Annotated in this window: 51 protein-coding genes and 1 pseudogene (2 of these 52 cut by a window edge); 38 read left to right on the forward strand and 14 right to left on the reverse strand. The window is 58.4% G+C overall.

From position 1 onward, the window contains the following. Positions 1-757: the 3' portion of a lysophospholipid acyltransferase family protein gene (locus QRN31_RS08730; protein WP_285431486.1), read on the forward strand. 23 nt of this gene lie to the left of the window's left edge; 757 of the gene's 780 nt are visible here — the last part of the coding sequence; its start codon lies beyond the left edge, outside the window; its stop codon occupies positions 755-757. 291 nt (positions 758-1,048) lie between these two features. Here QRN31_RS08730 and gyrB read toward each other — a convergent pair whose 3' ends face one another. From gyrB to dnaA, 4 genes are read right to left on the reverse strand one after another with little or no spacing between them, the layout of a single operon-like run. Beyond that, positions 1,049-3,472, reverse strand: a complete 2,424-nt coding sequence (gene gyrB, locus QRN31_RS08735; RefSeq protein ID WP_090177574.1) for a DNA topoisomerase (ATP-hydrolyzing) subunit B — start codon at positions 3,470-3,472, stop codon at positions 1,049-1,051. Positions 3,473-3,477: 5 nt separating this feature from the next. Then, positions 3,478-4,581, reverse strand: coding sequence for a DNA replication/repair protein RecF (gene recF / locus QRN31_RS08740; protein WP_007969883.1), 1,104 nt, complete (start codon positions 4,579-4,581; stop codon positions 3,478-3,480). 20 nt (positions 4,582-4,601) lie between these two features. Further along, a complete protein-coding gene (gene dnaN / locus QRN31_RS08745) occupies positions 4,602-5,705 on the reverse strand; it encodes a DNA polymerase III subunit beta (protein ID WP_017341709.1) in 1,104 nt (367 codons plus the stop codon). 39 nt (positions 5,706-5,744) lie between these two features. Next, positions 5,745-7,265 carry a chromosomal replication initiator protein DnaA gene (dnaA, locus tag QRN31_RS08750; RefSeq protein WP_285431492.1) on the reverse strand — a complete coding sequence of 507 codons (1,521 nt, stop codon included), beginning with the start codon at positions 7,263-7,265 and terminating at the stop codon, positions 5,745-5,747. A 567-nt stretch (positions 7,266-7,832) separates the two neighbouring features. On the opposite strand from dnaA, the gene rpmH reads away from it, so the two are divergent. The 25 genes from rpmH (at position 7,833) to QRN31_RS08875 (ending at position 32,789) form a co-directional block, all read left to right on the forward strand. Beyond that, complete coding sequence (rpmH, locus tag QRN31_RS08755; RefSeq protein WP_003213577.1) at positions 7,833-7,967, forward strand: 50S ribosomal protein L34; 135 nt, start codon at positions 7,833-7,835, stop codon at positions 7,965-7,967. A 16-nt stretch (positions 7,968-7,983) separates the two neighbouring features. Continuing rightward, a complete protein-coding gene (gene rnpA / locus QRN31_RS08760; protein WP_003187205.1) occupies positions 7,984-8,385 on the forward strand; it encodes a ribonuclease P protein component in 402 nt (133 codons plus the stop codon). Next, positions 8,378-8,623 (forward strand): membrane protein insertion efficiency factor YidD, encoded by a 246-nt coding sequence (yidD, locus tag QRN31_RS08765; protein WP_077430980.1) that lies wholly within the window; start codon positions 8,378-8,380, stop codon positions 8,621-8,623. Before rnpA ends, yidD begins: the two co-directional genes overlap by 8 nt. 2 nt (positions 8,624-8,625) lie before the next feature. Next, a complete protein-coding gene (gene yidC / locus QRN31_RS08770) occupies positions 8,626-10,332 on the forward strand; it encodes a membrane protein insertase YidC (RefSeq protein WP_285431494.1) in 1,707 nt (568 codons plus the stop codon). Between the two features lie 79 nt (positions 10,333-10,411). After that, positions 10,412-11,782 carry a tRNA uridine-5-carboxymethylaminomethyl(34) synthesis GTPase MnmE gene (gene mnmE / locus QRN31_RS08775; RefSeq protein ID WP_285431496.1) on the forward strand — a complete coding sequence of 457 codons (1,371 nt, stop codon included), beginning with the start codon at positions 10,412-10,414 and terminating at the stop codon, positions 11,780-11,782. A 550-nt stretch (positions 11,783-12,332) separates the two neighbouring features. After that, positions 12,333-14,231, forward strand: coding sequence for a tRNA uridine-5-carboxymethylaminomethyl(34) synthesis enzyme MnmG (gene mnmG / locus QRN31_RS08780; RefSeq protein ID WP_222589147.1), 1,899 nt, complete (start codon positions 12,333-12,335; stop codon positions 14,229-14,231). Then, entirely contained in the window at positions 14,228-14,872 is a 645-nt protein-coding gene (gene rsmG / locus QRN31_RS08785; protein ID WP_285431497.1) for a 16S rRNA (guanine(527)-N(7))-methyltransferase RsmG, read from the forward strand. The genes mnmG and rsmG overlap by 4 nt, the downstream gene beginning before the upstream one ends. An 18-nt stretch (positions 14,873-14,890) precedes the next feature. After that, a complete protein-coding gene (locus tag QRN31_RS08790; RefSeq protein WP_090177596.1) occupies positions 14,891-15,688 on the forward strand; it encodes a ParA family protein in 798 nt (265 codons plus the stop codon). A gap of 9 nt (positions 15,689-15,697) precedes the next feature. Then, positions 15,698-16,570 carry a ParB/RepB/Spo0J family partition protein gene (locus QRN31_RS08795; protein ID WP_090177598.1) on the forward strand — a complete coding sequence of 291 codons (873 nt, stop codon included), beginning with the start codon at positions 15,698-15,700 and terminating at the stop codon, positions 16,568-16,570. Between the two features lie 148 nt (positions 16,571-16,718). Further along, positions 16,719-17,126, forward strand: a complete 408-nt coding sequence (locus tag QRN31_RS08800; RefSeq protein WP_090177601.1) for a F0F1 ATP synthase subunit I — start codon at positions 16,719-16,721, stop codon at positions 17,124-17,126. A gap of 16 nt (positions 17,127-17,142) precedes the next feature. After that, entirely contained in the window at positions 17,143-18,012 is an 870-nt protein-coding gene (gene atpB / locus QRN31_RS08805) for a F0F1 ATP synthase subunit A (RefSeq protein ID WP_090177604.1), read from the forward strand. Positions 18,013-18,145: 133 nt separating this feature from the next. After that, a complete protein-coding gene (gene atpE, locus QRN31_RS08810; RefSeq protein ID WP_002555987.1) occupies positions 18,146-18,403 on the forward strand; it encodes a F0F1 ATP synthase subunit C in 258 nt (85 codons plus the stop codon). A 56-nt stretch (positions 18,404-18,459) separates the two neighbouring features. Further along, positions 18,460-18,930: a F0F1 ATP synthase subunit B gene (locus QRN31_RS08815; protein WP_007948090.1), complete on the forward strand. Its 471-nt coding sequence runs from the start codon at positions 18,460-18,462 to the stop codon at positions 18,928-18,930. Positions 18,931-18,942: 12 nt separating this feature from the next. Continuing rightward, on the forward strand, positions 18,943-19,479 hold the full coding sequence (locus QRN31_RS08820; protein ID WP_007903030.1) for a F0F1 ATP synthase subunit delta: 537 nt from the start codon (positions 18,943-18,945) through the stop codon (positions 19,477-19,479). 21 nt (positions 19,480-19,500) lie between these two features. Then, positions 19,501-21,045, forward strand: a complete 1,545-nt coding sequence (gene atpA, locus QRN31_RS08825) for a F0F1 ATP synthase subunit alpha (protein ID WP_090177609.1) — start codon at positions 19,501-19,503, stop codon at positions 21,043-21,045. Between the two features lie 50 nt (positions 21,046-21,095). Next, positions 21,096-21,956, forward strand: a complete 861-nt coding sequence (gene atpG, locus QRN31_RS08830; protein WP_285431502.1) for a F0F1 ATP synthase subunit gamma — start codon at positions 21,096-21,098, stop codon at positions 21,954-21,956. A gap of 27 nt (positions 21,957-21,983) precedes the next feature. Further along, entirely contained in the window at positions 21,984-23,363 is a 1,380-nt protein-coding gene (gene atpD / locus QRN31_RS08835) for a F0F1 ATP synthase subunit beta (RefSeq protein ID WP_222589143.1), read from the forward strand. Between the two features lie 45 nt (positions 23,364-23,408). Then, positions 23,409-23,834: a F0F1 ATP synthase subunit epsilon gene (locus tag QRN31_RS08840; protein ID WP_222589142.1), complete on the forward strand. Its 426-nt coding sequence runs from the start codon at positions 23,409-23,411 to the stop codon at positions 23,832-23,834. Between the two features lie 116 nt (positions 23,835-23,950). Beyond that, positions 23,951-25,318 carry a bifunctional UDP-N-acetylglucosamine diphosphorylase/glucosamine-1-phosphate N-acetyltransferase GlmU gene (gene glmU / locus QRN31_RS08845; RefSeq protein WP_222589141.1) on the forward strand — a complete coding sequence of 456 codons (1,368 nt, stop codon included), beginning with the start codon at positions 23,951-23,953 and terminating at the stop codon, positions 25,316-25,318. A 217-nt stretch (positions 25,319-25,535) separates the two neighbouring features. Then, entirely contained in the window at positions 25,536-26,312 is a 777-nt protein-coding gene (locus QRN31_RS08850) for a DeoR/GlpR family DNA-binding transcription regulator (protein ID WP_285431503.1), read from the forward strand. 1 nt (position 26,313) lies between these two features. Then, positions 26,314-28,146 carry a glutamine--fructose-6-phosphate transaminase (isomerizing) gene (glmS, locus tag QRN31_RS08855; protein ID WP_285431504.1) on the forward strand — a complete coding sequence of 611 codons (1,833 nt, stop codon included), beginning with the start codon at positions 26,314-26,316 and terminating at the stop codon, positions 28,144-28,146. 78 nt (positions 28,147-28,224) lie between these two features. Continuing rightward, positions 28,225-29,127 carry a LysR family transcriptional regulator gene (locus QRN31_RS08860; protein WP_285431505.1) on the forward strand — a complete coding sequence of 301 codons (903 nt, stop codon included), beginning with the start codon at positions 28,225-28,227 and terminating at the stop codon, positions 29,125-29,127. A 125-nt stretch (positions 29,128-29,252) separates the two neighbouring features. Then, positions 29,253-29,879, forward strand: coding sequence for a glutathione S-transferase family protein (locus tag QRN31_RS08865; RefSeq protein WP_285431506.1), 627 nt, complete (start codon positions 29,253-29,255; stop codon positions 29,877-29,879). A gap of 63 nt (positions 29,880-29,942) precedes the next feature. Continuing rightward, entirely contained in the window at positions 29,943-31,973 is a 2,031-nt protein-coding gene (locus QRN31_RS08870) for a pyridoxamine 5'-phosphate oxidase family protein (protein WP_285431507.1), read from the forward strand. 426 nt (positions 31,974-32,399) lie between these two features. Beyond that, positions 32,400-32,789: a DUF6124 family protein gene (locus QRN31_RS08875; protein WP_285431508.1), complete on the forward strand. Its 390-nt coding sequence runs from the start codon at positions 32,400-32,402 to the stop codon at positions 32,787-32,789. Positions 32,790-32,888: 99 nt separating this feature from the next. Here QRN31_RS08875 and QRN31_RS08880 read toward each other — a convergent pair whose 3' ends face one another. The 8 genes and pseudogenes from QRN31_RS08880 to QRN31_RS08915 all read right to left on the reverse strand — a co-directional run bounded on the left by QRN31_RS08880 (position 32,889) and on the right by QRN31_RS08915 (position 40,373). Next, positions 32,889-34,019, reverse strand: coding sequence for a glycosyltransferase family 4 protein (locus QRN31_RS08880; RefSeq protein WP_285431509.1), 1,131 nt, complete (start codon positions 34,017-34,019; stop codon positions 32,889-32,891). Continuing rightward, positions 34,020-35,150, reverse strand: coding sequence for a glycosyltransferase family 4 protein (locus tag QRN31_RS08885; protein WP_285431511.1), 1,131 nt, complete (start codon positions 35,148-35,150; stop codon positions 34,020-34,022). Next, positions 35,134-36,498: a glycosyltransferase family 4 protein gene (locus tag QRN31_RS08890; RefSeq protein WP_285431513.1), complete on the reverse strand. Its 1,365-nt coding sequence runs from the start codon at positions 36,496-36,498 to the stop codon at positions 35,134-35,136. Before QRN31_RS08890 ends, QRN31_RS08885 begins: the two co-directional genes overlap by 17 nt. Further along, positions 36,495-36,611, reverse strand: a pseudogene (locus tag QRN31_RS08895) (hypothetical protein); the annotation flags it as partial. The gene QRN31_RS08890 and the pseudogene QRN31_RS08895, both read right to left, overlap by 4 nt. 2 nt (positions 36,612-36,613) lie before the next feature. Further along, positions 36,614-38,056 (reverse strand): mannose-1-phosphate guanylyltransferase/mannose-6-phosphate isomerase, encoded by a 1,443-nt coding sequence (locus QRN31_RS08900; protein ID WP_285431514.1) that lies wholly within the window; start codon positions 38,054-38,056, stop codon positions 36,614-36,616. A gap of 3 nt (positions 38,057-38,059) precedes the next feature. After that, complete coding sequence (gmd, locus tag QRN31_RS08905) at positions 38,060-39,031, reverse strand: GDP-mannose 4,6-dehydratase (protein WP_109626923.1); 972 nt, start codon at positions 39,029-39,031, stop codon at positions 38,060-38,062. Next, the gene (locus QRN31_RS08910) at positions 39,028-39,942 is read right to left on the reverse strand and encodes a GDP-mannose 4,6-dehydratase (RefSeq protein WP_285431515.1); all 915 of its coding nucleotides are present in this window, start codon (positions 39,940-39,942) and stop codon (positions 39,028-39,030) included. The genes gmd and QRN31_RS08910 overlap by 4 nt, the downstream gene beginning before the upstream one ends. A gap of 215 nt (positions 39,943-40,157) precedes the next feature. Next, on the reverse strand, positions 40,158-40,373 hold the full coding sequence (locus QRN31_RS08915; protein WP_285431517.1) for a hypothetical protein: 216 nt from the start codon (positions 40,371-40,373) through the stop codon (positions 40,158-40,160). On the opposite strand from QRN31_RS08915, the gene QRN31_RS08920 reads away from it, so the two are divergent. From QRN31_RS08920 to QRN31_RS08950, 7 genes are read left to right on the forward strand one after another with little or no spacing between them, the layout of a single operon-like run. Next, positions 40,372-41,937, forward strand: coding sequence for a glycosyltransferase (locus QRN31_RS08920; RefSeq protein WP_285431518.1), 1,566 nt, complete (start codon positions 40,372-40,374; stop codon positions 41,935-41,937). The two genes, QRN31_RS08915 and QRN31_RS08920, sit on opposite strands and share 2 nt — an antisense overlap. Next, positions 41,931-43,226 carry a glycosyltransferase gene (locus QRN31_RS08925; protein ID WP_285431519.1) on the forward strand — a complete coding sequence of 432 codons (1,296 nt, stop codon included), beginning with the start codon at positions 41,931-41,933 and terminating at the stop codon, positions 43,224-43,226. The genes QRN31_RS08920 and QRN31_RS08925 overlap by 7 nt, the downstream gene beginning before the upstream one ends. Then, on the forward strand, positions 43,223-44,110 hold the full coding sequence (locus QRN31_RS08930; RefSeq protein ID WP_285431520.1) for a class I SAM-dependent methyltransferase: 888 nt from the start codon (positions 43,223-43,225) through the stop codon (positions 44,108-44,110). Before QRN31_RS08925 ends, QRN31_RS08930 begins: the two co-directional genes overlap by 4 nt. Beyond that, positions 44,107-45,264 carry an acyltransferase family protein gene (locus QRN31_RS08935; RefSeq protein ID WP_285431522.1) on the forward strand — a complete coding sequence of 386 codons (1,158 nt, stop codon included), beginning with the start codon at positions 44,107-44,109 and terminating at the stop codon, positions 45,262-45,264. The genes QRN31_RS08930 and QRN31_RS08935 overlap by 4 nt, the downstream gene beginning before the upstream one ends. Beyond that, positions 45,258-46,076: a class I SAM-dependent methyltransferase gene (locus tag QRN31_RS08940; RefSeq protein WP_285431524.1), complete on the forward strand. Its 819-nt coding sequence runs from the start codon at positions 45,258-45,260 to the stop codon at positions 46,074-46,076. The genes QRN31_RS08935 and QRN31_RS08940 overlap by 7 nt, the downstream gene beginning before the upstream one ends. Before the next feature lie 55 nt (positions 46,077-46,131). After that, on the forward strand, positions 46,132-47,325 hold the full coding sequence (locus QRN31_RS08945; RefSeq protein WP_285431526.1) for a DUF3142 domain-containing protein: 1,194 nt from the start codon (positions 46,132-46,134) through the stop codon (positions 47,323-47,325). Next, complete coding sequence (locus QRN31_RS08950) at positions 47,312-49,447, forward strand: hypothetical protein (protein WP_285431528.1); 2,136 nt, start codon at positions 47,312-47,314, stop codon at positions 49,445-49,447. The genes QRN31_RS08945 and QRN31_RS08950 overlap by 14 nt, the downstream gene beginning before the upstream one ends. 3 nt (positions 49,448-49,450) lie before the next feature. Here the strand turns inward: QRN31_RS08950 and QRN31_RS08955 are convergent, their stop codons facing one another. Next, positions 49,451-50,080 (reverse strand): LysE family translocator, encoded by a 630-nt coding sequence (locus QRN31_RS08955; RefSeq protein ID WP_285431529.1) that lies wholly within the window; start codon positions 50,078-50,080, stop codon positions 49,451-49,453. A 145-nt stretch (positions 50,081-50,225) separates the two neighbouring features. Here QRN31_RS08955 and QRN31_RS08960 point away from each other — a divergent pair, with 145 nt between their 5' ends. Next, positions 50,226-50,699, forward strand: a complete 474-nt coding sequence (locus QRN31_RS08960; RefSeq protein WP_285431530.1) for an Lrp/AsnC family transcriptional regulator — start codon at positions 50,226-50,228, stop codon at positions 50,697-50,699. Between the two features lie 139 nt (positions 50,700-50,838). On the opposite strand, the gene lpdA is transcribed toward QRN31_RS08960, so the two are convergent. After that, positions 50,839-52,239 carry a dihydrolipoyl dehydrogenase gene (gene lpdA, locus QRN31_RS08965; protein ID WP_285431531.1) on the reverse strand — a complete coding sequence of 467 codons (1,401 nt, stop codon included), beginning with the start codon at positions 52,237-52,239 and terminating at the stop codon, positions 50,839-50,841. 212 nt (positions 52,240-52,451) lie between these two features. On the opposite strand from lpdA, the gene hflK (QRN31_RS08970) reads away from it, so the two are divergent. The 4 genes in view from hflK (QRN31_RS08970) to QRN31_RS08985 are tightly spaced (each overlapping or abutting the next) and all read left to right on the forward strand, a layout consistent with a single transcriptional unit that may run on beyond the window. Beyond that, on the forward strand, positions 52,452-54,416 hold the full coding sequence (gene hflK / locus QRN31_RS08970; protein ID WP_285431532.1) for a protease modulator HflK: 1,965 nt from the start codon (positions 52,452-52,454) through the stop codon (positions 54,414-54,416). Then, positions 54,413-55,453, forward strand: a complete 1,041-nt coding sequence (gene hflC, locus QRN31_RS08975) for a protease modulator HflC (RefSeq protein WP_285431533.1) — start codon at positions 54,413-54,415, stop codon at positions 55,451-55,453. The genes hflK (QRN31_RS08970) and hflC overlap by 4 nt, the downstream gene beginning before the upstream one ends. Continuing rightward, complete coding sequence (gene hflK / locus QRN31_RS08980) at positions 55,450-56,508, forward strand: protease modulator HflK (RefSeq protein ID WP_285431534.1); 1,059 nt, start codon at positions 55,450-55,452, stop codon at positions 56,506-56,508. Before hflC ends, hflK (QRN31_RS08980) begins: the two co-directional genes overlap by 4 nt. Continuing rightward, a protein-coding gene (locus QRN31_RS08985) for a cation-translocating P-type ATPase (protein WP_285431535.1) crosses the window boundary here: on the forward strand, positions 56,505-57,671 show its 5' portion. 741 nt of this gene lie beyond the right edge of the window; 1,167 of the gene's 1,908 nt are visible here — the first part of the coding sequence; the start codon lies at positions 56,505-56,507; the stop codon falls past the right edge of the window. Before hflK (QRN31_RS08980) ends, QRN31_RS08985 begins: the two co-directional genes overlap by 4 nt.

Below are 57,671 nucleotides of genomic sequence, written 5' to 3' on the forward strand. Positions count from 1 at the left end.
AACCTTCCTCTTTTACCTGCTGCTGGGCACCAGCTCCTTGCTTTGGTGCAGCCTGAGCTTTTTTATCGCGCCCTTTCTGCCGTTCAAGGCGCGTTATCGCTTTATCAATGTTTATTGGTGCCGTTGCGCCTTATGGCTGAGCAAAGTCTTTCTGGGCATCAGCTACGAAGTGAAGGGCGCCGAGAACGTGCCAGACCAGCCCTGCGTGATTCAGTCGAACCACCAGAGCACCTGGGAGACGTTCTTCCTATCGGCCTACTTCGAGCCGTTGAGCCAGGTGCTGAAGCGTGAACTGCTCTATGTTCCGTTCTTCGGTTGGGCCATGGCCATGCTGCGTCCTATTGCCATCGATCGCGACAATCCAAAAGCGGCGCTCAAGCATGTGGCGAAGAGGGGCGACGAATTGCTCAAGGATGGCGTTTGGGTGCTGATTTTCCCGGAAGGGACGCGCGTTCCCTTTGGCACCATCGGCAAGTTCTCTCGCGGAGGCACCGCGTTGGCGGTCAACGCGGCACTTCCAGTGCTGCCGATTGCACACAATGCCGGCAAATTCTGGCCGAAAACCGGTTGGGCAAAGAAGCAAGGCGTGATCACCGTGATCATTGGCGCACCGATGTATGCCGAGGGTAGCGGGCCGCGCGCCATTGCCGATCTGAACGACCGTGTGCAGCACTGGAACGAACAGATGCAACGGGAGATGGGTTCGCTACCAGCAGCCCCGGCAGCGCCCTCTGCCAACGATCAGGTCGCCGTCTGAGATTCTGTGGATAACCTGTGTACCGTTTTTCCAAGAAGCGGCTTATTTATATCGTAAGCATATGATTTATATGTATATTTCTTAAACTGATAAAATTCCGAAAAAGGTGCATAAGTTTTTTTCGGGCGCAAAAAAACCGGCTGATATAGCCGGTTTTTTTATGCTCGAAATTACTGTGTTTCAGTGCCTGAACAATGGCTGTGTCAGGCTGTTAACGGGGGTGGCCAAGATCCAATAAAAAAGGCCAACGCTGAGCGTTGGCCTTTTGGGTTTGGCAGGATTTCTGCTGAATCAGAAGTCCAGGTTGGAAACCGCCAAGGCGTTGCTTTCGATGAAGTCACGACGAGGTTCGACCGCATCACCCATCAGGGTGTTGAAGATCTGGTCTGCGCCAATGGCATCTTCGATGGTCACTTTGAGCATCCGGCGCTGGCTAGGGTCCATGGTGGTTTCCCACAGCTGATCCGGGTTCATCTCGCCCAGACCTTTGTATCGCTGGATGGTGTGACGCTTGGTGCTTTCAGCCATCAGCCATTCAAGGGCTTCCTTGAACTCGGTGACCGGCTTCTTGCGCTCGCCACGCTGGATGTACGCGCCGTCGTCCAGCAAGGTGCTCAATTGAGCGCCGAGCGATACCACGGTTTTGTAGTCATTGCTGCCGAAGAAGTCGCGGTTGAAGGTGACGTAGTTCGACAGGCCATGCGAGATCAACTCGACCTCTGGCAGCCAGACGTTACGTTCACGGTCTTCACGCAGACTGGCTTTGTACACCAGGCCGGACTTCTCAACAGTTCGCAGACGAACTTCGTACTGAGCCAGCCAATCCTGCATCGCTGCGTGATCGGACAGTTGCTCCATGCTCACTGCAGGCAGGTAGATGAAGTGTTCGGTCAGTTCCTGTGGGTACAGGCGCGAAAGACGCTTGAGGGTCTTCATCACCAGACGGAAGTCATTCACCAGGCGCTCGAGGGCAGGGCCGGAAATGCCCGGTGCTTCCTCGTTCAGGTGCAGGCTCGCGTCTTCCAGGGCCGACTGCGTCATGTACTCTTCCATGGCATCGTCGTCTTTGATGTATTGCTCTTGCTTGCCCTTCTTAACCTTGTACAGCGGTGGCTGGGCGATGTAGATGTAGCCACGCTCGATCAGCTCAGGCAACTGACGGAAGAAGAAGGTCAGCAGCAGGGTACGGATGTGCGAACCGTCGACGTCAGCATCGGTCATGATGATGATGTTGTGATAACGCAGCTTCGCAATGTTGTACTCGTCGCGACCAATGCCACAGCCGAGCGCGGTGATCAAGGTGCCCACTTCTTGCGAAGAGATCATCTTGTCGAATCGCGCCTTTTCAACGTTCAGGATCTTGCCTTTGAGCGGCAGGATGGCCTGGGTTTTACGGTTACGACCCTGCTTGGCGGAGCCGCCAGCAGAGTCACCTTCCACGAGGTACAGTTCGGAGAGGGCAGGGTCCTTTTCCTGGCAGTCAGCCAGTTTGCCCGGCAGGCCGGCAATATCCAGCGCGCCTTTACGACGGGTCATCTCACGGGCTTTACGCGCCGCTTCCCGCGCACGAGCAGCATCGATCATCTTGCCGACGACGAGCTTGGCTTCGTTCGGGTTTTCCAGCAGGAAGTCGGAGAAGTACTTGCCCATTTCCTGTTCGACGGCGGTCTTCACTTCGGAAGAAACCAGCTTGTCTTTGGTCTGGGAGCTGAACTTCGGATCCGGGACTTTCACCGAAATGATCGCGGTCAAGCCTTCGCGGGCATCGTCACCGGTGGTGGCGACCTTGTGCTTCTTCGCCAGACCTTCCGCTTCGATGTAGGTGTTCAGGTTACGCGTCAGTGCGGAACGGAAACCCACCAAGTGAGTACCGCCATCGCGCTGTGGAATGTTGTTGGTGAAGCACAACAGGTTCTCGTTGAAGCTGTCGTTCCACTGCAGAGCGATTTCCACGCCGATGCCGTCTTCACGCTGAATGTTGAAGTGGAACACCTGGTTGACCGGAGTCTTGTTGGTGTTCAGGTATTCAACGAACGCACGCAGACCGCCTTCGTATTTGAACAGCTCTTCCTTGCCGCTGCGCTCGTCCTTGAGGACGATGCCGACACCGGAGTTGAGGAAGGACAGTTCGCGGATCCGCTTGGCCAGGATGTCCCAGCTGAAATGGATATTCTTGAAGGTCAGGTCGGATGGTTTGAAGTGAATCTGGGTACCGGTGGTTTCGCTCTCGCCGACGATCTTCATTGGCTCTTTCGGAACACCGTGGATGTAGGTCTGTTCCCAGATCTTTCCACTGCGGCGAACGGTCAGGACCAGCTCTTCGGACAGGGCGTTAACAACCGAAACACCTACACCGTGCAGACCGCCAGAAACCTTGTACGAGTTATCGTCGAACTTACCGCCGGCGTGCAGTACGGTCATGATGACCTCAGCTGCCGAGACGCCTTCTTCTTTGTGCACGTCTACCGGGATGCCACGACCGTTGTCGCGAACGGTGATGGATTCGTCCGGGTGGATAATGATGCTGATGTCGTCGCAGTGGCCAGCGAGCGCTTCATCGATGGAGTTGTCGACTACCTCGAAGACCATGTGGTGCAGACCGCTACCATCGTCGGTGTCACCAATGTACATACCGGGACGTTTGCGTACGGCATCCAGGCCTTTCAGCACTTTAATGCTCGTTGAGTCGTAGGTATTCGTATTTTCTTCGCTCAATGCCTTCACTCCCGATGGTCGTGGGTCTGGGTGATACGGCCCTGTTCCACGTGGAACAGAGCGACTGGCGTTTCCGTCTGCCAGCCTTCCCTCAATAATTCGTGATCTACACAGGTGATAAACACCTGGCAGCGTAAGTCTTCCAGCAAGCGGCAGAGCGCGCGACGGTGGTGCTCGTCCAGTTCGGACGGCAAGTCATCCACCAGATAAATACACTGGCCACGCCGGGCCTGGCTCACCAGGTGCCCTTGGGCTATCCGCAACGCACAAACCACTAACTTCTGCTGGCCGCGGGACAAGATGTCTGCGGCATTATGTGCGCCCAGTCTGAGACGCAAATCAGCACGTTGTGGTCCGGCCTGGGTGTGACCCATTTGCTGATCCCGCTGAAGGGAACCGGCGAGCACTGCACTCAATTCGCGGTCCTTGTCCCAACCTCGGTAATAACTGAGCGTCAAACCTTCAAGCTCAACCAGTTCGCTCAAGGTCTGTTCAAAGACTGGTTTCAAGGCTTTGATGTAAGCGCGGCGGTATTCATCTATTTCAGCGCTGGCCTGGCACAGTTCCCTGTCCCAAACCGCTTGCGAAACGGCGTCAAGTGTACCATGCCGCAGCCAAGAGTTTCTCTGGCGCAGGGCCTTCTGCAAGCGCTGCCAAGTGGACATGAACCGCGGTTCCACGTGGAACACGCCCCAGTCGAGAAACTGCCGGCGAATCTTGGGTGCACCCTCCAGCAAGCGAAAGCTGTCAGGGTTAATCAGCTGAAGCGGCAGGATTTCTGCCAGCTGCGCCGCACTCCGGGCGTTCTGCCCATCGATACGGATTTGAAACTCGCCCTGACGGTCGCGGGAGATTCCCAGAGCGCTATGCCCACCTTCCGCCAACTCCACCTGTCCGAACACCGTACACGCCAACTGCTCGTACTGGATCACCGGTAAAAGACGGGTGCTACGAAACGAACGGGCAAGCCCCAGCAGATGAATGGCTTCCAGAACACTGGTTTTGCCGCTGCCGTTGGCGCCGTAAAGAATGTTGATTCGGGGGGAGGGGGAGAAGGTCACCGGGTGCAGATTGCGCACCGCGGTGACCGAGACGCGACTTAAGGACATCTAGCTTCTGCTGAGCATGATTACAGACGCATCGGCATGACAACGTAGGCCGAATCGTCGTTGTCGGACTCTTGCACCAGCGCGCTGCTGTTGGAGTCGGACAGGATCAAACGAACCTGCTCTGTGGTCATCACACCCAGCACGTCGAGCAGATAGCTGACGTTGAAGCCGATTTCCAGATTGCCGCCGTTGTACTCGACGCCAACTTCTTCTTCAGCTTCTTCCTGCTCCGGGTTGTTCGCCTGGATCTTCAACTGACCATTGGCCAATTGCAGACGAATACCACGGTATTTCTCGTTAGAGAGAATCGCGGTACGGCTGAACGCTTCACGTAATGCCTGACGATCACCCAGTACCAGTTTGTCGCCGCCTTTAGGTAGAACGCGCTCGTAGTCAGGGAATTTGCCGTCGACCAGCTTAGAGGTGAAGGTGAATTCGCCGGTGGTCGCGCGGATATGATGCTGACCCAGCACGATGCTGACGATGCCGTCCGGCTCAGTCAGCAGGCGTGCGAGTTCGAGGATACCTTTGCGCGGAACAATAACTTGGTGGCGATCCGGCTGACCGATATCGGCCTGCATCGAGCACATGGCCAGACGGTGCCCGTCAGTGGCCACGGCACGGATGATCCCGGCAGAGACTTCCAGCAGCATGCCGTTGAGGTAATAACGCACGTCCTGCTGGGCCATGGCGAAGCTGGTGCGTTCAATCAGACGACGCAGTTTGCTTTGCTCCAGGCTGCAGGTCAGCGAGCCCGGACCTTCTTCGACGGTCGGGAAATCGTTGGCTGGCAGGGTCGACAGGGTGAAGCGGCTACGGCCTGCTTTCACCACCAGCTTCTGCTCGTCGACCTTGATGTCGATCAGCGCGTCGTTCGGCAGACTCTTGCAGATGTCCATCAACTTGCGCGCAGGCACAGTAATGGAGCCCGGGTCCGCAGGCTCTTCGAGTTGCACACGACCGACCAGCTCGACTTCCAGGTCGGTACCGGTCAGCGACAATTGCTGGCCTTCGACAACCAGCAGCACGTTGGAGAGCACCGGCAAGGTCTGGCGGCGCTCGACGACGCCTGCGACCAGTTGCAGGGGTTTCAACAGGGCTTCGCGTTGAATGGTGAAATGCATGGTCTAGTCCCTTGCCTTAATAAGCTGCGCTGGTGTTCATCAAGTGGTCAGTGTACGCAGCAGGTTCTTGTAGTCCTCGCGGATGTCCGCGTCGGATTCCTTAAGTTCGTTGATCTTGCGGCAAGCGTGCAACACGGTGGTGTGGTCCCGGCCGCCAAACACATCGCCGATTTCCGGCAGGCTGTGGTTAGTCAACTCCTTGGACAACGCCATTGCAACCTGACGCGGACGTGCGACCGAGCGTGAACGACGCTTGGACAGCAGGTCGGAGATCTTGATCTTGTAGTACTCGGCGACCGTGCGCTGAATGTTATCCACAGAGACCAGTTTGTCTTGCAGCGCCAACAAGTCCTTCAGGGATTCACGAATCAACTCGATGGTGATGTCGCGACCCATGAAGTGCGAGTGGGCGATCACGCGTTTCAGCGCGCCTTCCAGTTCACGGACGTTGGAGCGAATACGTTGTGCGATAAAGAACGCCGCATCGTGTGGCAGATCGACTTTGGCCTGATCGGCCTTTTTCATCAGGATCGCCACGCGGGTTTCCAGCTCTGGCGGCTCGACCGCTACGGTCAGGCCCCAGCCGAAGCGGGATTTCAGCCGCTCTTCAAGGCCTTCGATTTCTTTAGGATAGCGGTCACTGGTGAGAATGACCTGCTGGCCACCTTCAAGCAGGGCATTGAAGGTGTGGAAAAACTCTTCCTGGGAACGCTCTTTGCGGGCAAAGAACTGAATGTCATCGATCAGCAACGCATCCACCGAACGGTAGAAGCGCTTGAACTCGTTGATTGCGTTCAGTTGCAGCGCCTTGACCATGTCGGCCACGAACCGCTCCGAATGCAGGTAAACAACCTTGGCATTCGGGTTCTTCTTTAATAGGTGGTTACCCACAGCGTGCATCAAGTGAGTTTTACCCAAGCCGACGCCGCCATAAAGGAAGAGCGGGTTGTAACCATGCTTTGGGTTGTCCGCCACTTGCCAGGCCGCGGCCCGGGCCAACTGGTTGGACTTACCTTCGACGAAGTTTTCGAAGGTGAAGGTGCGGTTCAGGTAACTGGTGTGCTTGAGCGCGCCTTCGACCTGCACGGTGCGCTGCTCGGAGCGAACCGGCGCCTGTTGCGAACTGGCTCCGGCCATCGGGTCGAAGCTGTCACGAGACGGCTCTTCACTGACCTCGGCAACTTTTTGCGTCGCACGCTTGGTCGGTGTGCTCGCCGGGGCGGGTACCGGAGCGCTCACTGGCGCTTGGGCCGCCTGGGCTTGGGACGCTGCAGCGGCCAACGGCGCATTGGGGGCCGCACGCGGTGCCGAACTGCGTTTGCTGCCTATTAATAAGGAAAGCGCAGGCGCCATGCCATTGCCATGCTCATCCAGCAGTTCGAGGACACGGCCCAGGTATTTTTCGTTGACCCAGTCGAGAACAAAACGATTCGGTGCGTAGACACGCAACTCGTCGCCTTCGGCTTCGACCTGTAGTGGACGGATCCAAGTGTTGAATTGTTGGGCAGGCAGCTCATCGCGCAAAAGCTCCACGCACTGCTGCCAAAGTTCCACTGACACGGATATCCCCTAAGTTGAAAGCCGGTGAGGCAAAAACAAGCGGCCATTGTAGCGGCCAGACGTCCACTTATCCACATGCAGGTTGCGCACAGGCCATGAATTATCAACGCGTTACCCCTCATAAAGACGACCAATGGTATGTGCATAAGCTCTGTGGATAACCGACCATGAGGGCACTGGACAAGTGGGGGCGAAACTCGGTGGATAACCTGCCTGTGGATAACTAGCCGTTCCACACACAGCTTATCCGATAGCGCAGCACAGGCTGACCACCGTTTTCCACTGTAGTTGTCATTCTCTGTACAGTGCACAGTATAAGGGCTGAAGCCACTTATCCACAGAGGATGGCGTCCCTAGCTTTTATAAGCTTTACAAAAAAGCTTTAAATAACTTCCTTCTTTATTTCTATATCTAGCGAAGGCTGCGCGTACGAAAAAACGCCTGGAGATCTATTTATAAGGAAACGTTGGTTGGAAATTGACCTAGAGGCTTGCTTTCTCTAGAATCCCCGGTCTCTTAAAACGGGGGCCATTCCGGCCCGTTGTGGACGAACCAGGTAACACGACAATGAAACGTACTTTCCAACCAAGCACTATCAAACGCGCTCGTACCCACGGTTTCCGTGCTCGCATGGCTACCAAGAACGGTCGTGCCGTCCTGTCGCGTCGTCGCGCCAAAGGTCGTGCGCGTCTGGCAGTTTGATAATCCGGCACTGGAGGTGAGTCAGGACTTCAGTCGGGAAAAGCGTTTGCTTACTCCCCGGCATTTCAAGGCAGTCTTTGACTCCCCTACCGGCAAGGTTCCGGGGAAAAATCTCCTGCTCCTTGCGCGCAACAACGATCTCGATCACCCCCGTCTCGGGCTGGTAATCGGGAAGAAGAGCGTAAAGCTCTCCGTCGAGCGCAATCGCCTCAAACGTCTGATGCGCGAATCGTTTCGCCTGAACCAGGATTCGCTGGTCGGTTGGGACATCGTAATCGTCGCGCGCAAAGGTTTGGGTGACGTAGAAAACCCCGAATTGATTCAGCATTTCGGCAAGCTCTGGAAGCGTCTGGCACGTAGCAAGCCGGTACCAGCAGTCAACACCGAAACTGTAGGGGTAGACAGTCCCGATGCGTAAACTGGCACTCGTTCCGATCCAGTTTTATCGCTATGCCATTAGTCCCCTGATGGCCAACCACTGTCGCTTCTACCCCAGTTGTTCCTGCTACGCGTTAGAGGCCATAGAAAATCATGGTCTTCTGCGCGGTGGCTGGCTGGCCTTTCGTCGTTTAGGTCGCTGTCATCCGTGGAATCCCGGTGGTTATGACCCGGTTCCACCTATCCCTACCTCCCGTTCTTCTTCGATGGCCGAGTAATCATGGATATCAAACGCACGATCCTGATCGTCGCCCTGGCAATCGTGTCCTACGTTATGGTTCTTAAATGGAACCAGGACTATGGCCAGGCTGCCCTGCCGACTCAGAATGTTGCTTCCAGTACGACCGCACCGGGCTTACCGGATACGGCTACTGGCAATAATGCTTCTGTCAGTGACGACATTCCACGCGCCGCAAGCGATTCCAGTGCCACTGCACCTGCTGAAACGCCAGTAGCTGTAAGCAAAGACCTCATCCAGATCAAAACGGATGTGCTCAACCTGGCTATCGATCCACAAGGTGGTGATGTTGCCCAGCTGACGCTGCCGCTGTATCCACGTCGCCAGGACCATCCGGAAATTCCATTCCAGTTGTTCGATAACGGCAACGAGCGGACTTATCTGGCCCAGAGCGGTTTGATCGGTACCGATGGTCCGGACGCAAGTCCTGCCGGTCGTCCGGTTTACTCCTCGGAGAAGAAGATCTACCAACTGGCTGACGGTCAGGACCAATTGGTCGTGGACCTGAAGTTCAGCAAGGACGGCGTCAACTACATCAAGCGTTTCACCGTGAAACGTGGCCTGTATGACGTAACCGTTACCTACTTGATCGACAACGAAAGCGCCAAGCCTTGGTCCGGTGCGATGTTCGCTCAATTGAAGCGTGACGCCAGTGCCGATCCATCGTCCAGCACTGCCACCGGTACCGCGACTTACCTGGGCGCAGCCCTGTGGACAAGTAACGAGCCGTACAAGAAAGTGTCCATGAAGGACATGGACAAGGTGACCGAAGACAAAACCAAGCCACCCATCAGCTATAACGTGAATGGCGGCTGGGTTGCATGGTTGCAGCACTATTTTGTAACCGCGTGGATTCCTCAGCCAGGCCAGAACAATGCGGTAGTTGCTCGTAAAGATGGCAAGGGCAACTACATCATCGGCTACACCGCGCCAGCATTGACTGTTGCGCCAGGTGCGAAAGCCGAGACCAGCGCAGTTCTGTACGCAGGTCCGAAAAGCCAGGCTGTGCTGAAACAGTTGTCCCCAGGTCTGGAACTGACCGTCGACTACGGCATTCTGTGGTTCATTGCCCAGCCAATTTTCTGGCTGCTGCAACACATCCACGCGCTGGTCGGTAACTGGGGCTGGTCGATCATCTTCCTGACCATGCTGATCAAAGGGCTTTTCTTCCCGCTGTCAGCTGCCAGCTACAAATCGATGGCCCGCATGCGTGCAGTGGCACCGAAACTGGCCGCGCTGAAAGAGCAACATGGCGACGACCGGCAGAAAATGTCGCAATCCATGATGGAGCTGTACAAGAAAGAGAAGATCAATCCGCTGGGTGGTTGCTTGCCAATCCTCGTGCAGATGCCGGTTTTCCTTTCGTTGTACTGGGTTCTGCTGGAAAGCGTTGAAATGCGCCAAGCGCCGTTCATGCTGTGGATTACTGACCTGTCGATCAAGGATCCGTTCTTCATTCTGCCGATCATCATGGGCGCAACCATGTTCATCCAGCAGCAGTTGAACCCTACACCTCCGGATCCGATGCAGGCCAAGGTGATGAAGCTGATGCCAATCATCTTCACCTTCTTCTTCCTGTGGTTCCCGGCTGGTCTGGTGCTGTACTGGGTAGTGAACAACTGCCTGTCCATCACTCAACAGTGGTACATCACTCGTAAAATCGAAGCGGCTACCAAAGCAGCTGCCTGATTTACACTGTGGATAACCACTCAAAACGCCCCCTAGTGGGGCGTTTTGCTATCTGTCACTTTTGTCTGGATACCGGTTTATGAGCGTTCCTCGTGAAACCATTGCAGCCGTCGCCACCGCTCAAGGTCGCGCAGGTGTGGGCATCGTCCGTATTTCCGGGCCGTTGGCGAGCGTTGCGGCCAAGGCAATCAGCGGTCGCGAACTGAAACCCCGATTTGCCCACTACGGCCCGTTTCTCAGTGAAAACGAAGAGGTGCTGGACGAAGGCATCGCGTTGTATTTTCCGGGACCGAACTCCTTCACCGGCGAAGACGTGCTTGAACTGCAGGGGCACGGCGGGCCGATCGTGCTGGACATGTTGCTCAAGCGTTGCCTGGAACTGGGCTGTCGTCTGGCCCGTCCGGGTGAATTCAGTGAGCGTGCGTTCCTCAATGACAAACTCGATCTGGCCCAGGCGGAAGCTATCGCTGACTTGATCGAGGCAAGTTCTGCACAGGCCGCACGCAACGCGCTGCGTTCGTTGCAGGGGGCTTTTTCCCAACGTGTGCATAACCTCACCGAACAACTGATTGGCCTGCGCATCTACGTCGAGGCGGCTATCGATTTTCCGGAAGAAGAAATCGATTTTCTTGCGGATGGTCACGTATTGGCCATGCTCGATAAAGTGCGTGATGAATTATCCACAGTGCTTCGCGAAGCCGGGCAAGGTGCCTTGCTGCGTGACGGGATGACAGTGGTCATTGCCGGCCGTCCGAATGCCGGTAAATCGAGCCTGCTGAATGCATTGGCCGGTCGAGAAGCTGCAATCGTCACCGAGATTGCCGGCACCACCCGGGACATTCTTCGCGAACATATCCACATCGATGGCATGCCACTGCACGTGGTCGACACTGCAGGCCTGCGTGATACTGATGACCAGGTAGAAAAGATCGGGGTCGAACGGGCGTTGAAAGCCATCGGCGAAGCTGATCGCGTGCTGCTGGTGGTGGATGCAACCGCTCCAGAGGCACTTGATCCATTCGCTTTATGGCCGGAATTCCTCGAAATCCGCCCGGATCCATCCAAAGTCACGCTGATTCGCAATAAAGCGGACCTGACCGGGGAAGCAATTGCCCTGGAAGTCAGTGACGATGGCCATGTCACGATCAGCCTCAGTGCGAAATCCGCCGGCATGGGTCTGGAATTGCTGCGCGAGCATCTCAAGGCGTGCATGGGCTACGAGCAGACCTCGGAAAGCAGCTTCAGTGCACGCAGGCGTCACCTTGAAGCGCTGCGGCATGCCAGCGCGTCCCTTGAGCATGGTCGTGCACAGTTGACCCTGGCAGGGGCCGGTGAACTGCTTGCCGAAGATTTGCGTCAGGCTCAACACTCACTCGGGGAAATCACCGGTGCATTCAGCTCCGATGATCTGCTGGGACGCATTTTCTCCAGCTTCTGCATCGGTAAATAGTCCCTTCGTAATTCACAGACAGGCCATTCGAGCCTGTCTGTTCCCTCCCTTATGTAAATTTTTATCCAGTGCCGAGCACATTTCTTCCGCTTGAGCGGATTTTCCGTGCCTGCAATTCGCTCGATCAACGCTTTTCTGTGGATTAAGCCCTGTGTGTAACTGCCACTAAGGGCAGTTGATAACAGGGCCTCAAAACTGAAGATAACCACCCCTGTGGATAACCACCCCTTTAATCCACAGGCTTAAACCGGTTATCCAAGGGCCTCATTGGCACATGACCACAGGGTTTTGAATCTCTGTACATATTGAATATAAAGGCTTGTAGAGATCTATCCACAGAAAGGTGCTTCAGTAGAAATAAACATAAAAATAAAGATTTAATAAATTTCTCTCTTTTTAATTTCTATAACCCCGACTTCTCCACAGCTGGTTAAATTTTGTGCAAAGGGTTCTTTAGGAAGGGCGAAGTCCCTATACTTGCCGACCAGGTATAGAAACCTGAGCTCAAACTATTCCTGATTACCTGACTGAAGCAGGCACGAGGTGCGTGGTGGATTTCCCTTCCCGTTTTGAAGTGATCGTCATCGGCGGCGGTCATGCCGGTACCGAGGCAGCACTGGCGTCAGCACGCATGGGGGCAAAAACCCTGTTGCTGACGCATAACGTGGAAACCCTCGGCGCCATGAGTTGCAACCCCGCCATTGGTGGGATCGGTAAAAGCCACTTGGTCAAGGAAATCGATGCCCTCGGCGGCGCGATGGCCATGGCGACCGATAAGGGCGGTATTCAATTTCGCGTGTTGAACAGCCGCAAAGGCCCGGCCGTCCGTGCAACTCGCGCTCAGGCAGACCGGATTCTGTACAAAGCCGCTGTCCGCGAAACGTTGGAAAACCAGCCCAACCTGTGGATATTTCAACAAGCCGCTGATGACCTGATCGTCGAACAGGAACAAGTACGCGGTGTGGTTACCCAGATGGGCCTGCGTTTCCTGGCAGATTCCGTGGTGTTGACCACTGGCACCTTCCTCGGTGGACTTATCCACATCGGAATGCAGAATTATTCCGGTGGTCGCGCCGGCGATCCGCCATCGATTGCCCTGGCTCGCCGCCTGCGTGAATTGCCGCTGCGCGTTGGTCGCCTGAAAACAGGTACACCGCCACGTATCGATGGTCGTTCTGTGGATTTCTCGGTAATGACCGAGCAAGCAGGTGATACCCCGATCCCGGTGATGTCGTTCATGGGCTCCAAAGAGCAGCATCCGAGACAGGTCAGCTGCTGGATTACCCACACCAACGCGCGTACCCACGAAATCATTGCCGCTAACCTTGATCGTTCGCCGATGTATTCCGATGCTGGGCAGATCGAAGGCATCGGTCCACGGTACTGCCCGTCGATTGAAGACAAGATCCATCGCTTTGCCGACAAGGAAAGCCATCAGGTCTTCATCGAACCGGAAGGCTTGACCACCCACGAGCTGTACCCGAACGGGATATCCACATCCTTGCCGTTCGACGTGCAATTGCAGATTGTGCAATCGATTCGTGGCATGGAAAACGCGCACATCGTGCGTCCGGGCTACGCCATCGAATACGACTACTTCGACCCGCGTGACCTGAAGTACAGCCTCGAAACCAAAGTCATTGGCGGTCTGTTTTTCGCCGGGCAAATCAACGGCACCACTGGTTACGAAGAAGCAGGTGCTCAAGGTTTGCTGGCCGGAGCCAATGCTGCACTGCGTGCACAGGGCAAAGACGCCTGGTGCCCGCGTCGCGACGAGGCGTACATCGGCGTATTGGTCGACGATCTGATTACCCTCGGCACTCAAGAGCCGTACCGGATGTTCACTTCACGTGCCGAGTACCGCCTGATTCTGCGCGAAGACAACGCCGATCTGCGCTTGACCGAAAAAGGTCGCGAGTTGGGTTTGGTCGATGACGCGCGCTGGGCTGCGTTCTGCAAGAAACGTGAAAGTATCGATCTGGAAGAGCAACGCCTGAAAAGTACCTGGGTCCGCCCCGGGACTGAGCAGGGCGATGCGATTTCCGAGAAGTTCGGTACACCGCTGACCCACGAATACAATTTGCTCAACCTGCTGAGCCGTCCGGAAATCGACTACGCTGGTCTGATCGCGGTCACCGGTGGTGGCGCAGAAGATCCACAGGTTGCCGAGCAGGTCGAAATCAAGACCAAGTACGCCGGTTATATCGATCGTCAACAGGATGAAATCGCTCGCCTGCGAGCCAGCGAAGACACAAAGCTGCCTGTGGATATCGATTACACGAACATTTCCGGTCTCTCCAAAGAGATCCAGAGCAAGCTCGGTGCGACCCGTCCAGAGACATTGGGCCAGGCGTCACGTATCCCGGGCGTTACCCCGGCAGCGATTTCGCTGTTGATGATTCATTTGAAAAAACGCGGCGCGGGCCGTCAGTTGGAGCAAAGCGCTTGAGTTCGTTGGTCACCTCGCAACACGCCGAAGAGTTATCCACAGGTGCTCGCCAGCTCGGTGTCACACTGACAGAAACCCAGCACACACAGCTGCTGGGTTATCTGGCCCTGTTGATCAAATGGAACAAGGCTTACAACCTCACCGCCGTGCGTGATCCGGACGAAATGGTTTCCCGTCACCTGCTCGACAGTCTGAGCGTGATGTCGTTTGTCGAAAACGGCCGCTGGCTGGACGTTGGCAGCGGCGGTGGGATGCCGGGGATTCCGCTCGCCATCCTGTTTCCAGAGTCACAAGTGACTTGCCTGGACAGCAACGGCAAGAAAACGCGCTTCCTGACCCAGGTCAAACTCGAACTCAAACTGGATAACCTGCAAGTTATCCACAGTCGCGTCGAAGCCTTCCATCCTGCCCAGCCCTTCAACGGGATTATTTCCCGGGCTTTCAGCAGCATGGAAAACTTCAGCAACTGGACTCGCCACCTTGGCGATGCCGATACACGCTGGCTGGCAATGAAGGGCGTTCATCCGGCCGATGAGCTGGTAGCATTGCCGGCAGACTTCCACCTCGATAGCGAACACGCCCTGGCCGTACCTGGTTGCCAAGGCCAACGCCATCTGCTGATACTGCGCCGCACGGCATGATTGGGAACACAAGCAAGAATGGCTAAGGTATTCGCGATTGCGAACCAAAAGGGTGGTGTGGGCAAAACCACCACCTGCATCAACCTCGCAGCTTCCCTGGTCGCTACCAAGCGCCGGGTGCTGTTGATCGATCTCGATCCACAAGGCAACGCCACCATGGGTAGCGGTGTGGATAAACACGGTCTGGAAAACTCGGTCTATGACCTGCTGATCGGCGAATGCGATCTGGCTCAGGCCATGCACTACTCCGAGCATGGTGGTTACCAGCTGTTGCCGGCCAACCGTGACCTGACCGCGGCGGAAGTGGTTCTGCTGGAAATGCAGATGAAGGAAAGTCGCCTGCGCAGCGCACTGGCACCGATCCGTGAAAACTACGATTACATTTTGATCGACTGCCCGCCGTCGCTGTCGATGCTTACGCTTAACGCACTGGTCGCCGCTGACGGGGTCATTATCCCCATGCAGTGCGAGTATTTTGCGCTCGAAGGCTTGAGCGACCTTGTGGATAACATCAAGCGAATCGCCGAATTGCTCAACCCGAACCTGAAAGTCGAAGGCCTGCTGCGGACCATGTATGACCCGCGCCTGAGCCTGATGAACGATGTTTCGGCGCAGCTCAAGGAACACTTCGGCGAGCAGCTGTACGACACCGTCATTCCACGAAACATCCGTCTGGCCGAAGCACCCAGCTACGGCATGCCGGCGCTGGCTTATGACAAAGCATCGCGTGGCGCTATCGCCTATCTGGCATTGGCCGGCGAGCTGGTTCGTCGTCAACGCAAAAACTCACGCACTGCCGCCGCTCAGGCAACTTAAGGAATCCCCATGGCCGTCAAGAAACGAGGTCTCGGACGTGGACTGGATGCACTGCTGAGTGGTCCGACTGTCAGCTCGCTGGAAGAACAAGCAGTGCAAGCTGACCAGCGTGAGCTGCAGCACCTGCCCCTGGACCTGATCCAGCGCGGTAAGTACCAGCCACGTCGGGACATGGATCCTCAGGCGCTGGAAGAGCTGGCGCAGTCGATCAAGGCCCAGGGCGTGATGCAGCCGATCGTGGTTCGCCCAATCGGCAGCGGTCGCTTCGAAATCATCGCCGGTGAACGCCGCTGGCGCGCCAGCCAGCAGGCCGGCAAGGAAACCATCCCTGCGATGGTCCGCGATGTGCCGGATGAAACGGCGATCGCCATGGCGCTGATCGAGAACATCCAGCGCGAAGACCTCAATCCGATTGAAGAAGCCGTGGCCTTGCAGCGTCTGCAGCAGGAATTTCAGCTGACACAGCAACAAGTGGCCGAAGCGGTGGGCAAATCCCGCGTGACCGTGGCCAACCTGCTACGCTTGATCGCGTTGCCGGAAGTTATCAAGACCATGCTGTCGCACGGTGACCTGGAAATGGGTCATGCCCGTGCTTTGCTCGGTTTACCGGAGAATCAACAGGTTGAAGGGGCGCGACATGTTGTCGCACGGGGGCTGACTGTGCGCCAAACCGAGGCACTGGTTCGCCAGTGGTTGAGTGGCAAACAGGAGCCTGCTGAACCGGTAAAGCCGGACCCGGATATTGCGCGACTCGAGCAGCGCCTGGCTGAGCGCCTAGGCTCTGCGGTGCAGATCCGCCACGGTAAGAAGGGGAAAGGGCAGTTGGTAATTGGTTATAACTCCCTTGATGAGCTACAAGGTGTGCTTGCACATATTCGTTGAAACATTTCCTCATGTAGCGTGCAGGCGGAAATCACTACCTGACAGTTGAATAGGGGCTGAACCGCCCCTATACTCTGCGCGCATTTTGTCGGCACAAATTATGCCAAGTTATTGAATTCTGGCAGCCGACCATTGGAGAGCAATAGTGATGGAAACACGCACGCCAAACCGCTTGCCGTTCCATCGCCTGGCAGTTTTTCCGGTGTTAGCGGCTCAATTTGTCGTTTTGCTGATAGCCGCTTTGGCGCTCTGGCAATGGCACGGAGTCGTTGCCGGGTACTCAGGACTCTGCGGAGGCCTGATAGCCTTGCTACCCAATGTTTATTTTGCTCACAGGGCATTTCGGTTTTCCGGCGCCCGAGCAGCTCAAGCCATCGTCCGGTCTTTTTATGCCGGTGAGGCGGGCAAACTGATTTTGACGGCAGTGCTCTTTGCATTGACGTTCGCAGGTGTGAAGCCATTGGCGCCGCTAGCTGTATTCGGCGTCTTCGTGTTGACCCAACTGGTCAGCTGGTTCGCGCCCCTGCTGATGAGAACAAGACTTTCGAGACCTTAGGGCGTTTGAGGCAACCATGGCAGAAACAACCGCTTCGGGCTATATCCAGCACCACTTGCAGAACCTGACCTTCGGGCAGCACCCAACCGGCGGGTGGGGTTTTGCCCACACCGCAGCAGAAGCCAAAGAAATGGGCTTCTGGGCTTTCCACGTCGATACTCTCGGCTGGTCGGTCGCGTTGGGTCTGATCTTCGTTCTTCTTTTCCGCATGGCGGCAAAGAAAGCGACTTCCGGTCAGCCTGGTGCTTTGCAGAACTTCGTTGAAGTATTGGTCGAATTCGTCGATGGCAGCGTGAAAGACAGCTTCCATGGCCGTAGCCCGGTGATTGCACCGCTGGCACTGACCATCTTCGTCTGGGTCTTCCTGATGAACGCCGTCGACCTGATTCCGGTCGACTGGATTCCTCAGCTGGCCATCCTGATTACAGGCGACCACCATATTCCGTTCCGTGCAGTGTCGACCACTGACCCGAACGCGACCCTGGGCATGGCCCTGTCGGTGTTCGCGCTGATCATTTTCTACAGCATCAAGGTCAAGGGCATCGGCGGCTTCATCGGCGAACTGACCCTGCACCCGTTTGGCAGCAAGAACATCTTCGTTCAAGCGCTGCTGATTCCGGTGAACTTCCTGCTGGAGTTCGTGACGCTGGTGGCCAAGCCAATCTCCCTGGCACTGCGTCTGTTCGGCAACATGTACGCCGGCGAGCTGGTCTTCATTCTGATTGCTGTGATGTTCGGCAGCGGTCTGCTCTGGCTTAGCGGCCTGGGCATAGTTCTGCAGTGGGCGTGGGCTGTGTTCCACATCCTGATCATCACCCTGCAGGCGTTTATCTTCATGATGCTGACCATCGTTTACTTGTCGATGGCGCACGAAGAGAACCATTAAGACCAGTCTCGACTGGTCTGATGTCCCACTCGGTCAAACGAGTGGGGGCCCGAACAGGGCTATGAAACGATTTGTTTTACCGCTTTAAAATCTAAAAAACCTAAACCATACGACGTAAAAGTCGGGAGGAAAGATGGAAACTGTAGTTGGTCTAACCGCTATCGCTGTTGCACTGTTGATCGGCCTGGGCGCACTGGGCACCGCAATTGGTTTCGGCCTGTTGGGTGGCAAGTTCCTGGAAGGCGCAGCGCGTCAGCCAGAGATGGTTCCAATGCTGCAAGTTAAAATGTTCATCGTTGCCGGTCTGCTCGACGCCGTAACCATGATCGGTGTTGGTATCGCTCTGTTCTTCACTTTCGCGAACCCATTCGTTGGTCAACTCGCTGGCTAATTACTCGAACCTTCGAGTAATTGGTGTGATGTGCAACGAACGAGCGAGGTGTTGGCGTGAACATTAATGCAACCCTGATTGGCCAGTCCGTTGCGTTCTTCATTTTTGTACTGTTTTGCATGAAGTTCGTGTGGCCTCCGGTCATCGCGGCTTTGCACGAACGTCAGAAGAAGATCGCGGATGGACTGGACGCTGCCGCCCGAGCAGCTCGCGACCTGGAATTGGCCCAAGATAAAGCGGGTCAACAACTGCGCGAAGCAAAAGCTCAGGCAGCCGAAATCATTGAGCAAGCCAAGAAACGCGGTAACCAGATCGTCGAAGAGGCTGTTGAAAAAGCCCGTATCGACGCTGACCGTGTGAAGGTTCAGGCTCAGGCCGAGATCGAGCAGGAACTGAACAGTGTCAAAGACGCGCTGCGTGCCCAATTGGGTAGCCTGGCAGTCTCCGGCGCCGAGAAGATCCTGGGTTCCACAATCGATCAAAACGCGCACGCGGAGCTGGTAAATAAACTGGCTGCTGAAATTTAAGCGAGGGCGATCATGGCAGAATTGACCACGTTGGCCCGACCTTACGCTAAGGCAGCCTTCGAGCACGCCCAGGCCCACCAGCAACTGGCCTCTTGGTCAGCCATGCTCGGCCTGGCTGCAGCAGTGTCGCAAGACGACACCATGCAGCGCGTGCTCAAGGCCCCGCGACTGACGAGCGCAAACAAGGCCGCCACGTTCATTGACGTGTGCGGCGACAAGTTTGATGCGAAGGCACAGAACTTCATCAACGTCGTTGCCGAAAACGACCGTCTCCCGCTTTTGCCGGAGATATCCGCTCTGTTCGACCTGTACAAGGCTGAACAAGAGAAGTCGGTAGACGTTGAAGTGACCAGTGCTTTTGCATTGAACCAAGAACAGCAAGACAAACTCGCCAAGGTTCTCAGTGCACGACTCAACCGGGAAGTGCGCCTGCAAGTCGAGGAAGACAAATCCCTTATTGGGGGCATTGTCATCCGCGCCGGCGACCTGGTTATCGATGGCTCGGTTCGCGGGAAACTCGCAAACCTTGCCGAAGCATTGAAATCTTGAGTTTGAAGGGGCAGCAGAGCAATGCAGCAACTCAATCCTTCCGAAATAAGTGAAATTATCAAGGGCCGCATCGACAAGCTCGATGTGACCTCCCAAGCCCGTAACGAAGGCACAGTCGTCAGCGTATCTGACGGTATCGTGCGGATTCACGGTCTGGCCGACGTAATGTACGGCGAGATGATCGAGTTTCCGGGCGGCGTCTTCGGTATGGCTCTCAACCTGGAGCAAGACTCCGTAGGTGCCGTTGTATTGGGCTCCTACCAGTCTCTGGCTGAAGGCATGAGCGCCAAGTGCACCGGCCGCATCCTCGAAGTTCCGGTTGGTAAGGAACTGCTGGGTCGCGTAGTCGACGCATTGGGTAACCCAGTTGACGGCAAAGGTCCGCTGAACAACACCGAGACCGATGCGGTCGAGAAAGTTGCTCCAGGCGTGATCTGGCGTAAGTCGGTAGACCAGCCTGTACAGACTGGCTACAAGGCTGTCGATGCCATGATCCCTGTCGGCCGTGGCCAGCGTGAGCTGATCATCGGTGACCGTCAGATCGGTAAAACCGCTCTGGCGATCGACGCGATCATCAACCAGAAGAACAGCGGTATTTTCTGCGTCTACGTAGCCATTGGTCAGAAACAATCGACCATCGCCAACGTGGTTCGCAAGCTGGAAGAAAACGGCGCACTGGCTAACACCATCGTCGTGGCCGCGAGCGCTTCGGAGTCTGCAGCACTGCAATTCCTGGCACCGTACTCCGGTTGCACCATGGGTGAATTCTTCCGCGACCGCGGTGAAGACGCGCTGATCGTTTATGACGATCTGTCCAAGCAAGCAGTGGCTTACCGCCAGATTTCCCTGCTGCTGCGCCGTCCACCAGGCCGTGAAGCTTACCCAGGCGACGTGTTCTATCTCCACTCCCGTCTGCTGGAGCGCGCATCGCGCGTTTCGGAAGAATACGTAGAGAAGTTCACCAACGGCGCAGTGACCGGCAAAACCGGTTCCCTGACCGCACTGCCGATCATCGAAACCCAGGCTGGCGACGTTTCCGCGTTCGTTCCGACCAACGTGATTTCCATCACCGACGGTCAGATCTTCCTGGAATCGGCCATGTTCAACTCCGGGATCCGTCCTGCTGTGAACGCCGGTGTTTCGGTATCCCGTGTGGGTGGTGCCGCTCAGACCAAGATCATCAAGAAGCTCTCCGGTGGTATCCGTACCGCTCTGGCTCAGTACCGTGAACTGGCGGCATTCGCCCAGTTCGCTTCTGACCTGGACGAAGCGACCCGTAAGCAACTTGAGCATGGTCAGCGCGTTACCGAGCTGATGAAGCAGAAGCAATACGCACCAATGTCGATCGCTGACATGGCGCTGTCGCTGTATGCCGCTGAGCGTGGGTTCCTGACTGACGTCGAAATCGCCAAGATCGGCAGCTTTGAACAAGCGCTGATTTCTTACTTCAACCGCGATCACGCCGATTTGATGGCGAAGATCAACGTGAAGGGTGACTTCAATGACGAAATCGATGCTGGCATGAAAGCCGGTATCGAGAAGTTCAAGGCCACCCAAACCTGGTAAGCCGCAGCGGGAGCCGCAAGGCTCCCGCTTGCTAACCTGATAGGTGTTACATGGCAGGCGCAAAAGAGATTCGCAGTAAGATTGCGAGCATCAAAAGCACGCAAAAGATTACCAGCGCCATGGAAAAAGTGGCGGTCAGCAAAATGCGCAAGGCACAAATGCGCATGTCGGCTAGCCGTCCTTATGCGGAGCGCATCCGCCAGGTTATTGGCCATCTGGCCAACGCCAACCCGGAATATCGCCACCCTTTCATGATCGACCGTGAAGTAAAGCGCGTCGGTTACGTCGTGGTGAGCAGTGACCGTGGTCTGTGTGGTGGCTTGAACACCAACCTGTTCAAGGCCCTGGTCAAGGACATGGCGGTAAACCGCGAAAACGGCGTCGAGATCGATCTGTGTGTTGTTGGTAGCAAGGGTGCGGCTTTCTTCCGCAACTTCGGCGGTAACGTCGTTGCAGCTATCAGCCACTTGGGTGAAGAGCCGTCGATCAATGACCTGATCGGCAGCGTCAAGGTGATGCTGGATGCCTACCTGGACGGCCGTATTGACCGCCTGTCCGTGGTGTCCAACAAGTTCATCAACACCATGACGCAAAAGCCAACCGTGGAGCAGTTGATTCCACTGGTGGCAACCCCGGATCAGGAACTCAAGCACCACTGGGATTATCTGTACGAACCGGATGCCAAAGAGCTGCTTGACGGCTTGATGGTCCGTTACGTGGAGTCGCAGGTCTACCAGGCGGTGGTCGAGAACAACGCGGCTGAACAAGCTGCGCGGATGATCGCGATGAAAAACGCTACCGACAACGCCGGTGATTTGATCAGCGATTTGCAGCTGGTCTATAACAAGGCGCGTCAGGCTGCGATCACCCAAGAGATCTCGGAAATCGTCGGCGGCGCTGCCGCGGTTTAACGGTTCAAATATTCAGAGGATCCAGCTATGAGTAGCGGACGTATCGTTCAAATCATCGGCGCCGTTATCGACGTGGAATTTCCACGCGACAGCGTACCGAGCATCTACAACGCGCTGAAAGTAGTGAGCGCGGCTGAAACCACCCTGGAAGTTCAGCAGCAGCTGGGCGACGGCGTGGTTCGTACCATTGCGATGGGTTCCACCGAGGGCTTGAAGCGCGGTCTGGAAGTCACTGACTCTGGCGCAGCCATCTCCGTACCGGTCGGTAAAGCGACTCTGGGCCGGATCATGGACGTTCTGGGCAACCCGATCGACGAAGCTGGCCCGATCGCCACCGAAGAGCGTTGGGGCATTCACCGTCCTGCGCCAACCTTCGCTGAACAAGCGGGCGGCAACGACCTGCTGGAAACCGGCATCAAGGTTATCGACCTGGTTTGCCCGTTCGCCAAGGGCGGTAAAGTAGGTCTGTTCGGTGGTGCCGGTGTAGGCAAAACCGTAAACATGATGGAACTGATCCGTAACATCGCCATCGAGCACAGCGGTTATTCCGTGTTCGCCGGTGTGGGTGAGCGTACTCGTGAGGGTAACGACTTCTACCACGAGATGAAGGATTCCAACGTTCTGGACAAAGTGGCACTGGTTTACGGTCAGATGAACGAGCCGCCGGGTAACCGTCTGCGCGTAGCATTGACCGGCCTGACCATGGCCGAGAAGTTCCGTGACGAAGGTAACGACGTTCTGCTGTTCGTCGACAACATCTATCGTTACACCCTGGCCGGTACTGAAGTATCCGCACTGCTGGGCCGTATGCCTTCCGCAGTAGGTTACCAGCCGACCCTGGCCGAAGAGATGGGTACTCTGCAAGAGCGTATCACTTCGACCAAAAACGGTTCGATCACCTCGATCCAAGCGGTATACGTACCTGCGGATGACTTGACTGACCCGTCGCCAGCGACCACTTTCGCCCACTTGGACGCCACCGTCGTTCTGTCCCGTGACATCGCTTCCCTGGGTATCTACCCAGCGGTCGATCCACTCGACTCGACTTCGCGCCAGCTGGACCCGAACGTAATCGGCCAGGATCACTACGACACCGCTCGCGGTGTACAGTATGTTCTGCAACGTTACAAAGAACTGAAGGACATCATTGCGATCCTGGGTATGGACGAGCTGTCGGAAGCCGACAAGCAGTTGGTAAACCGTGCTCGTAAGATCCAGCGTTTCTTGTCGCAGCCGTTCTTCGTGGCTGAAGTCTTCACCGGTGCTTCGGGTAAATACGTTTCCCTGAAAGACACCATTGCTGGCTTCAAAGGCATCCTCAACGGTGACTACGACCACCTGCCAGAACAAGCGTTCTACATGGTCGGCGGCATCGAAGAAGCGATCGAGAAAGCCAAGAAACTGTAATCCCGGCGCCTGGCAACGGGCGCTAATTTAGGTTGAGGCAATCAGATGGCTATGACAGTCCATTGCGATATCGTCAGCGCGGAAGGAGAAATCTTTTCCGGTCTGGTCGAGATGGTGATTGCGCACGGTGCACTGGGTGATCTTGGTATCGCCCTGGGTCACGCGCCGTTGATCACTAATCTCAAGCCGGGCCCGATCCGCCTGGTCAAGCAGGGCGGGGAAGAGGAGGTGTATTACATCTCCGGTGGTTTCCTCGAGGTTCAGCCGAACATGGTCAAGGTTCTTGCCGATACCGTGCAACGTGCTGCCGACCTGGATGAAGCCTCCGCTCTGGAAGCCGTTAAGGCTGCCGAGAAGGCCTTGCATGAGCGGGGCGCGGAATTCGATTACGGTTCTGCATCCGCACGTCTGGCCGAGGCTGCAGCTCAGCTGCGCACCGTCCAGCAGATCCGCAAGAAGTTTGGCCACTAATAGGCCATCGCTTGTTGCGCGATTGATTAAAAAGGGTAGCCTCGGCTACCCTTTTTTCTTTTTCGACTTTCATAACCTGGTCGCAGCCGCTGACCACCCAGGATTGGTAGCCAGTCATGTCTTTAGAAATCGTTATTCTCGCTGCCGGCCAAGGCACTCGCATGCGTTCGGCGTTGCCGAAAGTTCTGCACCCGATTGCCGGCAATTCGATGCTCGGCCATGTTATCCACAGCGCACGGCAACTTGATCCACAGCGCATCCACGTGGTGATCGGTCATGGCGCCGAAGCCGTGCGTGAGCGCCTGGCGGCGGACGATCTGAATTTCGTCCTGCAAGACAAACAGTTGGGTACCGGTCATGCGGTGGCGCAAGCCGTGCCATTCATCGAGTCCGACACCGTGCTGATTTTGTACGGTGACGTGCCTTTGATTGAAGTCGAAACCCTGCAGCGTTTGCTCAAGAAAGTTGCGCCCCAGCAACTGGGTTTGCTCACCGTCGAGTTGGATGACCCGACGGGTTACGGCCGCATCGTCCGTGATGCCGACGGCAAGGTCACCGCCATCGTCGAGCAGAAAGACGCCAACGAAGCCGAACGCGCAATCACTGAAGGCAACACCGGGATTCTGGCCCTGCCTTTCGCGCAATTGGGTGGCTGGATGAGCCGTCTCTCCAATAACAACGCCCAAGGCGAGTATTACCTGACCGACGTGATCGCAATGGCGGTCAGCGATGGTCTGGTGGTGGCCACCGAGCAACCACACGACGCCATGGAAGTGCAGGGCGCCAATGATCGCAAGCAACTCTCTGAACTCGAACGTCACTACCAGTTGCGTGCCGGTCGCCGGTTGATGGCTCAAGGCGTGACCCTGCGTGATCCGGCACGTTTCGATGTGCGCGGTGAAATCACCGTGGGCCGCGATGTGCTGATCGACATCAACGTGATCCTCGAAGGCAAAGTTGTCATCGAAGACGACGTGGTGATCGGTCCGAACTGCGTTATCAAGGACAGCACTCTGCGTAAAGGCGTGGTGATCAAGGCCAACAGTCATATCGAAGGCGCGATTCTGGGTGAGGGCAGCGATGCCGGTCCTTTCGCGCGCTTGCGTCCAGGTACGGTGCTTGAAGCCCGCGCGCATGTGGGTAACTTTGTCGAACTGAAAAACGCGCATCTGGGCGAAGGCGCAAAAGCCGGTCACCTGACATACCTGGGTGATGCCGAAGTCGGCGCGCGTACCAATATTGGCGCAGGCACCATCACCTGCAACTACGACGGCGCCAACAAGTGGAAAACCGTGCTGGGTGAAGATGTGTTCATCGGCTCGAACAACTCGTTGGTGGCGCCTGTGGATATCTCTTCCGGTGCGACGACTGCGGCCGGTTCGACGATCACCCAGAATGTGGATAACGCGCAGTTGGCGGTAGGTCGGGCGCGTCAGAAGAACATCGATGGCTGGAAACGGCCGGAGAAGATCAAGAAAAGCTGAGTTATCCACAACCGTATTTCAGGTTTGAGTTATTCACAGCCTGATCGATCATCATCACGGGCAAGCTCGCTCCTGCAAGGTTTCACGGGACCTTTCAGGAGCGACCTTGCCCGCGATGCATTTATCCACAGACATTTTTTCTTACACACGCTTGACGAAGTTTCAGCAATAGGTTTTGATTGCTTCCGTTATCTTTCGAATCGAAACTTACTTGCTCATGTCAAAGCGCAATACACCACAACGTCGCCACAATATTCTCGCCTTGCTCACTGAGCAGGGCGAAGTCAGTGTGGATGAGCTGGCCAAGCGCTTCGAAACTTCGGAAGTTACGGTTCGCAAGGATTTGGCTGCGCTTGAGAGTAACGGCCTATTGCTTCGCCGCTATGGCGGTGCGATTACCATGCCTCAGGAACTGGTCGCCGACATCGGCCAGCCGGTTTCCAAATACAAACAGGCCATCGCACGCGCCGCCGTCAAACGGATTCGCGAGCATGCGCGAATCATCATCGATAGCGGCAGCACCACCGCCGCCATGATTCCGGAACTCGGCCAGCAGCCGGGCCTGGTAGTGATGACCAATTCCCTGCATGTCGCCAACGCCTTGAGTGAACTCGAACACGAACCGGTGCTGTTGATGACCGGCGGCACCTGGGACCCGCATTCCGAGTCCTTTCAGGGGCAGGTCGCCGAGCAAGTACTACGCTCTTACGACTTTGACCAGCTGTTCATCGGTGCTGATGGCATCGATCTGGTCCGCGGTACCACCACCTTCAACGAATTGCTGGGCCTGAGCCGTGTCATGGCCGATGTGGCCCGTGAAGTGATCGTTATGGTGGAGGCCGACAAGATCGGCCGCAAGATTCCCAACCTGGAACTGCCCTGGAGCAGTGTCCATACCCTCATTACCGATGATCGCTTGCCGCAAGAAGCAAGGGATCAGATTCAGGCCCGCGGCATCAATTTGATTTGCGCGTCTGTCAGTCAGGAGAAATAGCATGTGTGGAATTGTCGGCGCAGTTGCAGAACGTAATATCACCGCCATCCTGCTCGAAGGCCTCAAGCGACTGGAATACCGTGGCTATGACAGCGCCGGTGTGGCGGTTTTCACCAACGATGAAAAGCTCGAACGCACGCGTCGTCCGGGCAAGGTTAGCGAACTGGAACTTGCCCTCGAAGCCGAACCGCTGGTCGGTCGTCTCGGCATCGCCCATACCCGTTGGGCCACTCACGGCGCACCCTGCGAGCGCAACGCACACCCGCATTTCTCCGGCGATCTGGCGGTGGTGCACAACGGCATCATCGAAAACCACGAAGCCTTGCGTGAACAGCTGAAAGCCTTGGGTTATGTGTTCACCTCGGACACCGACACCGAAGTGATCGCCCACCTGCTGAACCACAAACTCAAGGACCTGCATGACCTGACTGTGGCCCTCAAGGCCACCGTCAAAGAACTGCACGGTGCTTACGGCCTGGCCGTGATCAGTGCTCATCAACCTGATCGTCTGGTCGCAGCCCGCAGCGGCAGCCCGTTGGTGATTGGTCTCGGCCTGGGTGAGAACTTCCTGGCGTCCGACCAACTGGCCCTGCGTCAGGTCACTGACCGTTTCATGTACCTGGAAGAAGGCGATATCGCAGAAATTCGCCGCGATAGCGTGCACATCTGGGACGTTAACGGCCAAGCCGTCGAGCGAGAAACCGTTCAGTATCGCGATGGCGCCGAAGCTGCCGACAAGGGCGAGTTCCGCCACTTCATGCTCAAGGAAATCCACGAGCAACCAGCCGTGGTTCAACGCACCCTCGAAGGTCGTCTGAGCCCCAACGGCGTTCTGGTACAGGCTTTCGGCCCACAGGCGGCCGAGCTGTTCGCCAAAGTGCGCAACGTGCAAATCGTTGCCTGTGGCACCAGCTACCACGCCGGTATGGTTGCCCGTTACTGGCTCGAAGAACTGGCCGGTATCCCGTGCCAGGTCGAAGTTGCCAGTGAGTTCCGCTACCGCAAAGTCGTGGTGCAGCCAGACACGCTGTTCGTCACCATTTCCCAGTCCGGCGAAACCGCCGACACCCTGGCCGCGCTGCGCAACGCCAAGGAGCTGGGCTTCCTCGCCAGCCTGGCGATCTGCAACGTGGGCATCAGCTCGCTGGTGCGTGAGTCCGACCTGACCCTGCTGACCCAAGCCGGTCGCGAAATCGGCGTGGCCTCGACCAAAGCCTTCACCACTCAACTGGTCGGCCTGCTATTGCTGACCCTTTCCCTGGGTCAGGTTCGCGGCACATTGTCCAAGGATGTCGAAGCCACCCTGGTCGAAGAACTGCGTCGTCTGCCAGCCCGCTTGGGCGAGGCTCTGGCCATGGACGGCACCGTGGAGAAAATCGCCGAGCTTTTCGCCGAGAAGAACCACACCCTGTTCCTCGGCCGTGGCGCGCAATTCCCGGTGGCAATGGAAGGGGCCTTGAAACTCAAGGAAATCTCCTACATCCACGCCGAAGCCTACCCAGCGGGCGAACTCAAGCACGGCCCGTTGGCACTTGTGGATAACGACATGCCAGTGGTCACCGTGGCGCCGAACAACGAACTGCTGGAGAAGCTCAAGTCCAACCTCCAGGAAGTCCGCGCCCGTGGCGGCCAACTGATCGTCTTCGCAGACGAGCAGGCAGGCATGACCAACGGCGAAGGCACCCACGTTGTGCACATGCCGCACATCCACGACATCCTGTCGCCGATCCTCTACACCATCCCGCTGCAGTTGCTGTCGTATTACGTCGCCGTGTTGAAAGGCACAGACGTTGACCAGCCGCGCAACCTGGCGAAATCGGTGACTGTGGAATAAGTTATCCACAGGTGATCGAACATTAAAAATCGCAGCCTCTGGTTGCGATTTTTTTTATCTGAATACAGGACAAGCGCCATGGACCGATTCCAGGAAATGCAAGTCTTCGCCGCCGTCGCCAAGGAGCAAGGTTTCTCGGCGGCGGCGCGGCTTTTGGGGATGTCGGCGGCGAGTGTCACTCGGGCCGTGGCGGCGCTGGAGAAGCGCATTGGCACTCAGTTACTGACGCGCACCACCCGCAGCGTGTATTTGAGCGAAGCGGGTCAGCGTTTTCTGGAGGATTGTCGGAGAATTCTTTCCGAGGTGCAGGAAGCTGAGGATTCGGCAGCCGGAAGTCATGCCCAGCCCCGTGGGCAACTGACTATTACGGCGCCTGTGTTGTTCGGTGATTTGTTCGTCACGCCAGTCATGGTCGGTTACCTGACCCAATTTCCTGACGTCAGCATCAACGCTCTGCTGGTCGACCGGGTGGTGAGTATGGTTGAGGAGGGCGTCGATGTGGCGGTGCGCATCGGCGAGCTGCCGGACAGCAATCAACATGCAATCCGGGTCGGCGAAGTGCGGCGGGTGATTTGCGCTTCTCCGCAATTCCTGAAAGCCCATGGTCGGCCTCGGCATCCTGCCGAATTGAGCGCAGCGCCGATCATTGCTACCTCCTCCATCGGGCAGCTCAGGAGCTGGCCGTTCCTTGAGGCGGGGGAGCCGATCAGCGTTCGTTCAGAACCGCGTCTTGTGGTCACCGCCAATCAGGCCGCTATCACAGCCGCCGCCATGGGCCTTGGGCTGACCCGAGTGCTGTCGTATCAAGTCGCGAGCAAGGTTGCCGCGGGTGAGCTGGAAATCGTGTTGGCTGACTTCGAACTGCCGCCATTGCCCATTCATGTGGTCTATCAGGGCGGACGCAAGGCCCCCGTGCGGGTCCGTAGTTTTGTCGACTTCGTGGTGAAGGCGCTGCGCGAACACCCGGCGCTGCAGGGCTAAAGGGTTATTGCGCTGGATGAAATAATTGATTGCGTTTGCTGGTTATTCTGTTGTTTCGGTTGTAGGTGGAAGATAGCTCCAATTGGCGCCGACCTAAACGGCGCCACCCACCAGCGGAGCCGACCATGCAAGCCATCAAACTCTACAACTTCCCACGTTCCGGCCATGCTCACCGTGCGCAGTTGATGTTGTCCCTACTGCAGCTGCCAACCGAGCTGATCTTTGTCGATCTGCCCAAAGGCGCGCACAAGCAGCCGGATTACCTGGCGATCAACCCGTTCGGTCAAGTCCCGGCGATTGATGATCAAGGGGTGGTGCTGGCCGATTCCAACGCGATCCTGGTCTACCTGGCACTCAAATACGGCAACGGGCGGTGGTTGCCCACCGATCCGGTCGGTGCGGCCAGCGTTCAGCGCTGGTTGTCGATCACCGCCGGGCCGATTGCCTACAGCGTTGCCCGAGCACGACTGATCACGGTGTTCGGCGCGTCCTACAATGCTGAAGAAGTCATCGCCAACGCCCACGCCGTGCTCAAAGTGATCGATCAGGAATTGGCCGCTACGCAATACCTCGTCGGCAATGAGCCAACCATCGCCGATGTCTCGGCCTACAGTTATATCGCCCATGCGCCGGAAGGCAATGTGTCGCTGGACGACTACGCCAACATCCGGGCGTGGCTGGCGCGAGTTGAAGCGTTGCCAGGATTTGTCGGCATGCCGCGCACCATCGCCGGCCTGCAAAAAACTGCCTGATGCTCACGGCCCGACTCAGTCGGGCTGCTCACATTGCGCGATCAGCGCAGGGGAGAAACCGTTATGGAACGTTCACCTTGGCACACTGGCGAGAAACAATTGCAGGCTCACGTGGGTGTTGCCGAGCGAATGGACGTCGTAGGTCGTAAGGTGATTCGCAGCGAGATGCCGGATCAACACCGCACGTTCTATCAGCAACTGCCGTTCATGCTGTACGGCGCGGTCGATGCCGATGGCAATCCTTGGGCCAGTATTCTTGAAGGGCCGCCAGGTTTTGCTCATTCCCCGCAGCCTGCGTTGTTGCAGTTCGACAGCCTGCCTGGCAGCGACGATCCTGCGCAGTTGCAAGAAGGCGCGGCGATTGGCCTGCTGGGCATCGAACTGCACACTCGGCGTCGCAACCGTCTCAATGGCCGGGTTGGCGCTGTGACGGCAAGTGGCTTCGGGGTGGCAGTCGAGCAATCGTTCGGCAATTGCCCGCAGTACATTCAGCTGCGCCAGTTCCGCTCGGTGCCCTTGGCGGACCCGTCGACCCGTGTCGCGCAGCACCTCAATGCGCTGGATGAAGCGGCCACCGCGATGATCGCCGGCGCCGATACCTTCTTTGTCGCCAGCTACGTGGACGTCGATGGTCAACGCTCGGTGGATGTTTCTCACCGGGGTGGCCAGGCCGGTTTTGTCCAGGTAGAAGGCAATCGCCTGACCATTCCGGATTTTGCCGGCAACCTGTTCTTCAATACCTTGGGCAACCTGCTGATCAACCCGCGTGCGGGTTTGCTGTTTATTGATTTCAATTCGGGCGACTTGCTGCAGCTCAGCGGTCGCGCGCAGGTCATTCTCGAAGGCCCGCAAGTCGAAGCCTTTCAAGGGGCCGAGCGGTTGTGGACGTTCGAGGTGGAGCGCGTGGTGCGCCGGCCCGCCGCACTGGCTTTGCGCTGGCGCTTTGACGGCGTGTCGCCCACCAGTTTGCTGACCGGCACGTGGGCGCAGGCGAACGCGCGGCTGCAAGCCAAGGCCCTGGGCGACAGCTGGCGGCCGTTGCGAGTGGTGCGCATCGAGCAGGAAAGCCACGCCATCCGTTCGATCTATCTGGAGCCCAGCGACGGCGCGGGGTTGCCGCTGTTTCAGGCTGGGCAGCATTTGCCGTTGAGGTTCAACATTGGGGGCGATGTGCATATCCGCACGTACAGCCTGTCGAGCGCCCCCTCCGATGACTTTTTCCGCATCAGTGTGAAACGTGACGGGTTGGTGTCTTCGCACCTGCATGAGCACGTTCGCGTCGGCGATGTGCTGGAAGCTCGCGCGCCTCAAGGGCATTTCACCGTGGCACCGCATGAGCGTCGGCCACTGGTGCTACTGGCCGCCGGTGTTGGCATCACGCCGTTGCTGTCGATGGTGCGCGAGGTGGTTTATCAAGGTTTGCGCACCCGGCGCATTCGGCCGACGTGGTTTTTCCAGAGCTCGCGAACCTTGGCCGATCAGCCGTTTCGCCCGGAGCTGGATCGCTTGCTCGACGGCCTCGGCGACTCGGTACACGTGATGCGATTGCTCAGTCAGCCCGAACCTGATGCCCGCGAGGGTGAAGATTTCGACCTGACCGGGCGGATCGACGCCGACCTGATGAAGACCGTTCTCGAAGTGGACGACTACGATCAGGTGGATTTTGTCCTGTGCGGGCCGGGCAGTTTTACCCAAGGGATGTACGACAGCCTGCGCAGTCTGGACATCCGCGACGCGAGGATTCATGCCGAAACCTTTGGCCCCTCGACATTGCGTCGGACGCCGGACCCGGATGCCATTGTCATCGAGCAACCACCGGCCGCCACTGTTTCGGTCCCCGTCGTGTTCCAGCGCTCGGCCAAAGAGGCACGCTGGCAGCCCGAGGGCGGCAGTTTGCTGGAGCTGGCGGAAAGCCGCGGATTGCGCCCGGAATTCAGCTGCCGCGGCGGATCTTGCGGCACCTGTAAAACGCGGCTGATCAGCGGCGCAGTGAATTATCCACAGCCCCCGGCGGAAGTGCCTGAGGCGGGAGAGGTACTGATTTGTTGCGCGGTGCCGGCGCAGGGTTCGCAGCCGTTGGTGTTGGATTTGTGACCTATCGGGAATGCACAGGAGATCCCTTGTGGGAGTGAGTTGGCTCGCGATAGCGGTGTGTGAGCCAACTTCAATGTTGAATGTTAAACAGCCTTCGCGAGCAAGCTCGCTCCCACATTGAGGTCGATATTGGCCTGAAATTTACTGCGAACGTCCTACAAACTTGAGCGTTCCTGGGGATGATTCCGACATGTTCTGGCGGTTGTCGTGTCGGAAGTCGGGAGGATAGGCTTCGCGGCTCACTGCAAATTCAGTGATCGGGTTTGGTCGCCCAGGTTTAGAATGGCGCACGTTTGTGCTTGCTTCATGGCGAGCTGTGCGTGGGAGGGCTTAGGCTCTGCCGGGTTCCATTCCCTGGTCGACCAACCCGCGTACGGTTCGCCTCCCTTCTGCTTGGTCGCAGTGTTGGCGAACTCCAGTCCTCGAATGGAGCTTCACCATGATAAAAGAACCCCCAATCCCCCCGAATCCGACGACGTTTCCCCCTACGAATCTGCCGACTCCAAAAAATTCAACGACGCCGCCGAACGCGCGCTGGATCACTACCTCAACCCTGCAGCTCTCAAGTCACCGGCCAACCGCAAACCGAGCACCATGTTTCTGGTTGCGCTGGATATCAAAGACGAAGACCTGTTGGCCCACACCTGTGAATCGTTGGCCCAGGCCAGCGTGATGGCGAGTGATTTTGCGGGGTATCTGGAAGGGCCGCATCGGCATACGGCGATGGCGATTCAACAAATTGTCATGCTGGCTGAGCTGGCGGTGAATCGGATGCTGGATAACGTGGCCGTACCAAAATCTACGCCACACAGCTGATCCTCTGTGGGAGTGAGTTGGCTCGCGATAGCGGAGTGTCAGCCAACTTCAATGTTGAATGTTAAACAGCCTTCGCGAGCAAGCCCGCTCCCACATTAGTCACGCATAGGACAGGGATTTTTCTTCCAGCAGTTCCTCGTACAACTCGGTCCACTTGCGGCCCATTTCATCGGCTGTGAACAACTGCCGATAACGCGCCTCAGCCTTTGCGCCCATTTGCGCCGCACGTGCCGGGTTTTCCCACAGCGTGCGCATGGCTTCACGGAAGGCCTGCGGTTGACTCGGTGGGACCACCAGCCCGGTTTCGTTGTGGATATTGATGTAGCTGGTGCCGGTGCCGATTTCGCTGGATATCATCGGTTTGCCGTACATCGCGCCTTCGAGCAGCGAGATGCCAAACGCTTCGGAGCGTAGATGCGAGGGAAACACGATGGCGTAGCTCAGTTGCAGCAGCGCCACTTTGTCCTCATCACCCAGGCGCCCGAGGAAGTGAATATTGCGCAAACCCAAGGCCGCGGCCTGTGCATGCAGTTCCAATTCCAGTGGGCCGGCTCCCACGATGACCACTGGATAATCCAGGTCCTTGAGCGCGTCGAGCAGGATGTGCAAACCCTTGTAGTAGCGCATCACACCCACAAACAGGAAAAACTTATCCCCAACCTGTTGCCGCCAGTGAGCCATACGCTCGCTGTCGGGCTGTGGATAACCTACCTTGTTCAGGCCATAGGGGATAACCCGGGTCTTGGCCTGGAACTGTTGCAGAACATCGCTGGTGTGCAAGTAGTTGGGCGAGGCGGCGACGATCCGGTCGGCGCTTGCCAGGAACCGGTTCATCAGAGGTCGATAAAGCTTGAGCAGGTGCTTCTGGCGAATGATGTCCGAGTGGTACGTCACCACGCTCGGTTTTTTGATACCGCTGGCGAAGTGCACCAGGTCCATGAACGGCCAAGGGAAGTGGTAATTGACCACATCGGCTTCAGCGGCCATTTCGCGAAACTGCTTGAAGACGCTCCAGGAAAACCCCGTGGAAGCAAACTGAATATCGAGTTTGGCCCGGTGAACCTCGTGTTGCCCGAGTCTAACCACCGGCGGTGTGGGATCGGCACTGAGTGTCAAAACCTGGCTTTCAACGCCATGCTGGGCACCGCTTTCGCAGAGCTGGAAGATGACTTGCTCAATGCCGCCAACGGAGTCAGGCAGGTACGTCTTGAAAAAATGGAGTACTCGCATTCAACCTCCTAGTGCCTGGCGATAGGCGCTGGCCGTAATACTGGCGCAGCGCTCCCAGGTAAAAAGCCTTGCCTGTTGCAATCCGGCTTCCCGACATGCCTGCCAATGCGCTTGATCGTCGATCAGATGGGTCATTGCCTCGCGCAAGCCGTCTGGATCGTCAGGTTCGATATAGTTGCCCGCAGCCTCTGCCACTTCCGGCATGGCCGAACGCCGGGTGAGGATTACCGGCGTGCCGCTGGCCATCGCTTCCAGAACCGGTAAGCCAAAGCCTTCGTAAAGCGACGGAAAAATCAGCGCCCGGGCACCGGCCAACAGCTGCGCGACTTGCTCGTCGGGCAGGTAACCCAGCAGGCAGACATTCCCGGTAGCGAGCGCCCGCTGCAGTTCTTCGCTGAACTGGTCATGCTGCCAACCTGCCATGCCGACAATCAGCAGCGGAAAACGCTGGCGGATTGCCTCGGGCAACCTTGCATGAGCGCGCAGGGCCAGTGTCAGGTTCTTGCGTGGCTCCAGGGTGCCGACGCAGAGGAAGTACTCCCGCGCCTCGACGCCATGAGCCTTGAGCACCGCGTCGATGGCCCCCGGCTCGCGGGGATGAAAACGCGACGCCACGCCCAATGGCGCAACAACAAACCGTTCTGCTGGCAAGCCGAAATGCTGTTGCGCTTCGTCAGCGATGTACTGCGAGTCGGTGAGAATCAGGCTCGCCCGTTGCACGCCGTCAGCGAGTCGCCGTTCGATCTCTCGCAAGCGCGCGGGCGGTTGCGTCTCGGGGTAATGCAGGTGGGTCAGGTCATGCAAGGTAATGACAGTCGGGCCGTCGAACGACAGTGGCCACAAACTCGGTTCGTGGTAGAGGTCGATGGAGTGCGTGCGCCCCTGATCGAAGCGTTTCTGCTCCAGCCAGCGGCGTGCTTGATAGGCCCCGGGAATCTTGCGCAGCAACGGTGTCAGTCGTGAATAACCGGGCATGGCTGCCTCAGGCAGCACAGAACTCCAGCCCCAGCCGTGGAACAGTGCCAGTTCGACATCGGGTTCAGCGACAAGGGCGCTAGCGAGTTCAGCGACGTAATGGCCTATGCCGGTGCGCGGCCCCTGGAGGATCCTGGCGTTAAGGGCAATTCGCATGTTGCCTCTCTGGCACGGCCGGCTCTTGCAGATTGCGCAGGGTGCGTTCGGCCAATTGCGCACTGGCTTCACGCCAGCCGATCCACTGCCAATCCGCGACGTTGCGCACGGCCGGAAATTGCCCGGTGCGTTCGAACTCCATGACCAGGTCCGCCAGGCTTTGTGGCTCTTCCAGATCAAAGTACGCCATGAACTCGCCACCGATTTCACGGAAGATCGGAATGTCACTGCCCATGGCCGGCAAACCGCGTTGCATCGCTTCGACCAGTGGCAGGCCGAAGCCTTCGACCCAGGACGGAAACACCAGCGCGCTGGCGTGGGAGTAGGCGTGTTCGAGACTGGTGTCGCTCAGGTCATTGAACATGAACAGGCGTTTGTTCAGCTCGGCGTGATTGCGCACACGGGCGAGCAGGGCGTCGCATTTCCAGCCAATACGCCCGGCGATGCACAAACGGGCGCTGGAACCTGATGCCCAGGCGCGTTCAAAAGCGTCGAGCAGGTAATCGTGGTTTTTGCGCGGTTCGATGGTGCTGACCATCAGAAACACTGGATCTTGCGTTTTGAACAGCCGGGCCAGGCGTGGCTCGACCGCGGCGCTGACTTCGCTCAGGTCCAGTTCGGAGCCGAGGTGAAAATAGTCGAACCACAGTCTGCCGGTTTTGTCCGGGCCAAGGCGTCGCTGCACTTCGTCATGCACCTGATCGCGTACCGTGGCGGAGATCGCGACATAGCCGTCGGCGATTTGGGTGATCCAGTTGAACCACTCGGTAAAAACCTGCACCAGCCGCGTGTCATAGAACTGCGGATGTGTCAGCGGAATGAGGTCGTAGATCACCGAAACGATGCCCACGCCTTCGCGTTTGAGCTGTTCGGCAAACGGGAAGAAATCGCTGTGCCAGGAGGAGTCGAGCAACACCAACTGGTCGCCCGCCTGATGCTGCAAGGGCGAGCAGCGTTTGGGCAGTTGATATTGGTTGATGCCCTCGATCAGACGCAATGGAATGCTGAAACAGGAGACCGCCGTGACGCGGTAGGCCACGTGCAGCAAGCGCTTGATTACTCGCGAGTTGCTGCGGTTGTGCAAGCGTTGGTGCATTTGCCAGAAACGATGAGCGAGCCGTCCGAGGCGCCCGCCAAAGGTCATCAGCCCATCGTAAAACGGAATGTTCAACGCACCCAGTTTCAGCACTCGATAGAGTTTGCCGTTGAGCATCACCACTGGGATGCACTCCACACCGTCGACACGCTCCGGCAGCTGATTGATGACGTTGCGCACCACTCGCTGAATGCCCGAATTGACTTTGGGGTGCTGGAATACGTGGGTGCATTCCACCAGAAGACGCGTCATGGCCTGCCCTCAGAAACAATTGATTCGGCAGAGTGGGTGATGGTGGTTTTCGCCCCCAGCCACGAGCAACCGACGAAGTTTTCATGACGGTTGTTGATCACATGGAACACCAAGGTCAAACCGTCCTGCCGTATTGGTCTTCGAAGCGAACGATATCGTCCTCTCCCAGGTATTCGCCGCTTTGCACTTCAATGATCACCAGGTCGATCACGCCCGGGTTTTCCAGGCGATGCTTGTGACCGGCGGCAATGAACGTTGATTCGTTCTTGGCCACCAGATGGGTGCCGGTGCCGTTGTTGGTGACCTTGGCCATGCCTTCGACGACTACCCAGTGTTCATTGCGGTGGTGGTGCATTTGCAGCGACAGCTTGCCGCCGGGCTTGACCACGATGCGCTTGATCTTGAAGCGCGGGCCTTCCTCGAGCACGGTGTAGGTGCCCCAAGGTCGACTGACCGTGCGGTGCAGGCGATAGGCCTCGTGTTTCTTGTCCTTGAGCTGCTTGGCCACTCGGCGCACATCCTGCGCGCGATCGGCATGGGCGACCAGCACCGCGTCGGCGGTGTCGATGATGATCAAGTTATCCACACCCACCGCCGCCACCAGCCGGTCTTCGCTCTGGACAAAGTTATTGTGGCTGTCGATGAACACCGCATCGCCGCTGGCGCGGTTGTTTTGCGCATCCGCCGGCACCAGCGCGGCCACCGCACCCCAGGAGCCGATATCGCTCCAGTCGAATCCGGCGGGCACCACGACCACCTTGTCGGAGCATTCCATCAAGGCGTAGTCGATGGAAATGTCGGTGATCTCGGCGAACAGCTCTGGGGATAATTCCTGCTGCAGACACCCGGCTGTTTCCACCGGGGCGCTGGCTGCCATGCAGGTTCGCGTCTGCTCAAGCAGTTCGGGGGCGTGGAGTTGCAACTCGGCCAGCACGGTGGCGACCGAGAAGCAGAACATGCCCGAGTTCCACAGGAATTTGCCGCTTTCCAGGTAATGCGTAGCGGTTTGCAGGTCAGGTTTTTCGACGAAGCGTTGCACCCTGGCCGCGCCTTTTTCGTCCAGTGCCGCGCCGGTTTCGATGTAGCCGAAACCGGTCTCCGGGGCAGTCGGTACCACGCCAAACGTCACCAGGAACCCATCCTTGGCCAGCGCCACAGCGTGTTCGACCGCTGACTTCAAGGCCTCTTCATTGCGGATCAAATGGTCGGCGGGCATGACCACCATGATCGCTTCGTCGCCGTGCAAGGCTTGCAGCGACAGGGCGGCGGCCGCGATGGCCGGGGCCGTGTTGCGGCCGGTCGGCTCAAGCAGAAAGTGTCCGCGATGACGATTGAGCTGCGCCTCCTGATAGTGATCCTTGCTCTGAAAGTAGTACTCACGATTCGTCACCGTGACGATATCGCCCCAGCCATCAAGCAGCCCGGCCGCACGCCGATACGTCTTGCCCAGCAGCGACTGGCCGTCGGGCAACATCATGAACGGCTTGGGGTGCCCTTCGCGGGACACCGGCCACAAACGAGTCCCGGCACCGCCGGAAAGGATCACTGGAATCAGCATGGCCTACTCCTTGGCGACGCGTTTCATGTCCGCGTCCATCATCATGCGGATCAAGGTATCCAGATCTGTTTTTGGCTTCCAGCCCAGTACGCGCTGGGCTTTGGCCGGGTTGCCGAGCAGCACTTCGACCTCGGCCGGTCGGAAGAACGCCGGGTCGATCTTCACGAAGTCGCGGTAGTTGAGGCCAACGTGGTCGAAGGCAATGCGGCACATTTCGCGCACCGTGGTGGTTACGCCAGTGGCGACCACGAAGTCATCAGGCTTGTCCTGTTGCAGCATCAGCCACATGGCTTCGACGTAGTCGCCGGCAAAACCCCAGTCACGTTTGGCGTCGATGTTGCCCAGGCTCAGTTCCTGCTGTTTACCCTGCTTGATGCGGGCTGCGGCGTCGGTCACTTTGCGGGTGACGAACTCGATGCCGCGCAGCGGTGATTCATGGTTGAACAAGATCCCGCTGCTGGCGTGGAGGTTGAAGCTTTCGCGGTAGTTGACGGTGATCCAGTGGCCATACAACTTGGCCACGCCGTAAGGGCTGCGCGGGTAGAACGGGGTGTTTTCGTCTTGTTGTTCGGCCTGGATCAAGCCAAACATTTCGCTGGTCGAGGCTTGGTAAAAACGAGTGTGCGGGCTGAACTGGCGGATGGCTTCGAGCAAGTGGGTCACGCCCAGCCCGTCGACAATGCCGGTGGTGACCGGTTGATCCCAGGAGGCGGCGACAAAGCTTTGCGCTGCCAGGTTGTAGATTTCGTCCGGGGCGGATTTGATCACCGCGCGTTGCACGGAGCAGGCGTCGGCCATGTCACCGTCCAGATAAACGATGTCGCCTTCGACGCCCATTTCACGCAAGCGCCAGCGCGCATCGCTGCTGCGACGAGCGACCAGACCGTGGACTTTGTAGCCCTTGTCGAGCAGCAGTTTGGCCAGATAGGCGCCGTCTTGGCCGGTGATCCCTGTGATCAGTGCACTTTTAGTCATTCTTGTCGTACTCGCTTCTCCCAGTCGGACAGGATCGCCCGCAGGGATTGTTGTGTTGTGATTTCAGGCGTCCATCCTGTGGTCTGGGTCAGCTTGGCAGAGCTGCCACAAACGCGACGCTGATCCGCGCGTCGAAGACGCGCAGGATCCTGAATCAGTTGCATGTCGACCTGGGCGAGGTCGCCTAATTGTTCGATCAGACTGCGAATGCTCTGCTCGCGCCCCGAGCAAATGTTGTAGACCTGTCCCGTCACGCCCTTTTCCAGCAGCGCCAGGTAAGCCGAAATGACGTCGCCCACATCGAGGAAATCGCGGGTGACATCGATGTCGCCCACTTCCAGTTGCGGTGCTTGCAGGCCTTGCTTGATGCGGCTGATTTGCCGCGCGGCGCTGGCAATCACGAAGCTGTCTTTCTGGCCGGTGCCGATGTGATTGAACGGGCGGGCGACCAGTACCGGCCAGCCTTCGCTCAAGCCCCATTGCAGGCTCAGGAACTCGGCTGACAGTTTGCTCACCGCATACGGATTGCGCGGGCAGGGGGGCTGGCGCTCGGTGATCGGCAGCTCTGATTCGGCAACCTGACCGTAGACATCGCCCGAGCTGACATAGAGAAAGGTGCCATTGAAGCCGCGCACCTTGAGCGCTTGTAGCAGGTTCAAGGTGCCGAGCAGGTTGATGTTCAGTGTGCGTGCCGGATCACGAAAGGCTTCGGGGACAAAGGTCTGGCCGGCCAGGTGAATGACGGCATCGGGCAACTCGGGCCACAGCCCTTCGAGGCTTTGTGGCTGGCTCAGGTCGTACCGGGAGGCGACAGGTAGAAGCTCCCATTCCGAGGCATCAGCCTTCAGGCGAGATTGGAGGTGTTGTCCTACGAATCCAGTCAGACCCGTAACGAACAGACGCTTTTTCAAACAGTCGCCCCTTGGTCATAAAACTTCGTCCATTCCCCACAGGCTCTATGGAGATGTCTGACAGACCGGGTGGATTGCTTGGTCGAAAGACAGGCGAAATATGTTGTTGTAGTTGTTTGGTAGCCAATCTGTGCCAATTGCTCGGCAATTTCAACAGGTCCCACCGTGACCGGTCAGTTCTCGTTAGCGTAGCCTGATTTTTCTCGCCGGGCGGTTCACGAATCCTCGACGGATGTGTTTAGAATGCCCCTCGTCACGATTAGCCAGGGTTCGGTCGGGTTGTTTTCAAACCCCGCGAAACGGGCCATTAAAACAAGAACGTAGACGGGCAAGAAAACGATGGACGACGACCGGCAAACACCGGATCGATCCGTGGTTTTGCCGTCATAGAGCGAGGCTGCCGGGATGGCGGTTTCATCGTGGGGTGCCATGAATTTCATTCTTTACTCGGACGTCAACGACAGCTCGATCAGCCAGAGCCTCGGTCGTCCCGAATACAGTTACTACTTCGTGCTCAAGGCCTATCGTCCTGTGCTGGAAAGCCTTGGGCGGGTGCATGTGGTGTCCTCCACCACCGAGGTCGATCCCCTCTATCGACAATTGCTGGCCGCCGGCGAAGACAGCCTGTTCCTGTCATTCACCCCGCCGCAGAAAACCCCGAACGACCTTGAGTGCCCGACGATCTGCGTGGTGGCCTGGGAGTTTGACTCGATTCCCGATGAGCAATGGGACAACGACCCGCGCCAGGACTGGACGCAAATGCTGGCGCGCCAGGGGCGCGTCATCACGCTCTCCAGCCACACCGCCCGGGCGATTCGTCGGGCCATGGGCGACGACTTCCCCGTGTTGGTTTTGCCGACCCCGTTGTGGGAAAACTTTGCGGGCATTCGTAGTCGTCACACCAGTCATCCGGTGAATGCCGGCTCGACCCTGGACATCAAGGGCTGCATTTTCGACACACGCACGCTCGGACTGTCTGCCGATCCGCTGATTCCCACACCCCCGACCGCCGAGGAAATAGCGGCGCTTGAGGCTTTGAAGCCGCCACCGCTGACGCTCAAGCGCCGTTTTGTCATTGCCCGGCACTACTTGCACATGTGGCGCCTGGACAAGGGTAAAACGCTGCCGACCCCGGTGCATCGCACGCAGTTTTTGAGCAATTGGTATTGGGAGGGTATTCGCGACTTGCTGTCGGACGCCGCTCATGCGCGCGTTGCCCAATACCTGCCGGCCATCGCCGGCCCGCAGACAATCGAAGTGCACGAGCCGCAACCGCGCCAGTGGCCGGACACGACTTCCCAGGTCGAAACCCGGGTTGATGGCGTGGTCTACGCCACCGTGTTCAACCCTCGTGACGGACGCAAAAACTGGCATCAATTGATCACCGCTTTCTGCTGGGCCTTCCGCGAAACGGACGACGCCACACTGGTGCTGAAGATTACCCAAAGCGACCTTTCGTCCTACTACGACGAGCTGATGACCTTGCTCGCGCAACTCTCGCCGTTCGCTTGCCGTGTGGTGGTGATGCACGGTTACCTGGACGATCCGCAATACGCCCGGCTCTATGAAGCCGCCAGTTATTACGTCAACGCGTCCCGCTGCGAAGGCCTGTGCCTGCCGCTGATGGAATTCATGGCCAGCGGCAAACCGGTGATCGCCCCGGACCACACCGCCATGGAGGATTACATCGATGAGCGCGTGGCGTTTGTGGTCAAGTCCAGCGAGGAGCTGACTATCTGGCCGCAGGACACCCGGATCATTTATCGCACGCTGCGTTATCGACCGGATTGGGGCTCGTTGAAAACGGCTTATGAAACCAGCTACCGAATAGCCAAGGAGCAACCGCTTGAATACCAGCGGATGTCTCGCGATGCGGTCGAGCGCATGCGCGATTACTGCGCCTTCGCCCCGGTGCAGGAACGCCTGGCGGATTTTTTCGGGCTGATGCCGCAGGCTCTGCCTACAGCGACCGTGACGGATAACGCCTCATGCTGATCATCATTCATTCGGAAACCAACCAGCACACCATTGCCCAGAACCTCGGCCGTTCCGAGTACAGCTATTACTTCGTGCTCAAGGAATATCGGCCCGTGCTGGAACAGCTGGGGCGGGTCGTGGAAGTCAGTGACCCGCAGACCGAAGTCGATGCCTTGTACCTCAACGCGCTGTCCCGTGGTGAAGACTGTGTGTTTCTGTCGTTCTCGCCACCGCATCGCACACCCGTGCACCTCGCCTGTCCGACCTTGCCGGTGTTCGCGTGGGAATTCAGCACCATTCCCAACGAGCCCTTTGCCGGTGAGCCACGCAATGACTGGCGCACGGTGTTGCAGGCGTGTGGCGCGGCGATCACTCATTCCAGCTACACCGTGAATGCCGTGCACGAGGCGATGGGCGCGGACTATCCGATCATCGCGGTTCCGGCGCCGGTGTGGGACCGGTTCTCGGCGCGTGGCGCCCAGTTGCAGCGCCAGCCAACGGCGCATCAGGTTCGATTGACGATCAAAGGCCTGGTGGCCGACAGCCGCACCCTCGATTTGCGGGCCTTTGGGCCAGAAGCGTCGCGTGAGGGCGAAGGGATCGACTTCACGGCGACACCGGGTGAGCAAGCGTTGCTGCTCGACGGCGTGATCTACACCTCGGTGTTCAACCCGGGTGACGGGCGCAAGAACTGGGAAGACATGCTTAGCGCGTTCTGCGTGACCTTCCGTGAGGTCGAGGATGCGACGCTGGTGCTCAAACTGACCCACCATGATGCCGAAGAAGCGCTGTCCGACATCCTTCATCATTTGTACAAAAACCAGTCCTATCGCTGCCGCATCGTGCTGATTCACGGCTACCTCGCGGATGCGGACTACGAGCAACTGGTGCAGGCGACCAGCTACGTGGTCAACACGTCCTACGGCGAAGGCCAATGCCTGCCGTTGATGGAATTCATGTCGTGTGGCAAACCGGCGGTGGCGCCCCGCACTACGGCGATGATCGACTACCTGGACGCCGACAATGCTTTCCTGATCGACTCGACCGAGGAACTGACGGCTTGGCCTCACGATCCGCGCCGGGCGTTCCGTACGCTGCGCTACGTCACCGACTGGACGTCATTGTGCCGCGCTTATCGGGCGAGCTATGACGTCGCCAAAAACGATGCCGGGCGCTACGCACAGATGTCCGGGCATGCGGTGGCCAGCCTCGAAAAATTCTGCAGCCAGGCGACCGCCGAGCAACGTCTGAAAGGCTTTTTTGCCCGACTGTTCGAAACCCGCGCCGTGGAAACCCCGCAGACATGATCCGCGCTCTGGTGAGACGTCTGTTCCCAGCGGCGAAACCTGAGCCGGAATCGGTGCCGGTGCTGGTGGAGCAGAACCGCGTGTCACCACGGGACGTGGGTTTGCATGACGCGGTGCTCGACGGTTGGTTCTTGGGCGACAGTGGTGAATTGCTCAAGGGTTTTGCCATCACCGCGGACGACACCCTGCTGGATGTCGGTTGCGGCGAAGGGGTTGCGACTTTGTTTGCGGTGCGTCAGGGCGCGTCGGTGATTTTCACCGACAGCGAGCACGACAAGGTCCGCGACCTGGCCCTGCAAGTGGATGCGCAGTCGGACAAGGCCAATCTCGGTCTGGTCAGCAACAGTTTGCCGCTGCCATTGGCCGACGGTTGCGCGAGCAAAGTGGTGTGCATGGAAGTGCTGGAGCACATCGATCACCCCGAGCCGTTCATGGCCGAACTGGTGCGCATGGGCCGTCCGGGGGCGTTGTATCTGCTCAGCGTTCCAGCGCCGGTGGGGGAGCATCTGCAGAAGGGCATCGCCCCCGCGAGCTACTTTCAATCGCCCAATCACGTACAGATCTTTACCTCGGAACGCTTTGCCGCAATGGTCGAGGACGCCGGTCTGGTGATCGAGCATCGCCAGGCCACCGGGTTTTTCTGGGTGATGGGCATGATTTTCTTCTGGGCCAGTGAACGGGCTGCGGGAAGGGATCTGGGTGGCGCGGTGCGTGACCGGATCCAGGCGCCGTATCCGCCGCTGATGGAGAGCTGGGCGAAAACCTGGCAGGACCTGCTGGCGCAACCGAACGGTTTGGCGATCAAGCAGATGCTCGATCAGTTCATGCCCAAGAGCCAGGTGATCATTGCGCGCAAGCCTTTGGATGCCGGGAGGGGGTCATGAGCAACGACAGACGGATCATGGACATCGAGTTGTTGCGCGGCATCGCAGTGCTCGGCGTGCTGTTCCATCACTTGCAAGACAGCCTGTTCGCCGCCCCGGTGCCTCTGTTGCAAGCGATCATCGCGTTGGGCCAGCCGTGGTGGGGCGTCGATCTGTTTTTCGCCATCTCCGGGTTCGTCATCGCACGCAGCTTGATCCCTGCTTTGCAAGGGTGCAGCACGCGCCAGGAATACTGGCAGCAAACACGTAATTTCTGGCTGCGCCGAGCGTTTCGACTGCTGCCGTCGGCCTGGTTGTGGCTGGCGCTGATGTTGCTGGCCTGCCTCTTTCTCAATCGCTCCGGGGCGTTCGGTACGTTGCACGCCAACCTGCAAGCGACCCTGGCCGGGGTCGCGCAGTACGCCAACTTCCGCTTCGCCGACAGTTTCTTTCACTATGAGTACGGCACCAGTTTCGTCTACTGGAGCCTGTCGCTGGAGGAGCAGTTCTACCTGCTGTTTCCGCTACTGATTCTGCTGTGCCGCAAGCATTTGGTCTGGGCCTTGCTGGCGCTGGTCGCGGTGCAGTTGTTCACGCTGCGCACGCCGATCCTGATGGTGATTCGCACCGACGCATTGGCACTCGGAATACTGTTGGCGATGTGGAGTGCGCAACCTTCATATCTGCGCTGGGAGCCCACATTTTTACGCCGCCCCTGGGCCGGTCTTTCGGCGCTTATCGCGTTGTCGTTGGCGCTCAGTTTCATGGCGACCGACCGTTTCACCTTTACTAATTACCGCATCGGCGCGATTGCCGTGCTGTGCGCGGCGTTGGTCTGGATCGCTTCCTACAACCGTGATTATTTGATGCCGCGCGGTGTGTTCAAGAATGTGATGACGTGGGTGGGCAGTCGCTCCTACGGGATTTACCTGATCCACATTCCTGCGTATTTGCTGGTGCGAGAATTCACCTTTCGCTTGCAGGCTGCCGGTCTGCCCAGCCCGGGCGGTCATCCGATCCTGACGCTACTGATGGCTGGCTGGCTGATCGCCTTGCTCAGTGAACTCAACTACCGCTTTATCGAAATGCCCATGCGTAACCGCGGCGCGTCGTTGGTCAAACGCCTGGGCACGTCCCGAACAGCCGCCCAAACCTCTGGAGCTACCTCATGCTGAGCCTTTTGAAGAAACTCACGGCGGGTACGCCCGCTCCCGCGCCTGTGGCGGACAAGGTCGAGAAGGTCGACCCTTACATGCTCGGCCTGCACGATGCGATGCTCAGCGGCTGGTTCAATCAGCAAACCGGCGAGCTGTTCACCGGGTTCACGGTGAGGGCTGAGGACACGCTGCTGGACGTTGGCTGCGGTGACGGCGGTAACGTGCATTTCTGCGGCATGCGCGGGGCCAAAATCATCATCGCCGACATCGATGCGGCCAAGGTTGAAGCCACCCGTCAGCGTTTGAGCGACACGCCGGCGCGTGACATCGAATGCCATGTCACCGACTGCAATCCGCTGCCGATTGCCGATGCGACCGCCACCCGCGTGGTGTCCACCGAGGTCATCGAGCATGTCGACGATCCGGCGCAGTTCCTCGCCGAACTGGTCCGCGTTGGCAAACCGGGTGCGTTGTACTTGCTCAGCGTCCCGCACCCAAGCTCCGAAGACCTGCAAAAAGACATCGCTGCCCCGGAGTATTTCCAGAAGCCCAACCACATTCGCATCATCAGCGAAGAGCAGTTCAAGGCAATGGTCAGCGACGCTGGCCTGGAAGTGCTCAGCCATAGCCAGTACGGCTTTTACTGGTCGATGTGGATGCTGTTGTTCTGGGAAGCCAAGGTCGATTTCAGCAATGCCGATCACCCGTTGCTCAACCACTGGGCCGACACCTGGCAGGCCGTTTTGGCGTCGCCCCGTGGCGCGCAGATCAAGCAGGCGCTGGACGCGGTCGTGGCGAAAAGTCAGGTGATCATCGCCCGCAAGCCCTAGCCCCCACAGGTTTTGTGTACCCTGCGACTTTGCGTTGTCAGGGACTCGGCATTTCATGTGTTTAATTCGTTTGGCGGTGGTGTTTGCCGCGTTGATGTTGCTCAACGGTTGCGAGCAAAAAATCGCACCGCCGCTCGATCAGCAACTCTATGTCTGGCAACGGCAATGGACACCGGCCCATGACGCTGCACTGAAGGACAGCCGCGCGGATTTTTCGACGTTGCGGGTGTTGGCGTTGCAGGCGTTTCCTGGGGCCGGTTGGAGTAGGGCGCGGATCAATCCGGCGCTGCTCAAGCGTGATGGTCGACCGTTGATTGCGGTGATTCGTCTCGATGGCCAGCTCAAGGCGCTGGACCAGGACGAGGTCACAGCGCAAATCCAGCAAGTGCTTGGCGATTGGCAAGGGCAGGGGCTGGTCATCTCTGGTGTGGAAATCGACCACGATGCGGGCAGCGCTCGGCTACCGGCTTATCGGGCATTTCTGACGCATCTACGCGCGGTTTTACCCGCCTCTTTACCGTTGAGTATCACTGCGCTGCCGGCATGGATCGACAGCCCTGAGTTGCCGACACTCCTGGCGACCGTCGACAGCAGCGTGTTGCAGGTGCATGCGGTCAGCGATCCGCATCGTGGCTTGTTTGATGCGGTACAGGCCGGGAAGTGGGCCAACGCCTGGAGCCGCATCACGACGAAACCCTTTTATCTGGCACTACCGGCCTATGGCGTGGCGCTGTTGCCCGGAGCCAGCGGTGCGCCGGTGGTGGAAAGTGAAGTGCCGGTCGAACGAGTCGGTAAACGCCGAGAGTTGCTCGCGGACCCCGTGCAACTGAGCACGCTTGCGGCCGAGTTGCGCGCCGATCCACCCGCGCACCTGGCCGGCCTGATCTGGTTTCGCCTGCCGCTGGCGGGGGATCGCCGGGCCTGGAGCCTGAACACGCTCAGTGCGGTGGCGCGCGGCGATGTGCTCGACAGTCGCTTGAGTTTGAAACTCAGCGCACAGGACGGCCTCTATGACATCAGCCTCAGCAATCCAGGCAACCTCGACAGCGCCTGGCCCGAACGCGTGACGCTGGCGGTTCAGGGCTGTGATGGCGCTGATGCGCTGGCCGGTTATGCATTGCAACAAAGCCCGGATCTGCTTACCTTCACCCGCCAGCGCGAGGGCCGGCTACTGGCCGGCGGGCAACGCGGCATCGGTTGGGCACGCTGCACACACATTGATCAAGGAGGTTCGAATGTTCACCCGTAACTGGCCCCGCCATTTGCTTTGCCTGAGCCTCAGTCTGCCGCTGGGTTCGGCGCTGGCCTGTGGGCCGGACTTCCCGATGCGTTTGCTGGACAACCGCGCCCAGTCGCTGGCGGAGCTGCCGGAAGGCAATTTCCAGTTCGAGATCAATCGCCTCGGCCATGCGATCGCCGGGCTGAAGAATGTCACGGCCGCCACCAACAATCCGTCCTCCGGCTACGGCGATGAGCCCAACTACGCCGATCAACGGGACCAGGCCGAGCAAGCCGGGTTGACGGTTGAACAGCAAGCTTTGGTCAAACAGTTGCGCACGCTGACCGATGCTCATCAAGTCGAGGCTCAAGGCGCGAGCCTGCCGCCTGAGCACATGCTCTACCTGGCGGGCGCTGTGGCGTTCAGCGCCGGTGATCATGGATTGGCCGCCGAGTACTTTCAGAAGGTGCTGGCATTGCCGGCGGATCAACGCCCGTTGCGCAGCACGTGGGCGGCCTACTCGTTGGGCCGGGCGCTGTTTGCCATGAACGCCGAAACGGACGCAACGCCTGACCTGCTGGCGCAGTCACGAAAGGCCTTCGAGCAGACCCGTCAGCTGAGCATTGACGGCTTCAGCGACCCGCTGGAGCTGGGTGTCGCCAGCCTCGGCGAAGAGGCCCGGGTGGCGCGCACGGCGGGTGACTGGAACAGCGCCGTCGAACTCTACGCCACGCAAAACCTCCACGGTTCGGCGGTGGGCTACACCTCGCTCAAATTGTTGATGGTTGATCTGCTGGCAATGCCTGACGATCAACTGACCGAGCTGCTCAAAGGCAAGCCGGTGCAGCAACTGGTCACGGCATCGCTGATCAGCCGCTTGGGCTGGTCATTCGGTGATCAACCGCCAAACGAACAAAAGCTGATCAAACTTCTGCAAAGCAACACGCGGGGCAGTCTGGATAACGCAGACCGACTGGCGGCGATGAATTATCAACAGGGCGATTACGCCAGCGCCAAAGCGTTCCTTGAACATGCTGGGGACGGTGGTTTGGCGTGGTGGTTGCGGGCGAAACTGGCGCTGCGCGAGGGCGATAAAAACGCGGCGGCTGCGGCGTATGCCAAGGCGGCCCAAGCCTTCCCGCAGAATGAATCCTGGGGTGAGCGACGCACGCCGGACTACGATTTTGAAAGCCTGCAGCCCAAATGCCGGGTCGAGGGTGAAAGCGCGATTCTGGCGCTGCAACGCGGCGATTACCTGCAAGCGTTCGATCAGCTCTATCACAGCCAAAGCACCTACTGGCTCGATGCCGCGACCGTTGCCGAGCGTGTGTTGACCGTCGATGAACTCAAGCACTATGTCGACACGCAGGTGCCAGCACCGCCAGCGCTGAGTCAGCAGGACCGTGACAACTACGTGCCGTTGCCGGTGGCGGCGAAACTGCGCGATTTACTTGGGCGGCGGTTACTGCGTGAAGAGCGGTATGGCGAGGCGCCGAAGTACTTCGACAGCGTGGAGTTACAACAAAAGGCGACGTGGTATGGGCAATTGCGCCACGATGCCGAATCGAAATGGTGGCCAACCAAGCGTGCATTTGCTTATTACTATGCTGCGACAGTGGCCCGTTTTGACGGAATGGAGCTGTTGGGTTACGAAATGTCACCGGATTACGCCACCTTTGGCGGCAATTACAGTCTGGAAACTCCCGAACTCAAGGTCGGCCCGCTGATGGCCCCGGGTGAAGTGCAGCGCCAGCAAGCCTCGTTGGCGCAACCAGATGAGCGTTTTCATTACCGCTTTGTAGCCACGGCCCTGGCGAGCAAAGCCGCTGATCACTTACCCCATGGCAGCCAGGCGTTTGCTTCTGTGCTGTGCAAGGCTTCGTCGTGGGGCACCAGCCTGCAAGAGCAAAGCGCCTTCTACCGTCGCTATGTTGAGGAGGGCCCTTATGTGGTTTGGGCAGGTGATTTCGGACATCAATGCCAAGAGCCGGACTTTCAAAGGGCCGATAAGCGGTATGTGACCCAGGTTACCGACGCCGCGCGCTCGGCGTTGCGCCCCTACAAAAAGCCATTGCAGATTGGCAGTGTAATAGCGGTAACGGCAGCGGCGCTGGTGGTGATCAGTCGACGCCGCCGTCGTAAAGCGAAATAAGGCTCAAGCCTGTTGAACAAAGGTCAGCCGCACGGCGAAACCAATCAACAGGCTGCCGAACAACCACTGTTGCAGGCGCTGGGCCGAGGGGCTGCGTTGCAGCCAGCGCCCCAGTGCGGCTCCGGCCAGGGCGTAGGCGCTGTCGAACAGCAAACCGACGCTGACCAGGGTCACACCCAACACTGCAAATTGCGCCAGTACTGGTCCGGCATCGGGATTGATGAACTGCGGCAGCAATACTGAGCAGAACAGGAGCGCTTTAGGGTTGAGCAGGTTGGTCAGCAACCCTCTTTGGATTGCTTCACGCCAATGGGGTTTCTCGGTGGTTGTGTCTGCACTGTTCAGGTTCGGCAGCATCGTGGTTCGCAGACATTGGATGCCGATCCACAGCAAATACGCAGCCCCCGCCAGACGCACCACATCGAAGGTCCATGGTGCGGCTTTGAACAACGCCGCCAACCCCAAGGCGGCCAACGCCACATGACAACCACGGGCAATGCCCAGGCCCACCGCCGTCGCCAACGCCGCGCCTTTACCCTGACGGGCGCCGGTCTGTAGCAGCAGAATCATGTCCGGCCCCGGCAACAAATACACCACCACCAGCGCCATGAAAAACAGCCAGAGTCCCGCCACGTTGCACCCCATTCGTTGTCGATTTGGTAGCGCCAGTCTAGGGCTCAAGCGTGGGGCAGGTGCTTGCGTTGTCCGCTTCTAAAGCATCGATATTTGGCATAACCTGCCGCTTTGTGGTGTTCAAGCCATCAGGATCTGCCAAACAATGAAACTCGACGCCTACGACCGCAAAATTCTCGCCGCGCTGCAACGGGACGGCCGCCTGAGCAACGTGCAACTGGCCGGGGAGATCGGCTTGTCTGCTTCGCCATGTTTGCGTCGGGTGCGAATGCTGGAAGAAGCCGGGGTGATTCGCGGCTATCAAGCCAATCTGGATCGTGACGAAGTGGGGCTTGGGCTGACGGTGTTTGTCGGGGTCAAGGTTGAACGCCACAACGATGAGCAGGCAGAAGCTTTTCGCTTGGCGGTGACGGCGCTGCCCGAGGTGATTTCGGCATTTCTGGTGTCAGGAGAATCGGATTTTCTGCTGCAAGTGGTGGTGCCGGATTTGCGCGGGTATGACCGGTTTCTCACCGAGCGACTGCTGAAGTTGCCGGGAGTAAGCGACATCCGCAGCAACTTCGCAATTCACACGGTGAAGACGCCGGGGGCGTTGCCGTTGGGGCATTTGCCGGCTTGAGACTCAGTCGAATCCGATCGTTCCCACGCTCTGCGTGGGAATGCAGCCCGTGACGCTCCGCGTCACAGCAAGAGCCGAACGCAGAGCGTCCGTAGAGGCATTCCCACGCAGAGCGTGCGAACGATCATCTGCTGGCTTCTTACATCTGCGTTGCCATCCCCTCCACATTCATCGCCGCCTGACGCAACGCCTCGGACCGTGTCGGATGCGGATGGCAGGTCAGCGCAATGTCTTCAGCTGACGCGCTGAACTCCATCGCCACACAATACTCGCCGATCATTTCACTGACACTCGGTCCCACCAGATGCACGCCGAGAATCTCATCCGTACGCTCATCGGCCAGCACTTTGGCGAAGCCTTCGGTCTCGTGGTTGATCTTCGCCCGGCTGTTGGCGGTGAAGGGGAACTTGCCGACCTTGTACGCGCGACCTTGCGCCTTGAGCTGCTCTTCTGTCTTGCCGACGCTGGCCAGCTCAGGCTTGGTGTAGATGACGTTGGGAATCAGGTCGTAGTTGACCTCGCCAGCCTTGCCGACGATCTGTTCGACGCAGGCCATGGCTTCATCCTCGGCCTTGTGGGCCAGCATCGGCCCGGAAGTGACATCGCCGATCACCCACACGCCCGCCGCTTCGGTGCGATGCCCCTTGTTGGCCAACATTCCGCGCTTGTCAGTGGTGAGACCGACATTTTCCAGCCCCAGGCCTTCGGTGTAAGGCCGCCGGCCGATGGCGACCAGCACGTAATCGGCTTCAATCGTTTCAGCGGCACCGCCGGCAGCGGGTTCGACGCTGAGTTGAACGCCGCTTGCCGATGGGGTGGCGCGGGTGACTTTCGAGCTCAGCTTGAAACTGATGCCCTGTTTGCTCAGCGAGCGCTGCAGGGTTTTACCCGCCTCTGCATCCACACCAGGGCAGATGCGATCGAGAAATTCGACTACGGTGACTTGGGCTCCCAGACGCCGCCACACCGAACCCAGTTCCAGGCCGATGACGCCGGCACCGATCACTACCAGGTGCTTCGGCACTTCAGCCAGTGACAGCGCACCGGTGGAATCGAGGACGCGCTTGTTATCAATCTCGACGCCGGGCAGGGGAGTGGGCTCGGAACCGGTGGCGATGATGATGTCCTTGGCGCCCAGTTCGGTCTTACCGCCCTGGTTGTCAGTCACGGTCACTTTGCCTGGCCCGTCGATATGGCCCCAGCCTTTGATCCAGTCGACCTTGTTTTTACGAAACAGAAATTCGATGCCCTTGGTCAGCCCGGCGACGCTTTCATCCTTCTGCTTCATCATCTGGGCGAGGTTGAGGGTCGGTTTGACCTCGATCCCCAGGTTGGCGAATTCGCTGCCCATGGCCGCGTCATAGAGCTCCGAGGCATGCAAAAGCGCCTTGGAGGGCATGCAGCCGACGTTCAGGCAGGTGCCGCCGAGGGTCGCGCGGCCTTCGACGCACGCCGCTTTCAACCCCAGCTGACCGGCTCGAATCGCTGCGTTATAACCACCGGGACCACCGCCCAGAATCACGACGTCGTAGGTGTTCATGGATGCACTCCTGGAAGGGGAATCGGGCTGGATAAAATAGTCTTTGAATAAAATTACGAGCGTAATATGTGCGTTTCTGACTATTTCGGTCAAGGCTTCAGGCAAGCGACAGGTCGTGCATCTTTAGATAAAGCGATTCAGCACATAAATTTCACCACTTTCGTTATATCGTAACGAATTGCGATGTGATCAATGATAAGCAATGGGGTGGTATGCAAGTCGATCTCGAAGTCGATGGAACGTCGGTAGCAGGGCTGCCGCGCTTTCAGCAGGCGGTTTTTCAAGGGCGGCGATTGCGCCAGTTCGCCATCGGCCTGAGTGCCTTGGCGGCGGTGGGTTTAGTGTTGGCGTTTTTTGTCGGGCTGTTTGCACCGTTGTCGCTATGGGGCGCGTTGCTGGTCAGTCAGAGCGCTGGCTTGCTGGTGCTGGTCGCCGGCCTGCAATCGGCCTGGTGGGTGACTCAGTGGCGTGCGCGGGCCATGAACCCAACATTGCCGGTTGTGGTGGTGGCGGTGGACGACACCGTTGCTCCTGAAGGCTGGTATGAGCGCATGCTGGACCGACTCGGTCAGCGTTCGGCGCGCCTGCTGAGTCAGGTCGGTGCGCCGACGCTCTGGCTCGGCGGCTGGGCATTGTTGACGTTGTACAGCCTCAGCCAGTTCTGGAACCTCACATTGCCTCCCGGTCCGCTGGGTGTCTCGGCGAGCATTGGCGCCGCGCTGTCTTTGTTGTTGGCGTTTGGTTTGCTGGTATTGGAGCGCCAACTGGCTCAGGAAATTGTGGCTGAGTGGCCGGAAGCGGCGCCGTTAGCGCAGCTGTGCCGGGTCGCGATCATTTGCCTGGTGCTCGGCGCCTTGTGTTTGTTGTTCGCCAGCGAAGCATCGGTTTGGCCAGTACGCCTCTCCGTTTTGATCGGCTTGCTGCCGGGACTGGTCGCGGTCGAGTTGCTGCTGCGCGCGGTGCTGTCGTTGTTCAGTCCGCGCCGTGAATCACTTGAGCCAGGTTTATTGGCGCGAAGTTTTGTCGCCGACCTGCTGCGTTGGCCGCCGCAACCCTTGCTGGCGTTGCAACACGAACTGCACAACCGCTTTGGCATCGACCTGCGGCAGATTTGGGCTTTCACTTATATGCGCCGGGCGTTTCTTCCGGTGTTGGCAGTGGTGGCGATGGTGGGCTGGTTGCTGACCGGAGTTCACGAAATTCCCCTGCAAGGACGAGGGATCTACGAGCGTTTCGGCAAGCCGGTAGACGTGTTCAGCCCCGGTTTGCACGCTGGTTTACCGTGGCCGTTGGGTCGAGTCCTGAGCGTTGAAAATGGCATGGTTCACGAACTGGCGACCAGCGTTGGCGATGCCTCGGCACCGCTGGTGGCCGATCCTGCTGAAGGTCCGCCGCCAGCAACAGCCAATCGGTTGTGGGACGCCAGCCACGTGAATGACAAATCCCAGGTCATTGCCAGCAGCCGTGGCGACAAGCAGAGCTTTCAGATCGTCAATATGGACGTGCGCTTCGTCTATCGCATCGGCCTTACCGATCAAGCCGCGCTGGCCGCGACCTACAACAGCACCGATGTGCCGACACTGATCCGCAGCACCGCCAGCCGCATTCTGGTTCATGACTTCGCCTCACGAACCCTCGACGGTCTGCTCGGCGAGGATAGGGTAGGGCTGGCTGAGGAGATTGGCCGGGCGGTACAGGCGGACCTGCAAAAACTCGACAGCGGCGTGGAAATTCTAGCCACAGTGGTCGAGGCGATTCATCCGCCAGCAGGCGCCGCCAATGCTTATCACGGTGTTCAGGCGGCACAGATTGGCGCCCAGGCATTGATCTCCCGCGAGCGCGGTGCGGCAGCAGAGGCGACCAATCAGGCGCAACTGCAAGCCAGTATCGCTCGTGATCAAGCAACCGCCAGTGCGCACGAAATCAATGCCACCGCTCAGGCGGCGGATTTGAAATTCACTGCCGAGCAGAAGGCCTATGCCAGTGCTGGCCAGGCTTTCGTGCTGGAGCAGTATTTCAGCCAGCTGACTCAGGGCCTGGCCAATGCCAGGTTGCTGGTGCTCGATCATCGCCTGGGCGGAAGCGGCAATGCGCCGACCATCGACCTACGTACTTTCACGCTGCCGGCTGATCCTGCGTCGCCGCGTTCCAGCGCTCAACCAGGAGCTACCCATTGAGCCCGTCGCACACTCACGATCACGATGACCACGCCGGCCACGATCACGGCCATGGCGGGCATCACCACGGCCACCATCATCACCATCACGGTGCTCCCGAGGAAGCGGGGCCGTTCCCGTGGCGGCGCATGGGGTGGGCGGCCTTGCTGGTGGCGTTCGCCATCGCCGCCGCAAGCCTTGTTCAAGTTCGGTCTGGAGAGGCGACGGTGATCACGCGCTTCGGCAATCCTTCCCGGGTGTTGCTGGAACCAGGACTCGGCTGGCGCTGGCCTGCACCGTTTGAAGCCGCCATTCCGGTAGATCTGCGGCTGCGCACGACTTCCAGCGGTTTGCAGGATGTCGGCACTCGCGACGGCTTGCGCATCATTGTTCAGGCGTATGTGGCGTGGCAGGTGCAGGGCGATCCCGATAACGTGCAGCGCTTCATGCGTGCCGTGCAAAATCAGCCGGACGAAGCGGCGCGGCAGATTCGGACCTTTGTGGGCTCTGCCCTGGAAACTACAGCGAGCAGTTTCGATCTGGCGAACCTGGTGAATACCGATGCCAACCAGGTTCACATTGCTGATTTCGAGGCGCAGTTGCGTCAGCAGATTGATCAACAATTACTCACCACTTATGGCGTTCGGGTGTTGCAAGTGGGCATCGAACGTTTGACCTTGCCGTCGGTGACGCTCACCGCCACCGTCGACCGAATGCGCGCCGAGCGTGAAACAATCGCCACCGAACGCACCGCCATCGGCAAACGTGAAGCTGCGCAAATCCGCTCCGCCGCCGAGCGTGACGCGCGAATCGTACAGGCAGATGCGACGGTAAAAGCGGCTGACATCGAAGCCCAATCCCGCGTCGAAGCAGCGCAGATTTACGGGCGCGCCTACGCCGGCTCACCTCAGCTGTATAACTTGCTGCGCTCGCTCGACACGTTGGGGACGATCGTTACGCCGGGGACCAAACTGATTTTGCGCACCGATGCTGCGCCTTTTCGGGTGTTGGTGGATGGTCCGCCGACGCTCGATATCAAACCCGGGTCGCAGCCATGAAATTAGTTCCACGTGGAACACATGAGTTAAGTAGCCCATGGATTCAGGCTGGGCGATTGGCTTTTCTGGCACTTTATGCGGTGACTATTCTGGCAGCGTTGGCGTGGGCGTTTTCCAATGTGCGGCAAATCGATCCGCAAAATCGCGCTGTGGTTCTGCATTTTGGCGCGCTGGATCGTATCCAGAACGCCGGCTTGTTGTTGGCGTGGCCGCGACCTTTTGAGCAAGTAATTCTGTTGCCGGCCGCAGATCGGGTCATCGAACGGCGGGTGGAAAATCTGCTTCGCAGCGATGCAGCGTTGCAGGGAGATCGGGTGGCGTCATTCGCGACACCTTTGAGCGATGCGCTCGCAGGTTCTGGTTATTTGCTGACCGGAGACGCCGGCGTGGTGCAACTCGATGTACGGGTTTTCTACAAGGTTACAGAGCCTTACGCTTTCGTGCTTCAAGGTGAGCATGTGCTGCCGGCGCTCGAACGACTGGTCACTCGCAGCGCCGTTGCGCTGACGGCGGCACGAGACCTGGACACCATCCTGGTGGCTCGTCCGGAACTGATTGGCACCGATACTCAAGCGGCCGAACGCCGCGAACGTCTGCGGGGTGATTTGGTTCAGGGCATCAATCAACGTCTGGCTGAGCTGACAGCGACAGGGCAGGGCCTGGGCATCGAAGTCGCGCGCGTCGACGTTCAGTCGAGCTTGCCTGGCCCTGCGGTAAACGCCTTCAACGCCGTGCTGACCGCCAGCCAACAAGCCGACAAAGCCGTCGCCAATGCGCGTACCGAAGCAGAGAAGCTGACTCAGACCGCCAATGAGCAAGCTGACCGAACGCTGCAAGTCGCCCATGCCCAAGCGAGCGAACGACTGGCAAAAGCCTCAGCCGATACGGCCACTGTGTTGAGCCTGGCCAAGGCGCAACAACAGGGCACCGACCCGCAAATGTTGCTGCGAATCTACCGTGAGCGCATGCCGAAAATTCTTGGTCAGGCCGGCTCGGTGACAACGGTCAATCCGAAAGACGATTCGCGCCTGATCATTCAGGGAGCCGCACAATGACTGCCCAAACCACCGCGCCGAGCCTGTTGTCCTCGGCTGAACAACGCAGCGCCGCGCGTCAGTTGACCTTGGCCATGCTTGCACTGGGCTTGCTCAGTCTCGGGCTGATCTGGCGTTGGTTATCGCCGCAGCAGACCGGTGTCAGCCAGTTGTTGTTGGGCTTCGCTTCGCTACTGGTGGCCGTGCCGGTGATGCGCTCGGCGTGGTACAGCTTGCGTTATCCAAGCCTGCACGGAATCACCGATCAACTGATCGCCCTCGCCATGCTGGGTGCCTGGGCCACGGGAGATCTGCTGACCGCCGCCTTACTGCCAATCATCATGATCTTTGGCCACGTGCTGGAGGAACGCAGCGTTATCGGCTCTCAGGAAGCGATTCGCGCCCTCGGCAAACTGACCCGAAGCCATGCCCGCAAAATTCAGGCGGATGGTTCGATCCTCGAAGTCGACAACGGCACACTCAAGGCCGGCGACATCGTGGAGGTGCGTGCGGGTGATCGAGTGCCGGCCGACGGTCGAGTGTTGTCGGGGCAGGCGAGCCTCGACACCGCATCGATAACCGGTGAGTCCGTTCCGATAGAGGCGGGTGTTGGGATGCAGGTCTTCGGCGGAGCGATCAATCTCGACGGCCTGTTGCGGATCGAAGTGACGCGCACCGGCAACGAATCGACCTTGGGCAAAGTCATCGCGCTGATGCAAAGCGCCGAGCGCTCCAAGCCGCCGATCACCCGTCTGCTCGAACGCTATGCCGGCAGCTACATGATCTTGGTGTTGTTGTTGGCGGCAGTCACCTGGTTTGTCACCAACGATGCGCAGGCGATGCTCGCGGTGTTGGTGGCGGCGTGTCCTTGTGCATTGGTGTTGTCGGCGCCCGCCACGGCGATTGCTGGTGTCGCGGTCGCGGCACGTCACGGGATACTGATCCGCAGTTCGGCGTTCCTTGAGGAACTGGCTGACCTGACGTCGCTGGTGGTCGACAAGACCGGCACGCTGACGTTTGGCACGTTGCGGTTGCAGTCCATCGACAGTCCGTTGGTGGACCGCAGCCATGTCATGAAGCTCGCCGCGAGTCTTGGTTCGGCCAGCAGTCATCCAGTCAGTCGCGCGCTTGCCGGTCTGGTGACGCAGGAGCATTTCCTGCTGCTGTCGGACATTCACGAACGC

The organism is Pseudomonas sp. fls2-241-R2A-110, from assembly GCF_030209165.1.
In the GTDB taxonomy this organism is placed as follows: Bacteria; Pseudomonadota; Gammaproteobacteria; order Pseudomonadales; family Pseudomonadaceae; genus Aquipseudomonas.

What these genes read in the sequence shown, in the direction of transcription:
- dnaN (WP_017341709.1), bottom strand. Translation starts at nt 5,705, where the DNA reads ATGCATTTCACCATTCAACGCGAAGCCCTGTTGAAACCCCTGCAACTG.
- rpmH (WP_003213577.1), top strand. Translation starts at nt 7,833, where the DNA reads ATGAAACGTACTTTCCAACCAAGCACTATCAAACGCGCTCGTACCCAC.
- QRN31_RS08790 (WP_090177596.1), top strand. Translation starts at nt 14,891, where the DNA reads ATGGCTAAGGTATTCGCGATTGCGAACCAAAAGGGTGGTGTGGGCAAA.
- glmU (WP_222589141.1), top strand. Translation starts at nt 23,951, where the DNA reads ATGTCTTTAGAAATCGTTATTCTCGCTGCCGGCCAAGGCACTCGCATG.
- atpD (WP_222589143.1), top strand. Translation starts at nt 21,984, where the DNA reads ATGAGTAGCGGACGTATCGTTCAAATCATCGGCGCCGTTATCGACGTG.
- QRN31_RS08820 (WP_007903030.1), top strand. Translation starts at nt 18,943, where the DNA reads ATGGCAGAATTGACCACGTTGGCCCGACCTTACGCTAAGGCAGCCTTC.
- QRN31_RS08950 (WP_285431528.1), top strand. Translation starts at nt 47,312, where the DNA reads ATGTTCACCCGTAACTGGCCCCGCCATTTGCTTTGCCTGAGCCTCAGT.
- QRN31_RS08920 (WP_285431518.1), top strand. Translation starts at nt 40,372, where the DNA reads ATGAATTTCATTCTTTACTCGGACGTCAACGACAGCTCGATCAGCCAG.
- QRN31_RS08915 (WP_285431517.1), bottom strand. Translation starts at nt 40,373, where the DNA reads ATGGCACCCCACGATGAAACCGCCATCCCGGCAGCCTCGCTCTATGAC.
- QRN31_RS08935 (WP_285431522.1), top strand. Translation starts at nt 44,107, where the DNA reads ATGAGCAACGACAGACGGATCATGGACATCGAGTTGTTGCGCGGCATC.
- glmS (WP_285431504.1), top strand. Translation starts at nt 26,314, where the DNA reads ATGTGTGGAATTGTCGGCGCAGTTGCAGAACGTAATATCACCGCCATC.
- QRN31_RS08860 (WP_285431505.1), top strand. Translation starts at nt 28,225, where the DNA reads ATGGACCGATTCCAGGAAATGCAAGTCTTCGCCGCCGTCGCCAAGGAG.
- QRN31_RS08870 (WP_285431507.1), top strand. Translation starts at nt 29,943, where the DNA reads ATGGAACGTTCACCTTGGCACACTGGCGAGAAACAATTGCAGGCTCAC.
- QRN31_RS08795 (WP_090177598.1), top strand. Translation starts at nt 15,698, where the DNA reads ATGGCCGTCAAGAAACGAGGTCTCGGACGTGGACTGGATGCACTGCTG.
- QRN31_RS08890 (WP_285431513.1), bottom strand. Translation starts at nt 36,498, where the DNA reads ATGACGCGTCTTCTGGTGGAATGCACCCACGTATTCCAGCACCCCAAA.
- mnmE (WP_285431496.1), top strand. Translation starts at nt 10,412, where the DNA reads ATGAGCGTTCCTCGTGAAACCATTGCAGCCGTCGCCACCGCTCAAGGT.
- atpG (WP_285431502.1), top strand. Translation starts at nt 21,096, where the DNA reads ATGGCAGGCGCAAAAGAGATTCGCAGTAAGATTGCGAGCATCAAAAGC.
- QRN31_RS08800 (WP_090177601.1), top strand. Translation starts at nt 16,719, where the DNA reads ATGGAAACACGCACGCCAAACCGCTTGCCGTTCCATCGCCTGGCAGTT.
- QRN31_RS08880 (WP_285431509.1), bottom strand. Translation starts at nt 34,019, where the DNA reads ATGCGAGTACTCCATTTTTTCAAGACGTACCTGCCTGACTCCGTTGGC.
- yidC (WP_285431494.1), top strand. Translation starts at nt 8,626, where the DNA reads ATGGATATCAAACGCACGATCCTGATCGTCGCCCTGGCAATCGTGTCC.
- QRN31_RS08930 (WP_285431520.1), top strand. Translation starts at nt 43,223, where the DNA reads ATGATCCGCGCTCTGGTGAGACGTCTGTTCCCAGCGGCGAAACCTGAG.
- QRN31_RS08925 (WP_285431519.1), top strand. Translation starts at nt 41,931, where the DNA reads ATGCTGATCATCATTCATTCGGAAACCAACCAGCACACCATTGCCCAG.
- QRN31_RS08850 (WP_285431503.1), top strand. Translation starts at nt 25,536, where the DNA reads ATGTCAAAGCGCAATACACCACAACGTCGCCACAATATTCTCGCCTTG.
- hflK (WP_285431532.1), top strand. Translation starts at nt 52,452, where the DNA reads ATGCAAGTCGATCTCGAAGTCGATGGAACGTCGGTAGCAGGGCTGCCG.
- QRN31_RS08940 (WP_285431524.1), top strand. Translation starts at nt 45,258, where the DNA reads ATGCTGAGCCTTTTGAAGAAACTCACGGCGGGTACGCCCGCTCCCGCG.
- QRN31_RS08900 (WP_285431514.1), bottom strand. Translation starts at nt 38,056, where the DNA reads ATGCTGATTCCAGTGATCCTTTCCGGCGGTGCCGGGACTCGTTTGTGG.
- atpE (WP_002555987.1), top strand. Translation starts at nt 18,146, where the DNA reads ATGGAAACTGTAGTTGGTCTAACCGCTATCGCTGTTGCACTGTTGATC.
- atpB (WP_090177604.1), top strand. Translation starts at nt 17,143, where the DNA reads ATGGCAGAAACAACCGCTTCGGGCTATATCCAGCACCACTTGCAGAAC.
- QRN31_RS08865 (WP_285431506.1), top strand. Translation starts at nt 29,253, where the DNA reads ATGCAAGCCATCAAACTCTACAACTTCCCACGTTCCGGCCATGCTCAC.
- hflK (WP_285431534.1), top strand. Translation starts at nt 55,450, where the DNA reads ATGAAATTAGTTCCACGTGGAACACATGAGTTAAGTAGCCCATGGATT.
- atpA (WP_090177609.1), top strand. Translation starts at nt 19,501, where the DNA reads ATGCAGCAACTCAATCCTTCCGAAATAAGTGAAATTATCAAGGGCCGC.
- recF (WP_007969883.1), bottom strand. Translation starts at nt 4,581, where the DNA reads ATGTCCTTAAGTCGCGTCTCGGTCACCGCGGTGCGCAATCTGCACCCG.
- QRN31_RS08840 (WP_222589142.1), top strand. Translation starts at nt 23,409, where the DNA reads ATGGCTATGACAGTCCATTGCGATATCGTCAGCGCGGAAGGAGAAATC.
- QRN31_RS08875 (WP_285431508.1), top strand. Translation starts at nt 32,400, where the DNA reads ATGGAGCTTCACCATGATAAAAGAACCCCCAATCCCCCCGAATCCGAC.
- yidD (WP_077430980.1), top strand. Translation starts at nt 8,378, where the DNA reads ATGCGTAAACTGGCACTCGTTCCGATCCAGTTTTATCGCTATGCCATT.
- QRN31_RS08960 (WP_285431530.1), top strand. Translation starts at nt 50,226, where the DNA reads ATGAAACTCGACGCCTACGACCGCAAAATTCTCGCCGCGCTGCAACGG.
- QRN31_RS08885 (WP_285431511.1), bottom strand. Translation starts at nt 35,150, where the DNA reads ATGCGAATTGCCCTTAACGCCAGGATCCTCCAGGGGCCGCGCACCGGC.
- QRN31_RS08945 (WP_285431526.1), top strand. Translation starts at nt 46,132, where the DNA reads ATGTGTTTAATTCGTTTGGCGGTGGTGTTTGCCGCGTTGATGTTGCTC.
- gmd (WP_109626923.1), bottom strand. Translation starts at nt 39,031, where the DNA reads ATGACTAAAAGTGCACTGATCACAGGGATCACCGGCCAAGACGGCGCC.
- lpdA (WP_285431531.1), bottom strand. Translation starts at nt 52,239, where the DNA reads ATGAACACCTACGACGTCGTGATTCTGGGCGGTGGTCCCGGTGGTTAT.